Origin of the sequence: Vibrio frigidus, from assembly GCF_042465995.1 — a bacterium.
Lineage (GTDB): Bacteria > Pseudomonadota > Gammaproteobacteria > Enterobacterales > Vibrionaceae > Vibrio.
The window spans coordinates 1-49,024 of the sequence record NZ_JBCDMC010000020.1 but is presented as its reverse complement, the minus strand read 5'-3'; the positions used below and the strand labels follow the sequence as shown (position 1 = coordinate 49,024).

At 40.0% G+C, this 49,024-nt stretch carries 50 protein-coding genes, 1 tRNA gene, 1 rRNA gene and 1 riboswitch; of the genes, 20 read left to right on the top strand and 32 right to left on the bottom strand.

Annotation, left to right across the window (positions count from 1 at the left end):
• Nucleotides 1-490 precede the first annotated feature (490 nt).
• Entirely contained in the window at nt 491-940 is a 450-nt protein-coding gene (locus tag AACW90_RS21905) for an RNA recognition motif domain-containing protein (protein WP_390238942.1), read from the top strand.
• Here AACW90_RS21905 and murI read toward each other — a convergent pair.
• Nucleotides 909-1,715 (bottom strand): glutamate racemase, encoded by an 807-nt coding sequence (gene murI / locus AACW90_RS21900; RefSeq protein WP_390238948.1) that lies wholly within the window; start codon nt 1,713-1,715, stop codon nt 909-911. The two genes, AACW90_RS21905 and murI, sit on opposite strands and share 32 nt — an antisense overlap.
• 160 nt (nt 1,716-1,875) lie before the next feature.
• Entirely contained in the window at nt 1,876-3,741 is a 1,866-nt protein-coding gene (locus AACW90_RS21895; RefSeq protein ID WP_390238939.1) for a TonB-dependent receptor domain-containing protein, read from the bottom strand.
• 36 nt (nt 3,742-3,777) lie between these two features.
• A riboswitch (cobalamin riboswitch) is annotated at nt 3,778-4,006 on the bottom strand.
• Nucleotides 4,007-4,136: 130 nt separating this feature from the next.
• Between AACW90_RS21895 and trmA the strand changes: the two genes are divergently transcribed.
• Nucleotides 4,137-5,246 (top strand): tRNA (uridine(54)-C5)-methyltransferase TrmA, encoded by a 1,110-nt coding sequence (gene trmA, locus AACW90_RS21890; RefSeq protein WP_390238936.1) that lies wholly within the window; start codon nt 4,137-4,139, stop codon nt 5,244-5,246.
• 50 nt (nt 5,247-5,296) lie between these two features.
• Here the strand turns inward: trmA and AACW90_RS21885 are convergent, their stop codons facing one another.
• On the bottom strand, nt 5,297-5,668 hold the full coding sequence (locus tag AACW90_RS21885; RefSeq protein WP_275135108.1) for a YijD family membrane protein: 372 nt from the start codon (nt 5,666-5,668) through the stop codon (nt 5,297-5,299).
• A 2-nt stretch (nt 5,669-5,670) separates the two neighbouring features.
• Entirely contained in the window at nt 5,671-6,294 is a 624-nt protein-coding gene (gene fabR, locus AACW90_RS21880) for an HTH-type transcriptional repressor FabR (RefSeq protein WP_195704638.1), read from the bottom strand.
• A gap of 223 nt (nt 6,295-6,517) precedes the next feature.
• Between fabR and sthA the strand changes: the two genes are divergently transcribed.
• Nucleotides 6,518-7,918 carry a Si-specific NAD(P)(+) transhydrogenase gene (gene sthA / locus AACW90_RS21875; RefSeq protein WP_390238931.1) on the top strand — a complete coding sequence of 467 codons (1,401 nt, stop codon included), beginning with the start codon at nt 6,518-6,520 and terminating at the stop codon, nt 7,916-7,918.
• A gap of 64 nt (nt 7,919-7,982) precedes the next feature.
• Here the strand turns inward: sthA and dinF are convergent, their stop codons facing one another.
• The 4 genes from dinF to AACW90_RS21855 all read right to left on the bottom strand — a co-directional run bounded on the left by dinF (nt 7,983) and on the right by AACW90_RS21855 (nt 11,476).
• Nucleotides 7,983-9,335 (bottom strand): MATE family efflux transporter DinF, encoded by a 1,353-nt coding sequence (gene dinF, locus AACW90_RS21870; protein WP_390238928.1) that lies wholly within the window; start codon nt 9,333-9,335, stop codon nt 7,983-7,985.
• A 60-nt stretch (nt 9,336-9,395) separates the two neighbouring features.
• Nucleotides 9,396-10,226, bottom strand: coding sequence for a class I SAM-dependent methyltransferase (locus AACW90_RS21865; protein ID WP_390238926.1), 831 nt, complete (start codon nt 10,224-10,226; stop codon nt 9,396-9,398).
• A 59-nt stretch (nt 10,227-10,285) separates the two neighbouring features.
• On the bottom strand, nt 10,286-10,909 hold the full coding sequence (gene lexA / locus AACW90_RS21860; protein ID WP_195704642.1) for a transcriptional repressor LexA: 624 nt from the start codon (nt 10,907-10,909) through the stop codon (nt 10,286-10,288).
• 105 nt (nt 10,910-11,014) lie between these two features.
• Nucleotides 11,015-11,476 carry an Lrp/AsnC family transcriptional regulator gene (locus AACW90_RS21855; protein ID WP_347997426.1) on the bottom strand — a complete coding sequence of 154 codons (462 nt, stop codon included), beginning with the start codon at nt 11,474-11,476 and terminating at the stop codon, nt 11,015-11,017.
• Nucleotides 11,477-11,790: 314 nt separating this feature from the next.
• On the opposite strand from AACW90_RS21855, the gene AACW90_RS21850 reads away from it, so the two are divergent.
• Both AACW90_RS21850 and plsB read left to right on the top strand, forming a co-directional pair.
• Nucleotides 11,791-12,717, top strand: coding sequence for a hypothetical protein (locus AACW90_RS21850; protein WP_390238922.1), 927 nt, complete (start codon nt 11,791-11,793; stop codon nt 12,715-12,717).
• A gap of 371 nt (nt 12,718-13,088) precedes the next feature.
• A complete protein-coding gene (gene plsB, locus AACW90_RS21845; RefSeq protein ID WP_390238919.1) occupies nt 13,089-15,515 on the top strand; it encodes a glycerol-3-phosphate 1-O-acyltransferase PlsB in 2,427 nt (808 codons plus the stop codon).
• An 87-nt stretch (nt 15,516-15,602) separates the two neighbouring features.
• Here the strand turns inward: plsB and ubiA are convergent, their stop codons facing one another.
• On the bottom strand, nt 15,603-16,457 hold the full coding sequence (gene ubiA / locus AACW90_RS21840) for a 4-hydroxybenzoate octaprenyltransferase (RefSeq protein ID WP_390238916.1): 855 nt from the start codon (nt 16,455-16,457) through the stop codon (nt 15,603-15,605).
• Nucleotides 16,458-16,997: a chorismate lyase gene (locus AACW90_RS21835; RefSeq protein ID WP_390238914.1), complete on the bottom strand. Its 540-nt coding sequence runs from the start codon at nt 16,995-16,997 to the stop codon at nt 16,458-16,460. It abuts the gene before it with no gap.
• 149 nt (nt 16,998-17,146) lie between these two features.
• Between AACW90_RS21835 and AACW90_RS21830 the strand changes: the two genes are divergently transcribed.
• The gene (locus AACW90_RS21830) at nt 17,147-17,563 is read left to right on the top strand and encodes a flagellar basal body-associated protein FliL (protein ID WP_195704648.1); all 417 of its coding nucleotides are present in this window, start codon (nt 17,147-17,149) and stop codon (nt 17,561-17,563) included.
• A gap of 74 nt (nt 17,564-17,637) precedes the next feature.
• On the opposite strand, the gene glpG is transcribed toward AACW90_RS21830, so the two are convergent.
• From glpG to ftsY, 6 genes are all read right to left on the bottom strand, one after another.
• Entirely contained in the window at nt 17,638-18,477 is an 840-nt protein-coding gene (gene glpG / locus AACW90_RS21825) for a rhomboid family intramembrane serine protease GlpG (RefSeq protein ID WP_390238911.1), read from the bottom strand.
• On the bottom strand, nt 18,478-18,798 hold the full coding sequence (glpE, locus tag AACW90_RS21820; RefSeq protein ID WP_390238908.1) for a thiosulfate sulfurtransferase GlpE: 321 nt from the start codon (nt 18,796-18,798) through the stop codon (nt 18,478-18,480).
• A 501-nt stretch (nt 18,799-19,299) separates the two neighbouring features.
• Complete coding sequence (rpoH, locus tag AACW90_RS21815) at nt 19,300-20,154, bottom strand: RNA polymerase sigma factor RpoH (protein ID WP_390238906.1); 855 nt, start codon at nt 20,152-20,154, stop codon at nt 19,300-19,302.
• Nucleotides 20,155-20,340: 186 nt separating this feature from the next.
• Complete coding sequence (ftsX, locus tag AACW90_RS21810; protein WP_390238903.1) at nt 20,341-21,285, bottom strand: permease-like cell division protein FtsX; 945 nt, start codon at nt 21,283-21,285, stop codon at nt 20,341-20,343.
• Nucleotides 21,275-21,949 (bottom strand): cell division ATP-binding protein FtsE, encoded by a 675-nt coding sequence (gene ftsE / locus AACW90_RS21805; RefSeq protein WP_275135121.1) that lies wholly within the window; start codon nt 21,947-21,949, stop codon nt 21,275-21,277. The genes ftsX and ftsE overlap by 11 nt, the downstream gene beginning before the upstream one ends.
• A gap of 66 nt (nt 21,950-22,015) precedes the next feature.
• Nucleotides 22,016-23,335: a signal recognition particle-docking protein FtsY gene (gene ftsY, locus AACW90_RS21800; RefSeq protein WP_390238899.1), complete on the bottom strand. Its 1,320-nt coding sequence runs from the start codon at nt 23,333-23,335 to the stop codon at nt 22,016-22,018.
• Nucleotides 23,336-23,497: 162 nt separating this feature from the next.
• Between ftsY and rsmD the strand changes: the two genes are divergently transcribed.
• Complete coding sequence (gene rsmD, locus AACW90_RS21795; RefSeq protein WP_390238897.1) at nt 23,498-24,097, top strand: 16S rRNA (guanine(966)-N(2))-methyltransferase RsmD; 600 nt, start codon at nt 23,498-23,500, stop codon at nt 24,095-24,097.
• Nucleotides 24,094-24,360, top strand: coding sequence for a DUF1145 domain-containing protein (locus AACW90_RS21790; RefSeq protein ID WP_275135124.1), 267 nt, complete (start codon nt 24,094-24,096; stop codon nt 24,358-24,360). The genes rsmD and AACW90_RS21790 overlap by 4 nt, the downstream gene beginning before the upstream one ends.
• Nucleotides 24,361-24,398: 38 nt before the next feature.
• Here the strand turns inward: AACW90_RS21790 and AACW90_RS21785 are convergent, their stop codons facing one another.
• The 9 genes from AACW90_RS21785 to AACW90_RS21745 all read right to left on the bottom strand — a co-directional run bounded on the left by AACW90_RS21785 (nt 24,399) and on the right by AACW90_RS21745 (nt 31,151).
• Nucleotides 24,399-24,983, bottom strand: coding sequence for a YhgN family NAAT transporter (locus tag AACW90_RS21785; protein WP_275135125.1), 585 nt, complete (start codon nt 24,981-24,983; stop codon nt 24,399-24,401).
• A gap of 57 nt (nt 24,984-25,040) precedes the next feature.
• Nucleotides 25,041-25,271, bottom strand: a complete 231-nt coding sequence (locus tag AACW90_RS21780; protein WP_390238892.1) for a YecH family metal-binding protein — start codon at nt 25,269-25,271, stop codon at nt 25,041-25,043.
• Nucleotides 25,272-25,402: 131 nt separating this feature from the next.
• Entirely contained in the window at nt 25,403-26,026 is a 624-nt protein-coding gene (locus AACW90_RS21775; RefSeq protein WP_390238889.1) for a lysoplasmalogenase, read from the bottom strand.
• A gap of 161 nt (nt 26,027-26,187) precedes the next feature.
• Nucleotides 26,188-26,553: a DUF4145 domain-containing protein gene (locus tag AACW90_RS21770; RefSeq protein ID WP_390238886.1), complete on the bottom strand. Its 366-nt coding sequence runs from the start codon at nt 26,551-26,553 to the stop codon at nt 26,188-26,190.
• Between the two features lie 201 nt (nt 26,554-26,754).
• Nucleotides 26,755-27,768 (bottom strand): acyltransferase, encoded by a 1,014-nt coding sequence (locus tag AACW90_RS21765; RefSeq protein WP_390238883.1) that lies wholly within the window; start codon nt 27,766-27,768, stop codon nt 26,755-26,757.
• A 146-nt stretch (nt 27,769-27,914) separates the two neighbouring features.
• Nucleotides 27,915-29,138 (bottom strand): organoarsenical effux MFS transporter ArsJ, encoded by a 1,224-nt coding sequence (gene arsJ, locus AACW90_RS21760; protein WP_390238881.1) that lies wholly within the window; start codon nt 29,136-29,138, stop codon nt 27,915-27,917.
• 130 nt (nt 29,139-29,268) lie between these two features.
• A complete protein-coding gene (locus AACW90_RS21755) occupies nt 29,269-29,763 on the bottom strand; it encodes a cyclin-dependent kinase inhibitor 3 family protein (RefSeq protein ID WP_390238878.1) in 495 nt (164 codons plus the stop codon).
• 11 nt (nt 29,764-29,774) lie between these two features.
• Complete coding sequence (locus AACW90_RS21750; protein WP_390238876.1) at nt 29,775-30,776, bottom strand: ArsJ-associated glyceraldehyde-3-phosphate dehydrogenase; 1,002 nt, start codon at nt 30,774-30,776, stop codon at nt 29,775-29,777.
• A 36-nt stretch (nt 30,777-30,812) separates the two neighbouring features.
• On the bottom strand, nt 30,813-31,151 hold the full coding sequence (locus tag AACW90_RS21745; protein WP_390238874.1) for a metalloregulator ArsR/SmtB family transcription factor: 339 nt from the start codon (nt 31,149-31,151) through the stop codon (nt 30,813-30,815).
• 223 nt (nt 31,152-31,374) lie between these two features.
• Here AACW90_RS21745 and AACW90_RS21740 point away from each other — a divergent pair, with 223 nt between their 5' ends.
• The 4 genes from AACW90_RS21740 (at nt 31,375) to AACW90_RS21725 (ending at nt 35,009) form a co-directional block, all read left to right on the top strand.
• Entirely contained in the window at nt 31,375-32,346 is a 972-nt protein-coding gene (locus AACW90_RS21740; protein ID WP_390238870.1) for an alpha/beta fold hydrolase, read from the top strand.
• A 110-nt stretch (nt 32,347-32,456) separates the two neighbouring features.
• Nucleotides 32,457-33,275 carry a Cof-type HAD-IIB family hydrolase gene (locus AACW90_RS21735; RefSeq protein WP_390238867.1) on the top strand — a complete coding sequence of 273 codons (819 nt, stop codon included), beginning with the start codon at nt 32,457-32,459 and terminating at the stop codon, nt 33,273-33,275.
• 95 nt (nt 33,276-33,370) lie between these two features.
• Nucleotides 33,371-34,399 (top strand): COG3650 family protein, encoded by a 1,029-nt coding sequence (locus AACW90_RS21730; RefSeq protein WP_390238864.1) that lies wholly within the window; start codon nt 33,371-33,373, stop codon nt 34,397-34,399.
• Between the two features lies 1 nt (nt 34,400).
• Nucleotides 34,401-35,009, top strand: coding sequence for a tRNA-uridine aminocarboxypropyltransferase (locus tag AACW90_RS21725; RefSeq protein ID WP_390238861.1), 609 nt, complete (start codon nt 34,401-34,403; stop codon nt 35,007-35,009).
• 72 nt (nt 35,010-35,081) lie between these two features.
• Here AACW90_RS21725 and AACW90_RS21720 read toward each other — a convergent pair whose 3' ends face one another.
• The 4 genes from AACW90_RS21720 to hemC are packed head-to-tail and all read right to left on the bottom strand — an operon-like array spanning nt 35,082 to nt 39,226.
• Complete coding sequence (locus AACW90_RS21720) at nt 35,082-36,263, bottom strand: heme biosynthesis protein HemY (protein WP_390238859.1); 1,182 nt, start codon at nt 36,261-36,263, stop codon at nt 35,082-35,084.
• The gene (locus tag AACW90_RS21715) at nt 36,260-37,537 is read right to left on the bottom strand and encodes a uroporphyrinogen-III C-methyltransferase (RefSeq protein ID WP_390238856.1); all 1,278 of its coding nucleotides are present in this window, start codon (nt 37,535-37,537) and stop codon (nt 36,260-36,262) included. Before AACW90_RS21715 ends, AACW90_RS21720 begins: the two co-directional genes overlap by 4 nt.
• Nucleotides 37,527-38,285 (bottom strand): uroporphyrinogen-III synthase, encoded by a 759-nt coding sequence (locus AACW90_RS21710; protein WP_390238853.1) that lies wholly within the window; start codon nt 38,283-38,285, stop codon nt 37,527-37,529. Before AACW90_RS21710 ends, AACW90_RS21715 begins: the two co-directional genes overlap by 11 nt.
• A gap of 2 nt (nt 38,286-38,287) precedes the next feature.
• Complete coding sequence (gene hemC, locus AACW90_RS21705) at nt 38,288-39,226, bottom strand: hydroxymethylbilane synthase (protein WP_390238850.1); 939 nt, start codon at nt 39,224-39,226, stop codon at nt 38,288-38,290.
• Between the two features lie 355 nt (nt 39,227-39,581).
• Here hemC and AACW90_RS21700 point away from each other — a divergent pair, with 355 nt between their 5' ends.
• Nucleotides 39,582-42,116, top strand: coding sequence for a class I adenylate cyclase (locus tag AACW90_RS21700; protein ID WP_390238848.1), 2,535 nt, complete (start codon nt 39,582-39,584; stop codon nt 42,114-42,116).
• 71 nt (nt 42,117-42,187) lie between these two features.
• On the opposite strand, the gene cyaY is transcribed toward AACW90_RS21700, so the two are convergent.
• Entirely contained in the window at nt 42,188-42,505 is a 318-nt protein-coding gene (gene cyaY, locus AACW90_RS21695; protein ID WP_390238846.1) for an iron donor protein CyaY, read from the bottom strand.
• 76 nt (nt 42,506-42,581) lie between these two features.
• Here cyaY and lptM point away from each other — a divergent pair, with 76 nt between their 5' ends.
• The 7 genes from lptM (at nt 42,582) to AACW90_RS21660 (ending at nt 48,315) form a co-directional block, all read left to right on the top strand.
• Nucleotides 42,582-42,704 (top strand): LPS translocon maturation chaperone LptM, encoded by a 123-nt coding sequence (gene lptM, locus AACW90_RS21690; protein WP_390238844.1) that lies wholly within the window; start codon nt 42,582-42,584, stop codon nt 42,702-42,704.
• Nucleotides 42,705-42,724: 20 nt separating this feature from the next.
• Nucleotides 42,725-43,978, top strand: a complete 1,254-nt coding sequence (lysA, locus tag AACW90_RS21685) for a diaminopimelate decarboxylase (protein WP_390238841.1) — start codon at nt 42,725-42,727, stop codon at nt 43,976-43,978.
• Between the two features lie 9 nt (nt 43,979-43,987).
• On the top strand, nt 43,988-44,818 hold the full coding sequence (gene dapF / locus AACW90_RS21680; RefSeq protein WP_390238838.1) for a diaminopimelate epimerase: 831 nt from the start codon (nt 43,988-43,990) through the stop codon (nt 44,816-44,818).
• Between the two features lie 25 nt (nt 44,819-44,843).
• Nucleotides 44,844-45,548 carry a DUF484 family protein gene (locus tag AACW90_RS21675; RefSeq protein ID WP_390238836.1) on the top strand — a complete coding sequence of 235 codons (705 nt, stop codon included), beginning with the start codon at nt 44,844-44,846 and terminating at the stop codon, nt 45,546-45,548.
• A complete protein-coding gene (gene xerC, locus AACW90_RS21670) occupies nt 45,523-46,449 on the top strand; it encodes a tyrosine recombinase XerC (protein WP_390238833.1) in 927 nt (308 codons plus the stop codon). The genes AACW90_RS21675 and xerC overlap by 26 nt, the downstream gene beginning before the upstream one ends.
• Nucleotides 46,449-47,165 (top strand): 5-amino-6-(5-phospho-D-ribitylamino)uracil phosphatase YigB, encoded by a 717-nt coding sequence (gene yigB / locus AACW90_RS21665; protein WP_390238945.1) that lies wholly within the window; start codon nt 46,449-46,451, stop codon nt 47,163-47,165. The genes xerC and yigB overlap by 1 nt, the downstream gene beginning before the upstream one ends.
• Nucleotides 47,166-47,340: 175 nt before the next feature.
• A complete protein-coding gene (locus AACW90_RS21660) occupies nt 47,341-48,315 on the top strand; it encodes a sensor domain-containing diguanylate cyclase (protein ID WP_390238831.1) in 975 nt (324 codons plus the stop codon).
• A gap of 447 nt (nt 48,316-48,762) precedes the next feature.
• Here AACW90_RS21660 and AACW90_RS21655 read toward each other — a convergent pair.
• Nucleotides 48,763-48,853: transfer RNA gene (locus tag AACW90_RS21655), tRNA-Ser, on the bottom strand.
• An 88-nt stretch (nt 48,854-48,941) separates the two neighbouring features.
• Nucleotides 48,942-49,024: ribosomal RNA gene (gene rrf, locus AACW90_RS23115) — 5S ribosomal RNA — on the bottom strand; the annotation flags it as partial.

The following is a 49,024-nucleotide window of genomic DNA, read 5'->3' as shown; positions in this document are numbered from 1 at the left end:
TTAGGTCACTCAGTTCATTGAAACCGTTGTTGATTTCGTGCCCTAAGGCAGAGAATCATCTTCGATTGTCATCAACGAGTGCCCACACAGATTGATATAGGTTTAAATTGTTAAAGAGCGTTCTAACTATCGAATCTTTATCAGTTCCAATCAGTTAGGGATGCGTATTCTACGCTTCCATTCTAATGAGTCAAGATCTTTTTGGATCCTTTTCTCACCACCATTTTTCACTGTACTTCTTGTTGCTGTACTCCGTGTTGGTGAGGGCGCATTATAGGGAGGTTTTATTTTCTGGCAAGATCTTTTTTGATTTATTTTTCTGCTTGCTTAAAAAACGATCAAACAGATATTTATCGGATAAAATTTCAACATTTGAGCAGAGTCACATCAATAGGTTGGAAATTAAGCAGAGTTACCCGTAGTATTCAGGAAGCTATATTTGTTAGCTATATATCCCATTTTTTTTATCTACTAGACGTTGTATTCAAATATGAACTCTAAAAAATTTATCTTTTTAATAATCGCTCTCGCTGTACTTGGCGCTGCTATCTTTTCTCAATTAGCAGTTTCTCCCGCTATATCTTTTGTAATTGGTGTAGTTGCATCAGCATTTATCCTTAACCTTTCTTGTTCTACTACTTCTTCTGCAACACCAAAAGACAAACCATCTACAACAACACTGTATGTTGGTAACCTCCCATACAAAGCGAACGAAACCAATGTTCGTCAAGTATTTTCTGAACATGGCGAAGTATTTGCCGTGCGCCTAATGAAAGACAAACGAACCGGTAAACGACGCGGCTTTGGATTTGTTGTAGTTGGCAGCAACGATGTCGATAATGTTATTTCTGGATTAAACGATCATGATTATATGCAGCGTACTTTGAAAGTACGTATCGCCAATGATCCTAAACATCCTGAGTCGGAATCGTCTCAATAGTTCCAAAACCAAGTTTTTTGAACGTTATGTATAGTGCTTCTTCTTTTTTGGAAGAAGCACTATTGTAAGCAACCATTTCTCGCTTGCTCTTCATATCATGATTATAATTGATTAACGAAACTACCCTTCTCGCAATAGCCGCTCCTGAATCAATAATTAGAACCTTATTCCCTAATACTTGTTTTATTTCATCTCTAAGCAAAGGGAAATGTGTACAACCTAAAACCGCTACGTCTATTTTCCCAATAAGTGGCCTCAATATACACGCTAAAGACTCCATACAAACCGGTTTGCCTTTTAGTTTGTTCTCTGCCATATCAACTAATTCTGTCGATCCTAATAGCTTGATCGGAACAGAAGACAGATAATCTTTAATAAGGGTTTGAGTATACTTTCGCTTTACGGTTGCAGGTGTAGCGATAAGTCCGACTGCAATATTTGAAATAAGAGATGCTGGCTTTATTGCTGGTACAACACCAACAACGGGTATAGAAAATGATCCGCGTAATGAAGGAAGTACAATTGTACTTGCCGTATTGCATGCAATGACAATAACGTCAACCCGATGCCGCTGAGTAGCATAACGCACCATATCATTCACTCTTTCGATGAGCGTATCAGGGTCAAGCTCACCGTAGGGGTAACCTTTATCATCAAATAGATAAATATAATTTGCGTTAGGAAGTTCTTTGCAAACTTCTTGATAAACTGACAATCCACCAACGCCAGAATCGAAGAGAAGGATATTAGCTTGCTGTGGCAAAGTTAAAACCAGTCAGGTAAAGAAGAAAGATATTACTTAATAGTTTTTATTTGGCAACAACAAAGTCAACTATCTAAGGGCAAGGATTTGTTATAGTTAATATCTCAATATAAACCCCCCGAATGCTGGCTAGTCCAACAATTGAGGGATTTTCATTAAGCCCTTTTGCAATTTAGAACTGATAAGTACCAGTAAAAAATGCCGTTCGACCAGGTCCTTTGTAATAATAATCATCGCCAGTCACGAAACTACTGCTCCCATAACCTGTTTCATAATCAGTATCAAAAGCATTATTTACTCGCAATCCTAATTTAAGAGAACTCGTCGCCAAATAACCTATACCTAAATCAACAACAGTATAAGCATCAAGTTCCTTGTCAGAATTGTCTGCTCTTTCTCCTGTATATAACGTCGACACACTCAGATCGAAACTTTCATAAAAATACATCATATTCCAAGCAAATTTATTCTCAGGGATACGAACTAAAGCATCTCCTGTACTTTTATCTTCTGAATCCATCCATTCCGCAACAAGTTCATGATTGATTGGTCCCGTATAGAAATCAATTGCGACTTCAATGCCTTCTATTGTTGCATCATCAACATTTGAAGGTGTCCATTTTCCGCTTCCATTCTCTTGAGCCCAATTTATAAGGTTTTCGATTTCTGTTTTATATGCCGTAATGCTCCAATTTAAAACATCGTAGTTGCCTCGAAGGCCAACTTCCGCTGACTCCGATTCTTCCGGTTTTAAATTTGGGTTACCTTTATCATAAGCAGATTCAGGCCAATACAAGTCGTTAAATGTTGGCGCTTTAAATGCACTACCAATAGAAGATACTATTTGCAGTGATTTCGAGATTTGATATCCTGCTGCCGCATTCCAAGTTGTCTTTCCACCAAATGCACTATCGTCATCATGTCTCAAACTCAATTCTAAGCTTAGTGGATCAAATACAAAACTAGAGGTCAAGAATGCCGCTTTGTTTTCTTTATCTAGTTTTTCGTAATTATCTGTATTTGAGCCTCCTCTATCAGCACTCTCTTTGTAATAATCTAATCCTGCATTAAGAACGATATTATTAAGAGCCAAATAGGTATTTATCCAGGAAACACCATTGCGACGAGAAGTTATTGTTCCTTTCGCATTTTGTCCTTCAGCATCACCCGTTGCTTGATAACTCTTACCCAAAAAAAACTGCAGATTAGAAAGATAATCCTCTTTTTCATATATAACACCACTGGACAATCTATAGAACTCATCGTCTTGTTGATTTTTCGAACCGTCATATTGACCTGCGTATTCGAAATCTGACGATTTATCATATCCACTGAACATCAAAGACCATTCTTCATTTAGTTGGTGATTAATGTGACCGAATGCTGTTTGGGCTGAATAGCCAAACTCTTCACCATCCGCGGCCAATTCATAAATTTTGTAACCGTCGCTTTGTTCTTTGTTTACTACAAAAGAACCTTGAGTATTTTCTGAAATATTACCTGATGACCGCCAACCAACCTGTCCATGATCTTCGCTTCCATAACCTACTCTCAACTCATGAGTTTCTTCTGAAGATATAGTGCTTATCGCGATCACTCCACCAATAGCATCAGATCCATAAACAGAAGCCCTTGGGCCTCTCACTATCTCAATGCTCTGGATAGCAAAAGCAGGGATTAGTCCGATGGACGCCGCCCCCAACGTTGGAGAATTAATTCTAACGCCATCAACCAAAACAAGGGCATGCTTAGATTTCGTTCCACGGATATATATAGAAGAAGCATTTCCTTTGTTCCCTAAAGTATTAACCGTAATTCCAGGAACGCTCTTCAGTAACTCTAATGCAGTGGTAGCTTGCGTAGCTTCTATTCGTTCTCTATCAATAACCGTTATTGAAGCCAGAGCCGAACTCTCCGCCTGTTCAAAACGGTTGGCCGTAACAATGACAGTTTCGATATCAGAAGAAGATTGTGCAAAAGAGAGTGGAGATGCAGAAACTAGCGATGCCACTGCGGCCGCTATTATTGATTTGTTCATTAATAATCCTGTTCGCGTAAGTCCTAGTAAATGAGAAAGTTCATTTACTTGCTGGCAGGTATTCGGACTTAAGAGCATGACCTATGATAATATTAATTGGTCGCCTAGCATCTCACTTCCCACTCATCATTGGATGTAGCAGTGTGTGGTTTTCACCGTAGATGTTCGTTCTCTTTTACCGCTGCGCGTCAGTTCTGGATTTTCACCAGATTCCCATTTCAGGCAATTTATAGTTTCAATTGCCACCAGCTCTAAAACGGATACTAATTATCAATATATCTCTTGTCTAGTGGAAAAATTAACGTTTCTACATGAAACTTATTCATATCAGTACTGGACAACCAAGCCGGATTGAATAAAATCTGCGCTCCTTGTGTAAAGTTAAAGGCATATCTATGGCAAACCTAGAAATAAACTCTAATCGCTACCACGAACAGCTGAAAGAGAAGGCGAATCGTCTCAACGAAATGTTTGTTGAATATGATGTACCTGAGTTGGAAATATTTGAATCTGCTGAGCAAAATTATCGTATGAGAGCCGAATTTCGCGTTTGGCACGAAGGCGAAGCTCTTTATTACATAATGTTTAATCAAGGAACTCGTGAGAAAATTCGCGTTGACCAATTCCCTGCGGCAAGCAACGTAATTAATGAGTTGATGCCACTTCTTATTGATTCGATCAAAAACAACGATGACCTTCGGAAAAAACTGTTTCAAGTTGATTTTCTGTCAACCTTAAATGGCGAAGTGCTTGTTTCTCTTCTTTACCACCGTCAGCTTGATGATAAATGGACTGAAGAAGCAAAAGCATTGAGGATATTGCTTAATAATAAAGGCTTCAATCTCAATATTATCGGACGAGCAAGAAAAATGAAAATAGTGCTCGAACGTGATTATGTGATTGAGAAATTAAATGTTCATGGCCGTACCTATATCTATCAACAAGTAGAAAATAGCTTTACTCAACCGAACGGTATTGTTGCTCAGAAAATGCTGGAGTGGGCGGTAAATTGTACGAAAAAAAGTAGCGGTGATTTATTGGAACTTTATTGTGGTAACGGTAACTTTTCATTAGCCCTTGCTCAAAATTTTGAACGCGTACTCGCAACCGAAGTCGCTATGCCATCAGTAGTTTCTGCTCAATACAATATCGCAGTAAATAAGATAGATAATGTCCAAATTATCCGTATGTCCGCTGAGGAGTTTACCGAAGCGATGGATGGTAAACGGGAGTTTCGACGATTAAAACAAGCGAATATTGACCTAACTAGCTACAACTGCAACACTATTTTTGTCGATCCACCAAGATCCGGCATGGACGAAGACACTTGTAAAATGGTTCAGGGTTATGAACGTATTTTATATATATCTTGCAACCCTGAAACGCTCAAAGAAAATCTCGAATTATTATCTATCACTCACAAAATTATCAGATTCGCTCTATTTGACCAATTTCCTTACACCCACCATATGGAAGCCGGTGTTCTTTTAGAAAAGCGCAAATAAAGAAAATTAAAAAAACGAGCATATCGCTCGTTTTTTTAATTCCTAACTAGTTACTCACCCTTTGCTATGAAACCTAGTTTTTTTCCTACCCATAACAGTAACAACAACGTCACTATAATGGCGAAAAAATTCGATCCCGCCCCCGGATACTGAGCTTTTATAAATGCTGAATAACCAAAAGCACCTACAAAAAAACAAGCCAAACCAACCAATGGAAGTTCTTCTGAAACAGGGTTACGTAGATAATTTTGATAAAGCATTTGTACTGATAGTACCAGAGCTATCAGTGGAAAAATTGAGAAAGCGACCTCAGTTACCGTCAACACGGAGAGCAATGCATTACTGCACATACCTACAATTACCGCTAAAAGTAGCGTTTTTCTAGCAGAGTCACTTTTCGTTGGATTAGATTCATTCGACATAGTTATATCCTATTGTTTTGTCTTTCTCGCTCTTTTCTGTACCAATAAGCACCTTTAGCGGTCATTCTTAATTGCATCACTAACCTTTCAGTTAGTTCTTCTCTTTCATCTTTACTTAAATCCAACGCTTCTGCACCGGAGCTAAATACCAAGATTACCGATGCTTCCGCCTGAATAGAGGCTTCCTCTCTATCCATTCCTGTGCTTATCAAATATTCGGTCATTTCAGCTACGAAATGTTGCATCTCTCTTGCCACTGCGGCTCTAAACTCAGCCGATGTACCTGAGCGTTCGCGCAATAACAATCGAAATACGTTAGGGCTACTATCAATAAATTCCATAAAGGTTTCTACTGAAGTTCGAATAACACTGCCTTCTTTGGCAATTCGCTGCCTAGCCTGCCTCATAAGTTGCCTTAGGAGTAAACCGCCCTCATCAACCAAGGTTAATCCTAACTCATCCATATCTTTGAAATGACGATAGAACGAGGTTGGCGCAATACCTGCCTCCCTCGCGACTTCTCTTAAACTCAAATTTGAGAAACTGCGATCGGCTCTAAGCTGATTAAATGCTGCATCAATTAATGATCGGCGTGTTTTTTCTTTTTGTAGCGCACGAATTCCCATAGGGGGTTATTTTTACCAATAAAGCCAATTAACGTCTAATTACTATAACGCGAATTCGAACCAGTGAGAAATACACATTGTAAAAGCACAACTAACATCCATTAGATTTGCATAAGTCCGTGATCATTACCACTCTATAGTGTGATGACCATTTACCTATGGTGATAACAAGTTAAAATCTCGCTACAGCAATGTTAACAAAAATCATGGAAGGCGAATCAATATGGCTCGAAAAACTCACTTTGATGTGATCGTAATCGGTAGTGGTCCCGGAGGTGAAGGGGCAGCAATGGGATTAACCAAAGCAGGGTTAAATGTCGCCATAATTGAAAAGGAACCAAGTGTTGGTGGCGGATGTACCCACTGGGGAACGATTCCTTCGAAAGCATTAAGACACGCAGTAAGCCGGATCATCGAATTTAATAGCAATCCACTGTTTCATCGTAATGTTAATAACGTACATGCCTCTTTTGCTGATATTCTTAGCCATGCGAAAACCGTTATTGATAAGCAAACACGCCTTCGTCAAGGTTTTTATGATCGCAACCAATGTGACCTTATTTTTGGTAAAGCTCATTTTGTAGATAAAAATCAGGTTGCCGTAAAACAGATTGACGGGAGCCTAGAATATTATACTGCGGACAAATTTGTTATCGCGACAGGTTCCAGACCTTACCAACCCGAAGACGTTGACTTTAATCATCCTCGTATTTACGACAGCGACTCAATTCTTTCTCTAGGACATACTCCAAGAAACATCATTATTTATGGTGCAGGTGTCATCGGCTGCGAATACGCTTCTATTTTTCGCGGGCTAGATGTAAAAACCGACCTCATCAACACACGGGATCGCTTACTCTCATTTTTAGATAATGAAACTTCAGATGCTCTTTCATACCATTTTTGGAATAGTGGCGTTGTCATCCGAAATGATGAAACATATGAAAAAGTCGAAGCTACTGATGACGGTGTAATTATCCACCTACAATCAGGAAAAAAAATGCGTGCAGACTGTTTGCTCTACGCCAATGGTCGAACGGGTAATACCGACAAACTAAACCTCGAATCAGCTGGATTGACTGCTGACGCCAGAGGATCTCTAAGCATCAATAAAAAATATCAGACAAAAGTAGAGCATATATATGCTGTCGGAGATGTTATTGGATACCCTAGCTTAGCTAGTGCTGCATACGATCAAGGTCGCTTTGTGGCACAGAACATTGTGAAAGGAAAAGCCGATACCCACCTAATAGAAGACATCCCTACTGGGATATACACCATACCGGAAATTAGCTCTGTGGGTAAAACCGAACAAGAACTCACTGCTGCGAAGGTTCCATATGAAGTCGGACGCTCTTCGTTTAAACACCTCGCTCGAGCTCAAATCGCCGGAAAAGATATTGGCAGCCTAAAAATACTCTTTCATCGAGAAACAAAAGAGATATTGGGTATTCATTGTTTCGGGGAACGCGCTGCGGAAATTATTCATATCGGGCAGGCGATAATGGAACAAAAAGGAAAAGCGAATAACATCGAATATTTCGTTAATACGACCTTTAACTACCCTACAATGGCAGAAGCTTACCGAGTAGCGGCATTAAACGGGCTTAATCGTCTGTTTTAAAATAAAAGGCTATACCCGGTAATCATTATGTTCAGGCTGAGAATACCTCAGCCTGAACGAATTCTTAGAGAAAAACACCTCTTCTCCACTGCGATACAAAAACAAACCCTAAACTTACACCACGTATCACCATAAAACTTATCATCGCTGCCCATAAGGCGTGATTACCAAAACCGCTCATCAAACCGAAGACGGCAAAAAAGGTACAAGTGGCAATAAACATGCTATTTCTCATCTCCTTACCTTTTGTTGCACCGATAAAAATACCGTCCAAAACAAAACACCACATAGCGCACAATGGCATAGCAATTAACCAAGGGAGGTACATACTGGCTATCTTACTAACACGTTCAATATCAGTGATCATGGATATCAAGTTGTTACCAAAGAGATAAAAAACGCCCCCTAAAAAGAAACAAATGACGAAACTCCAAACAAACGTAACCACTATCGATTCTTTCAACGCCCCTCTATTTTTTGCGCCTATTGCTTTGCCTACCATAGCTTCAATGGCATAAGCAAACCCATCCATACCATAAGATATAATCATCAGAAAGCTCATCAATACTGCATTAGCTGCGACGACATCATCACCATAGGTTGCTCCTTGAAAGGTCATGAAGCTAAAGGCCCCCTGTAGACATAAAGAGCGTAGAAAGATATCTCGATTGAGTTTGACGAATCGTGATAGTCCACTCGTTAACCTTATGGTTCTTTCACGTATTATTGATGAAATAGCAGGCAACTGAAAGTTTTTCCACGTTTTAACAACAAAACCCAATCCTATAACCAAGCTTGTGTATTCTGCAATAACAGAAGCAAGAGCGGCGCCTTCTACTCCCCAGTTGAACCCAACCACAAAAAGAAAATCTAAAGCAATATTGGTAACGTTAGCGAAAATCACCATCCACATAGGTGCTCGTGAGTTTTGGGTGCCTAACAACCAGCCAAGCATGACATAATTTGCAAGAGAGGCAGGTGCACTCCACGCTCTAATAACAAAATAGGTCTCTCCGTAGTGCTTAACCTCATTACTCGCACGACTAAAACCGAAAATAATATCAGCCATCACCCGATGAAAAAGCAGAAATATTACTGCGAATGCAAAGGCCATAAACAAACCTTGAAGCAGAACCAAAACTAGTTGTTCTTTTTTCTCTCCGCCTAGAGCTTGGGCGGTTAATCCAGTTGTCGACATTCTCAAAAAACCTAACAACCAGAAAGTCACACTGATCATGGTCCCACCCAAGGCGACACCACCTAAATACCATGAATGTTCTAAATGACCGATCACAGCAGCATCAACCAACCCCAGCAACGGAACGGTGATATTTGAAAGAACCATCGGAATAGCGAGAAGAAGTACTTGTTTGTGGATCGATGTATTCTGAAGCGTTGATAAAAAAGAGTTAAACACATAAACCTCACTAAGTTACCGGGAAGTGTAACTTAGTGATTCATCTATTGTCCCGTTAAATTACCAAGATAACTCAACGACAATCGGAGTAAGCCTATGTCTTAATGTTGGAAATGCAGCAATGGCGCGTTGCCAAACTTTCCATCGTCCACAACTATCATCAAATGGAGAGAATAATTTAATATATTTGCACCAAGGCAACCATTGCAACAGTTTTTCTGTTGGTTTGTTAAAACCATGAGAATAATTTTGGCTTCCTAACCTTTGCCCATAGCGAGTTGACGCTTTGTCACCGGCTACGACAATACAAGCATGACATTGATTAAAATATCGACTCATATTTTGGACAAACTGAGCCACATCAGATTCTGAACGCGATAACAGCGCTTGTTCACAAACGATAATAACTGGCACATTGCTCGGTATAGATAAGGATTGCATCCAATTAAAGTTATCGACGGAACCATTGATTAATTTATATCTATCACTTGGATGAAATAACTTCTCCCTCCAAAGCAAGTGCTCAGAAATGTCCAGCTCTACCCAGTGACACAAGCCATTATCTAATCGATAAAATCGAGTATCTAATCCGCCACCTATATTTAATACCCAAGCGTTAGGATGATCTTTTAAAAAGGCACCGACTCTTTCGTCGCAAAGCTTAGTAAGCGTCGCGTGCAATAATTGTTTCTGAGCAATATCACCAGAAAGGCATTCTGAAGAAAGCTGACAGTATCGACAGGCATTAGCCGCAATAGGATCATAGACCAAACCATCATTAACCAGACTTTCTCGACTTCTTAGCCACATCGGTTGTAGTAAGTGAACTGGCACATCATAGTGAGGCTTATTATTGATATTGGTTGAGGCTTTTATATATTGGACATTCATTATCATCTCTCCCGAACTAAAGATGATAATGATTATTATTTAGATTATCAAGTTATAAATTACATCCAGTCCGTATTTCGAATAATACCGACAGCGACACCTTCTATAGCTAAGTGCTGGGACTCTAGATCAACTTTAATTGGAGAGAAATCTTCATTTTCTGCATGAAGCAATACTGTTGACCCTTTCCTTTCAAGCCGTTTAACTGTGACGTCATCATCGACACGAGCCACCACAACTTGACCATCTCTGACGTCTTGTGTTTTGTGTACCGCCAGTAAATCACCATCCATGATGCCTATATCTTTCATACTTTCACCTTGAACGCGAAGCAAAAAATCGGCTTGAGGTCGAAACATCGTCGGATCAACTTTATAGTTCGCTTCAACATGCTCTTGCGCCAAAATAGGTTCGCCAGCCGCGACTTGTCCTATTAAAGGCAATCCTAAATCATCATTTACAGCATCACTCTGAAGCAAAACTCGAATCCCCCTAGATGCGCCAGGGATAATCTCAATAGCTTGCTTTTTAGCAAGGGCTTTTAAATGCTCTTCTGCGGCATTAGCAGAACGGAAACCCAACTCTCTAGCGATTTCTGCTCGTGTTGGGGGCATACCAGAATCTTCAATTTTGTCTCTGATAAGATCTAATACTTGTTGTTGACGAGGGGTTAACGGCTTCATAAGTCACCTGTTTTTTTATACAGTTAACTGTGAGTATATCCAGTATTTATTTGTTTGCAACGGAAAGGTGTCATTTTTTAACCAACGACCCATTTTCATATCTGTTTAGTCAATTATCAATTGCGTTTCATACTTAGCACGATTCATTGAGATCATTGTTTTGAACGTTTTAATATTTTCATTACTAAAGAAAATCGTCTCTTTTAACCTCTCGTAAGTTCGCAAGTCCGCCACATCAATAATCAGTACAAAATCCACCTCACCAGTCACCTGATAACATTCTTTCACTTCAGGTACACCTTGGAGCTGTTTTATAAAATTTTGATTAATCTGCTTTTTATCCCTCTCCATACATACCTCAACAACAATGTGTAATGGATTACCTAATTTTTCTGGGTTCAGAATGGCAACCTTTCGACTAATTACACCTTCTGTTGTTAGTCGCTGTACTCGCTTCAGACATGCTGGCGGAGACAATGCTACCCTTTCAGCAAGATCAACATTGGTAATAGAGCAGTCGCTCTGCAATTCTCGTAAAATAGCTTTATCTGTCCGATCAAGAAACACTATTAACCTCACTCACCCATTATCAGAATAAAATACATTTATGGGTCTAAATTACAGCAATAATTTTTCAAATCTACTCTAAACTAATTAACTTGTAGAAGAATAATGCCGGTAAATAGATAATTATTGCCCTAATTCATCTAAAACTCATAAATGAACGTCGGTTTTTTTGTTCTTATCAAGATCAGTTTATAACGTAACTGCGTGTTACTTTATAAACACTCAATGCAATAGAGGTAACAAAAGCAGTATCAGTGGATGTCGTTTGTCCCAAACTTAAGTTACTTATAAACGCATTAAAAGGATAATGTTTCATGTGGAACAATACGTTCATCACCCATATATCAAATCAGTTTAAAGAGATCATCCGAGTCTATCTGGTTTTAGTCAAGGTAATGCTTCCGGCTGTCATTATCGTTAAACTGTTAGACTTAGTTGGCGCCACAGATCTGCTTGCTTACTGTCTTTCTCCTGCAATGAATATTGTAGGGTTATCGCAAGAAATGGGCTTGGTATGGGCCGTCGCTTTATTAACCAATATCTATACCGCTATGGTGGTGTTTTACTCAATAGCCGCTACTAATGCAATTTCTGTCGCGGACATATCGGTACTGGGAGTCATGATATTAATTGCTCATGGGCTACCTGTAGAAGGTGCTATAGCCAAGTCATTAGGTATTCGATGGAGAGTAACATTACTTGTAAGAGTGGGGGGGGCATTATTATTAGGGTCAATATTGAACCTTTTATACTCAACTCTGCAATGGAAACAAGAACCAATTGCTTTATCTTGGGCACCAACTACAAGTAATTCGTTTGGATGGATTCAGTGGAGTATTGAACAAGCGCAACTTTTTGCTTCTATCTTTGTCATTTTAACCGCCCTCATCATAATGCTGCGAATTCTACGCATACTTGGAATTGAGGCTCTACTGCACAAATTACTGTCACCATTATTAAGAGGGCTCACGTTAGGTAAAGAAGCCGCCAACATTACAATTATTGGAATGACACTGGGAATTTCGTTCGGTGCAGGATTACTCATCGATGAAGTAAAAAAAGGGCACATTAGTAAACGGGATACTGCACTTGTCATGGGTTTCCTTGGGTTATGTCACAGCATCATTGAAGACACACTGTTGATACTATTGCTCGGCGCTGACCTATACGCCATTCTTTGGGGAAGACTTGTTTTCGCTATCTGCATCGTTGCTATTTGGGGGCGAATGTATAAGCAATAAATTACAAGGTTAAGTAAACTGGAACAACAGTCGAAAATAGCGGCGACCAAAAAAGCGTCTTCGCTTTTAAACACTGCGCCTATGCCTTGTGTAGAATAGGAACCAACTTTAACAATGCGTTTGAATCCCCTATTTTTTGTAATTCATTTATTGTTACCTGCTGCTATAATTAGCCAACATATCAACGGTAACAAAAATGATAGAACAAATTGATTTAGACGTGAAAGCTTGGACTAGTTTCTGGTATTCTTTCGGCGCAAAACTATCTTCATCGAAATCCCCCTTAAACTTCGATTTTCATCAGAGTTTTGGGATGAATTCGAACCCTTGAACGTAGTGCATTTTTGATAACTCTTGAGGCGATAAACCTAATGTCATCTGGACGTATAATTCCACGCTCACTTTTAAAGCTCCCTCTCTCTTTATTAGTAAAGAGCACCGCTATTCCTACTGAGCCAATTAAAGATTTAGACATCGATTTGGATAAACCTATCGTCTACGCACTCCCATTTCGTTCCAATGTTGACCTTTTCACATTGAGAAGAAAAGCATTAGAAATCGGTTTACCGGATCCTCTTTTGCCACTGAAGATAAACGGGAAAGAGTTAGGTCGATATGTCTATATTAGTTCGAGGCCAACAATACTTAAAAATGACAAGCACATACCAAGTGCTTCCATTGCTCTATTTAGCGATTTATTGACGTTGCACGGAGAAGATTCAGAGTTAGATGTTCAGGTTATTCCTGCGACCGTTTTATGGGGAAGAAAACCGGGTAAAGAAGCCGATCTAAGACCTTATTTACGCGCAATGAATGGCCCACAAAAAGCCGCAGCGGTCATCGTTTCTGGTCGAGATTGCCAAGTGAGGTTTAGCCCCGTTGTTTCACTTCGTTATATGGCGGATGTACATGGTACAGATGAATCGATAGCGCATAAACTCGCTCGAGTAGCACGAACCCACTTCTCAAGACAAAAGCTAGCCGCTATTGGGCCTAAACTCCCTAATCGCGAGCAATTATTTACTCGACTACTCGATTCAGAAGTTATCCAAAAAGCTATCGAGAATGAAGCCAACAGTAAAAATATCAGTCTCGAAAAGGCGCGAAAAGAAGCGCACTCGATTCTCGATGAAATTGCCGCTAATTTCTCATATTCTCTGATTAAGAATGGAGAGCGGATACTAGGTTGGTTATGGAATAAGCTTTATAAAGGGCTTAACATTAGCAACGCCACCACGGTACGTCGATTAGCACAAGATGGGCATGAGATAGTTTACGTGCCGTGTCATCGAAGCCATATGGACTATTTATTGCTCTCTTACGTCCTTTATCATGAGGGAATGGTTCCTCCTCATATTGCGGCAGGCATCAATCTTAACTTCTTCCCCGCAGGCTATATATTCCGTCGTGGCGGTGCCTTTTTTATTCGTCGCAGCTTCAAAGGAAATAAACTCTACTCCACTATATTCCGTGAATACCTCTCTGAGTTATTTACTAAAGGCTACTCGGTTGAGTATTTCAGTGAAGGTGGTCGTTCTCGTACAGGTAGACTACTACCAGCGAAAACCGGCATGCTAGCCATGACTATCCAAACGATGTTACGAGAACAGAGCCGCCCTGTTACCCTAGTCCCAGTCTACATTGGCTATGAACATGTAATGGAAGTATCCACCTACGCGAAAGAGCTGCGAGGAAAACGCAAAGAAAAAGAGAACGCAGGGCAGGTACTTAAAACGATACGTAAGCTTCGTAATTTTGGTCAAGGCTATGTAAACTTTGGCGAACCAATCCCTCTAAATCAATTCCTTAACGAAGAAGTCCCGGAATGGAAACAAGACATCAATCCTCTTGATCCACCTAGACCTAAATGGTTGACACCAACTGTCAATAAACTCGCTGTTAAGATGATGACTCATATCAATGATGCAGCAGCAGCAAATGCATTAACGCTATGTGCAACTGCTCTGCTTGCATCTCGTCAACGTGCTCTATCAAAAGATACATTGGTCGTGCAGATTGACTCGTATTTATCACTACTTAAGAATGTCCCATACTCCAATACATTTACCATGCCGGACAAAACCGCAACAGAGTTAGTTGAGCATGCGATTTCATTAGATAAATTCGTAATCGAAACCGATACTATGGGTGACATTGTTTCCCTAGATCGCAATCAATCCATCTTAATGACTTACTACCGTAATAACATTATTCACCTATTCGCAATACCATCATTAATTTCACACTTGGTTGTTCGTCACGAAAGTATATCCGTAAAATACATTAAGTCTGTCGTACACCAACTTTATCCTTTCTTGAAAAAAGAGTTGTTTTTGAATTACGATCAATCAAATCTTGATCAAACGGTCGAAAGCATCCTAGATGAACTGGTAAGGCAAAAACTGGTTTGCCGTACAGAAGATAATATATCTATCGACCAACCTAGAATTCAATCATTGATGTTGCTTGCCCGTACTATCGCAGAGACACTGCAACGCTATGCCATTTCAATCAATCTTCTAGGGGCCAATCCAGAACTTGAGAAACCTGAACTAGAGAAGAAATGCCAGGAAGTTGCTCAACGTCTCGGTAGATTGCACGGTATCAATGCTCCAGAGTTTTTTGATAAAGGGGTATTTACTTCGTTATTTACAACATTGAAAGAACAACAATATATCGACGTGGATGGCAACTGTAATCTAGATAACACTCAACATTTAGCGGATATGTTATCGGCGTTATTACCAACGGAAGTAAAGTTAACTATTCAGGAAAACCTATATAGTGAAGTAAAATAACCGTCATTTAAATAACGTCATAACGAAAAAAGGTTCTGTCAATACAGAACCTTTTTCATTAAAACCATTTTTGACGCCTTGAGTAGATTATAGATAACTAAGAAAGATCGACAGAGCCATAATTAACCCAACATTATTGTTATTTAAAAATGCCTTAAAACAGAGATTTCGTTCTCTCTTTTTAATCAAATTTTGTTGATATACAAACAATCCAGCCGACACTAGTATTCCCCAATAAAAAACGGTACTAAGGTTCAACCAGTTACCTAAAATTATAAACAAAACCAGCGTTAACAACTGCAATAAGCCAATAATGATTTTATCAAAGCGACCAAACAAAATTGCGGTTGATTTTACCCCTATTCGCAAATCATCATCTCTATCGACCATTGCATACTGAGTATCGTAAGCCATGGTCCATAACACATTAATGACAAATAATAACCATACAGGAGACGTAAGTTCATTCGCTTGCGCAGCCCAGGCCATTGGTATCGCCCAACTGAATGCTAACCCTAGGAATAATTGAGGAAGATGAGTAAAACGCTTCATAAAAGGGTAAATGAACGCCAACACAATACCGAAAAATGACAGCTTAACGGTAAGAGGATTCATAGTAAGTACAAGAAAAAAAGAAGATAACGCTAATATTAGAAACAAAACAATGGCTTCAAACGGTTTCACTTTCCCTGCAGGAAGCGGTCGTTGCTCTGTCCTTTGAACATGTCCGTCAATTTTTCTATCTGCGAAATCATTGATAACGCATCCAGCAGAGCGCATAAACAGCACTCCAAAAACAAATACAACAACAACGTCTAATCTAGGCTTACCTTCCGAAGCAAGTAACAAGGCCCATATGGTTGGCCACAGAAGCAATAATGAACCAATTGGCTTATCCATACGCATTAGTTGCCAGTAGGCTCTCGCTTTTACTAAGCTCATCTAAACCGTCTCCGTAAGATACACCGGTGATTCGGGAAGAAAAAGTTCTGCGACTAACATAGGTTTTTTATTCATCCATAAACGTGATCGTCTAGCAATAAGTCGCTGGTTAGGGAGGTTAACCCAGCCAAGTTGCAAAGCATCTCTACTCACACCCTCAACACTAAATACTGTTAATCCAAGTGGAATAGTACCCTGTTGAATTAAGTTATGTGGCTGGTCGTCCAAAGACGCTTCTGGTATCAAAGTTCGACCAATTACCCATTCTTGCTCATCACCTAAAAGCATGACTTCTCTGAGTAAGCAACCAGTATCACTAAGAAGTTCTTTTTCTTCAATTGTGACCTCTCTAGCTGAAATCATCTCATTAAAAAGCATCTTAACCGTTAAGTTTTCACACTTTTCTTCAAAACGACGTGACAATGAGCCTCTTTCCAACAACCAATGTAGAGAAACGCTCGAAGATAGTTCAAACTTGTCAATGTCTTGCCAATCAACTTTTTTGAGCGCAGCAATGTACAACGAAATCAGCTCAGTCATAGGTATATTTATTTAGTTCTAGTAATATAAGCAATTTATACTTGGTGTTTAGGCTAAAAAAGCCGCAGAATACAAACTTGTCTAGGTGCTACATTGTAGCAGACTAAGACGCCACGATAATCCGATAAAAAAAGAAAGATCCCATAAATATGCTTAAACAATATATTGTTTTAATAATTTTCGCTCTAACCAGTACTTTTTCAGTCACAACATATGCGGATGAAGAAGAGCAAAACAGCGGACCCACATTCGCCTATTATACATTAGCACCAGATCTCACTACCAACGTATACACAAAAGGCAAAAAACTGGCATATCTGCAAGTCCGAGTCGATTTAATGGTTGCGGATAGCTCTTATGTCGTTGAGCTAGAAAGACACGAACCTTTAATTCGAGATACTATCGTTGCATACATTGGTGAACAAACTGAAGATCAAGTGAAAACCCTCGCTGGAAGAGAAGAACTCAGAAAGCAACTCAAAGAAAATCTAAACAATCTGCTCATTGCCGAAACGGGTAAAACCCTCATCACAGATTTATTGTTTACTAAATTCCTCTTTCAATAATTCTGCTCTGATTTTCAAAGCAATGGCATTTAAAGGCCATTGCTACAGTAGACATATTTTGTGCTATATGATCATCAGCCATTTGTTTTTTTTGTCATCTGGCTATCAATCCTAGCAAGTAATAAACCAGACGCTAAGCCTACCAAGTGAGCGGTATTAGCAATAGCCATATATGGCTGCACATACCCTAGCACCAACCAAACAAGCATAAATATGACGATAGGTTTCGGTAAGCTCACCCCTTTTTCAGGCGATATGACACCTAACAACCATGAATATCCCATTAGCGCATACACCACCCCTGACAATCCACCAAAGTTGGCACCTTCAACCCAATATTGACCTGCACCCGATAGGGCCGATGATAATATAAAGATCTGCAATAATTTAATCGTACCAAGCCGCTTTTCTATATCTCCGCCTAATTGCCACCACCACAGGAGGTTAAAAGCAATATGAGTAACAGAGAAATGAATAAGTGCATGTGACACCCAGCGCCAAATTTGCCACTTCTGTCCATCAAAAGCTGGAAAATGTGTTACCGAAAAAATAGAATTACCAAACCCTAATTGAAACAGGATAAATAACGCAATAGAAACCGACATAATCAAAAGCGTAAAAGGCCCTGCTTTTGCTTTGACCATAGCCAATATGCTGGGAGTCTGATATGTAAACTTTCTCGTTCTAGAGCCCGCGAGATCCCACGATGCAGCTTGATACTTACTATCATTCGGATTCGCTAAGAAATGAGACAATTCCGATTCAGCTTCTAGTTTATCAATGTCGTCTTTAAGCCAAAGGGCAAATTGCCCCCCACCCTCTGGCATCATATCGAGTTCTATTTTCCTTGATGCCATATAATCAATGAAAGCTTGAGCCGTTCTAGGGTTTTTGAGTGTGATTAGCTTAATCATTTAACCTCTCTGAATAGGTAAGCCAGCCATATGCCATGCTGTAAATCCGCCGTCAACGCTATACACTTCTTCATAGCCTTGATTCACTAAATATTGTGCGGCACCTTGACTACTGACTCCGTGGTAGCACATAACAAGTATAGGATGATCAAATTCAACCTCTTCCAGAAAGGCAACCATTGTATCGTTCGTTAGATGGCGAGCAGTTTCGGCATGGGAAGTAGTGAAAGAACCAGCATCTCGTATATCGAAAAGTGCTGCGCTTCTGTCGCTAATTAACTTCTTTGCTCCAACGGCATTTATCTTCTTAAAACTACTCATTGAGCTAACCTTCCCTGATGTTATTTTTGTCACTAGATTGTATACCAAGTGTTATTAGCACCCAAGCGACATAGCTTCTAACAAGCAATAAAAAATTCTGTCGTTCTTCTGCCAAAATTACCTGAATAAGAGAATAAAAATTGCACTATTTTTTATCCACCGATGATCAATATTTCACCATCTGTGGATAAATCTGTGAATTACGTTGATAAAGTATCTCTTAATAAAAAGATCCACAACATGTAGTAGTGATCCTTCTTTTTCTGTGTGTATCAAATAAACTATCCCCAATGGATATTCGCTCTTAATCCTAGTCTATCCGCTACTTCCTGACAGTTAATGAAAGTTTTCCTCACAGACTTATACACAGGTAGATTTCAATTTTGATCAAGCATATCGATCAATTTCGATCAGGCATAAAAAAGCCGAGATCTCAACGATCTCGGCTCTAAAAATTTTTGGTGCTTTCAAAGTACTTTAAGTAGTGACAACGCTTTCCTATTAAAACTCACCAACCGCCAGTTTTAATTTCTTCATTGCATTTTTTTCGAGTTGACGAATTCTCTCTGCAGAAACACTGTAGACTTCGGCGAGTTCTTGCAATGTAGATTTCTTATCAGCTAACCAACGAGAACGGACAATATGTTGGCTTCGTTCATCTAGCGTTGCTAAAGCATGAGTTAAGCGCGTATTAGTATGCGTCTCCCAATTATCAGCTTCTACATTATCTGCAACATCAGAATGCTTATCTTCTAGATAAAGTACGGGAGCTGAGTAGCTTCCTGAATCGTCATCTTCATTCTGCAATTCAAAAGCAGCATCCTGTGCAGCTAGACGAGATTCCATCTCTCGCACTTCCGAAGGTGCAACACCTAGTTCGCGAGCAACCGTTTCTACTTCACCGTTATTAAACCAACCTAAACGCTTTTTAGATTTACGTAAATTGAAGAAAAGTTTACGTTGAGCTTTGGTTGTAGCGATTTTAACAATACGCCAGTTTCTCAAAACGTACTCATGAATCTCAGCTTTTATCCAATGGACGGCAAAAGAGACAAGACGAACACCCACTTCAGGATTAAAACGCTTCACTGCTTTCATTAGGCCGATATTGCCTTCCTGAACCAAATCAGCCATCGGTAAACCGTAACCAGAGTAACCTCGGGCAACATGAACGACGAATCGAAGGTGTGAAAGTATAAGACCTTTCGCAGCGTCAATTTCACCTTTGTAATGCAATCGTTCTGCCAGATCACGCTCTTCTTCAGGTTTTAGCATAGGGTAGCTGTTTGCTGAACGAATATAACTATCTAAGCTATCTTGCGTAACTAAAGCCATTGAATACTTTTGGTTTGCCATTCAATTCCTCATTCTTTTTACATTGAGCAATATATTTACTCTAAACCCATCAATATTGAACTTAATCAAAGAAAATTTCAATAAGGGGACGGTAATTATCCATAGATACAATCACTATACAAGAGCGATTTACAAATATTTACCATTTTAACCTGCTGTTTTAATCTTTTTTAAGACAAGAAAAGCCTACACAGGTTCAATATCTTTTAAGTGTTTCCGTGCAGATAGTTTTGCGGCAATAAAACCTAAGAAAACACCAAGCATTAATAGCAACAATGACTCATCCCAATTCAAGCCTATCAAGTGAAACTGACTGTCATATAACATAGAAAGCTTTTCTACAGCTCCATTTAACAGTACTGTAATAATTGCCGTCAAAAACCAAGCGCTTACCGCTCCAATTAAACCAAACCACATACCAGAATATAGGTAGGGTCTTAAGATAAAACTGTCTGTTGCTCCAATCAGCTTCATCACTTGAATTTCTTCTTTATGCGCTAAAATCGTAAACCGTAATGTGTTGCCAACAATTAAAAATACGGCCCCTAACATTAAGGTTGCTAAAGTAACAACAACCGTTGTTGCCAGATTCTTCATTGCATCTAAGCGAGCAAGCCAATCTTCATCCAATCTTACATCGGTAATACCCTGCTCATCTCTTAGCGCTATTGCGATATCTCTGATGCTCGCATCATTTTGCTCAGATGGTTGTATAACGAGCACTGCGGGTAACGAATAATCACTTAGTAATGAAATAGCTTGTTCAAATCCAGAATACTCACTTAAATCACTAAGACCTTGTTGAGAAGAAATATATTGCACACTTTCTACATTTTCCCAACTTTCTACCTGATCCTTAAGTACCATGATTCTCGCTTCTGCGATGTCTTCTTGTATATAGGCACTTACTTGTGACGGACTCGCAACCTCCTCAGCAACTTTAGCAATATTTTTACCCACAAGATAAACACTCGCAGGCAAAGACAACGCCATAGCGATCACGGCTAGAGTCAATATGTTACCTAAGGGTCTTAACCACAAACTCATAAATGAGCTTTTAGCTTGCCTTATATGCATGGTCAAAAAACCGACACGATCGACTTTGTTTTTGCTGCGAGCATTATTGGCCATAACCTTCGACCTCACTTAAAAAACCTTGATTTAACTCAAATCGTCGATACTGAGGCCTGCTGCCGACAAGACCAACATCATGAGTTGCGACAAGAATAGAGACACCTGCTCGATTAAACTCTTCCAGCAACATCATGGTTCGATTAGACAATTCAGGATCTAGATTACCAGTTGGTTCATCAGCCAGTACTAAAGTGGGTCTATTCACAACCGCTCTTGCGATACCCACTCTTTGTTGCTCACCACCTGATAGTTGGCTCGGCAAACACTTCGCTTTATCTAACAACCCTATTTTATCTAACGCTGCGGAGACTCTGCGTTTAATATCATTTTCTGTCGCAGACTCTATACGCATTGGCAATGCCACATTATCAAAAACAGTCCGATCCATTAACAAACGGTGATCTTGAAAAACGATACCAATATTACGTCTTAAAAGAGGAATATCGTTATTCGATATCTTTGTAATATCGTGTCCGTTGAATTGAATAGTGCCATCAGAAGGGCGCTCCATAGCACAAATCAGCTTCAGTAATGTACTTTTGCCAGCGCCAGAATGCCCACCAAGAAATGCCATTTCACCTTGTCTAAGATGAAAGTCCACTTTTTGTAATGCTTGGCGACCACCTCGATAAGCTTTACTAACTTGCTGAAATCTTATCACTTACTCTTCCTCTAACTATTCAATTCATTCCATTTAAGCGCTTGCTACTGCACAATACCTTAATCATTATTCTTCGCGACTAAATAGCGCTTCAATAAAGTTTTCAGATTCAAACGGGCGAAGATCATCAATACCTTCCCCAACACCAATATAGCGAATCGGGATATTAAACTGATCAGCGATGGCGAATATAACCCCGCCTTTCGCGGTTCCATCAAGTTTTGTCAGGGTGATGCCAGTAACAGGGGCGACATCGCTAAATAATTTGGCTTGGCTAATCGCATTTTGGCCAGTACCTGCATCAAGGGTTAACATTATTTCATGCGGTGCTGAATCATCGACTTTTTTCATTACGCGTACAATTTTACGCAGCTCTTCCATCAAGTGACCCTTGTTTTGAAGTCGACCTGCAGTATCCGCGATGACAACATCTACACCACGAGCTTTCGCTGCTTCTATAGCATCATAAATGACAGAGGCACTGTCCGCACCAGTATGTTGAGCAATAACCGGGACATTATTTCTTTCACCCCAAACTTGTAACTGTTCCACCGCAGCGGCTCGGAATGTATCTCCTGCGGCAAGCATGACTTTTTTCCCATCAGCTTGGAATTGTTTTGCCAATTTACCTATTGTCGTGGTTTTACCCACGCCATTCACGCCAACCATTAGTATGACGTAAGGGGTATGCTTAGTATCGATGACGAGTGGCTGCTCTACATGTGACAGTATTTCGGCCATTTCTTCTTTAAGTAAACCGTACAGCGCTTCGCCATCTTTTAACTCTCTGTGAGATGCCTTTTCTGTTAGGTTACCGATAATCTTTAAGGTTGTATCCATCCCTACATCGGCTATTAAAAGTTGTTCTTCAAGCTCTTCAAAAAGATCATCGTCTATCGATTTTCCTTTAAACAGACCAAAAAAACCTGCACCGATGTTCTGTTTTGTTCTAGCTAAGCTACGCTTTAACCTTGAAAAGAAACCTTCTGTTGGTTTCTCTTGTTCAACAATGACTTTCTTTGTATTACTTTCGACAGGTGCATCTACAGGATCGGCTGAAGCTGATTCCTCTGTCGATTCAATCAGTACAGTTGTATCAATTGGCGATTCTACAAGTGCCTCATCTCCAATTTCAACGTCGATAGTCGTATTGATTTCATCATCTAAACCATCTGTATTAACTGACAGAGTATCATTCGCTTGTGAGGCATCGGCAATAATATCTTCGCTTTCATTGCTCGCTAGCTCAGTTTCAATAGTAGCATTTTCTTCTTGCTTCTCTGGCTGAAGCTCTTCAATTTGCTTATTTTCACCTTCTTGGCTTTTTCCGTCATCTTCGCCAAAACCAAGCCATGAAAATAGTCCGCGCTTTTTCTTATCCGTCATCGAGAGGAGTCCTAGATCTAACAACTAATTCTAATTTAATGCCCTGCAAAATTATTTGAGCAGAGAAAAATGACAAAGTACTGAAAAATTTCTGTTTTGATTGGTACACTTTGACATTATATAACAGGATATAGTAACACTTTATTAGCGGTCAAAAAATCTATGGTAAGAAGTCAAACTAAAAACAATTTACAAAAAAAGCAACCAGAAGGCTCAATACGCATTATTGCAGGTCTTTGGCGAGGTAGAAAACTACCTGTATTCAATGCTGAAGGGCTAAGACCCACGACCGATCGCGTAAAAGAGACGCTATTTAATTGGATTTATCAAGATGTACCTCATGCCAAATGTTTGGATCTGTTTGCAGGCTCTGGTGGATTAGGATTTGAAGCCGCCTCGCGTCAAGCAAAGCAGGTTGTGATGCTCGAACTCAACGTACAGGCACATAAACAGTTAATCCAAAATATCACGACATTAAGAGCAGAGTCTATTGAGGCAATCAATTCGGATAGCCTTTCCTACCTTGATAAGCAGGGCACGCCTTTTGATATCGTCTTTATCGATCCTCCCTTTAGAAAAGGATTGCTAGAAAAGAGCTTAAAATTATTAGAAGAAAATAATTGGCTTGCAGAAAATGCTATGATTTATATTGAAACAGAAAAAGAACTCACGCTTACTGGCATACCAGACAATTGGTCTCTCTATCGAGAAAAAAAAGCTGGCCAAGTAAGTTACCGATTATTTGAAAGGAATATAGAATGAAAGTCCTGATATTTTTAGCAAAAGCCTCTATCGCATTTGTTTGGTTTGTCCTTCTCTTCAATATTTTCATGCCATTTCCAGGTAAGGCGGCCATTGCACTCTATATTATGACTGGATTTTTGTTCATGATGCACGCGGTTCAAATGTTGATATTTATCGGAGCTTTTGGTGACAAAATAGAAATCAGCGGTTGGGAGAAATGGTCAATTTTAATATTTGGTATATTTTCTCTGCTCGATATAAGGCGTAAACACATGATGTAAAAAAAGAGCGCTTAAGCGCTCTTTTTTTACATCATGCTTTAACCTATAAAGTCTTTAATACCATCTAGGAACATCTGGGTAGAGATCATAACTAATAGCAACCCCATCAATCTTTCTACCGCTTTTAAACCCTTTTCACCCAATAACTTATGGAAAAAATTGATGAACATAAGTACAAAGAAGCTTGCCCCCCACGCGATAAGTAACGCTGCGGCCCAATCCCAAATACGATCAGGTTCTTGACTCGACAATAATAGCAACAAAGCCATCACAGACGGGCCAGCAATCATTGGGATAGCCATTGGTACAATATATGGCTCTTCACCTGCTGCAAGACCTGTCACACCGCCTGGTTGTGGAAAAATCATCCTGATAGCGATGATAAAGAGAATAACACCACCAGAAATACTTAAGGTCTCAGGATTTATATGCAGGAAATTAAGTATGTTTTGGCCACCGAATAAAAAAGCAAGCAGAATAACCAACGCAACGCAAAGCTCACGAATTAATATAATTCGTCGTCTTTTCGGTTCAATATGCTTAAGAATGGACAAGAAGACCGGTAAGTTACCTAAAGGATCCATAATTAAAAACAACATTGTTGCTGCTGAAAGTATATCCATTGTTATTTTTATCTCCGTGCTATATTGGTGACACAGTTATAACGGTATTGGGGGGTGTTATTCGCACTTTTTCGTCGCATTAATGCTGTATTTCCCATCAACTGTGACTATTTTTTCTCTCTCGATAAAGAAATCAAAAAGTTCATCAAAGTTCAGACCTTCACTCTGGCAAGTATGAAACTGGACATCGTACCCGTACTCATTTGTGAGCAGGTTCTTTACTTCATCTCGAGTGAGAAATTTTTCTGACAACATATCTAATATTTTATGCCCATGAATATTATTCATTTTTTGCCCTTAACTTGAGATCGCTAGAATACACCAAAAGAATGATATTCTTAATCACTCTATAATGGATGAATCCAAAGTAGATAACTTTAAAACTAAAGTTAAATAGAAAATGTCATTCAACCAACTGATTACGCAATAACAGAAGCGACAGTCAGTGAATGGGCGATAAAAAAACCACTCGTGGCCCATAAATCAGAATTTGGGAAAGGATGGCGATAGATATTAACTGCACTAACTAGAGTCGCAGCAACAAAAACAAAACAAGCAAGGCAAGCATACAAATTTGCCATTTTGGTATTGTTCATCCAAACAGCACAGGACACCCATGACATCTGGACCAAGACCAAACCCATAATAGACACAGGAAAAATAATCGTATCCAGCTTTGGTAGCAAAAGTAAGATGAGAATAATGCTACCGGCAAATAACAGAGACGGAAGCCACCACGTAATATCACCGTGCAGCAGGGACCAAAATCCCTTACTGTAAAATAGAAATGACAAAATTAACGCGATAAAGCTTGCTCTTGTACTTATTTTGGGTAGAACACTAAACGTATTAGCAATGACAGCAAGAGAAAGGCCAATCGCCACCCATATGAATTGAGTCTCTTCACGACCAGTTGTTACCAAAATAGCCATTAATAATAGTAAAGTTGTCGGTTTCAATATCTTAGACAGATTTTTATTTTTGCTATTCGCCGTCGAAATATGAATTAACCCAGATAGCCCAACCATCAGCCAACCCCACATACATTTTCCTCATTTCATTTAAGTCGGCTAGTTTAGGAAAAATGAAATTTTAATCCAGTATTAATGACCAATAGTTGGATCTTTACGAAAATAACCATCACGATGTAATGAGGTTGTTGTTAAAGTGTTTGGCACATGTAATTTTTACACATTAGGGTAGGTTATAAGTGTTCAACAAGCTTATCCCAGTGAATAAGATAGAATCCTAAAGCCGCGAGCGTAAACAACGTCATGACTAAAATGGCTGCTCGCCAAATGAAACGATTCGCTCTTGGGGTAAGTTCTTTTTCACATGCATCACAGGTAGCGAAGTAAGATTTTCTGTTATCCAACTTAAAGTCTTCTTCATGAACTATTTTGTTCCGAATAGTGGCGACATACCTCAATTTACTGATCACATCGTGAGGTAATCTATCCTCACAACTAGTGATTAGTTGATGTAATCCTTTTCCATCAGCATGATATTGCACCCGCAACAATTTCTCAATACGGCGAGTACGCTTAACAACTTCCTCAATATTCGACATATTGTTCTCCTAATAACCTTCTAATTGAAGACTCATTACCAGTATAAATAGTTCCCGAAAAAACAGTGCATTACCATGATCTATCTTAGATAAATAATGTGAGCTCGACACGATAATTTACAATCACTTACATCAGAAAGAAAATATTCAAGCCCAACAGCAGGCATTTCAATCGCCGTATATAGCGAGATACCTATGCGATTACGGTAGTAACCACGATGTTCTATTACTTTTTGACAGTATCCAACTAACAAAGAGAGCACCGCTACCGCTAAGTAATATCCACAATGGAATAACCCACATTGGATGACCCTGAAACCACCCAAATTCTTTCATTGGCCATAAAAAAATGGGATGAAGAATATATATCCCAAGAGAATTTTGACTAATAAACCCAACAACTTTTCTCGTACTTTGCTTTAACCCTTCACCAAAATAACGACAAAGCATAAACACAAGTGAGGCAGCAAAAGCCGTATTTATAGTTTTGTAAGATAACCACCTTCCAAAGGTATATTTGTCTTGCGCAATACTCTCTGTAGCAACCATCCAAACACTACTAAACAGCCCTATAGCACCGAGAATAACAAAAAACGTCACCATTCCCTTTGTTAATGGCACCTTTTTGTAAAGAACATAACCAAGCAATAAGTAACCGGAATACAGCCATAATTGGTGGCTCCACGGACCATCGATTCGAAACAAAAATAAGGCTGTTGAAAGTATCCACACTGATAAGAAAGCACAAATCGCTAGGTCATCCGTTTTTTGAACCAGAATCTGAAAAAAGGGAATGACAAAATAAAGGGGAATAAAGTAGTAAAAAAAACCTAGATGATAATACGTTTCTTTATGGAAAACGTTTCTTAACGTGTCGAATGTCACACCAGAATCATAACCACCCACAGACCACCCTGATAAATAAGCGTAGAAAAGAGACCAGATAATAAATGGAATCAAAACTTTACCAAGGCGACGACTGACATAATATTTCGCATTAAACGGTCGTGTGTCGTTCAGCAACAACGCACCAGTAATCATAATAAATACTGGGACAGCCCAACGACTAAAACCGTTCACCGTAATCGCAACAAACCATTCATTCATCGGAATGGCACCTAATTCATGTCGATAAGGTGCGAGGACGTGAATAGCAATAACCGCAATCGCGGCCATACAACGAAGTAGATCGAAGAAAAAAACTCGTTTTTCCATTGGTTTTCCAGATTGCGGTCAAAAATAAAAGAATGAGTACTATGATAACCTGAGTATCATTTGACCATATTACATAAGAAAAGCTTAAGGGATAGTCAGAAAGGTGTAAAAAAACGCTCGAATATTTATAAGAGCGCCTTATTTACTTAGTTGGTCGCTATCGATTTTACCGATTTAGGTAGGTAAATAGAGATAAAGGTTGTTATTGCTAAGAAAACAAATGAGACCCATAAACATGCAGCCAAGCCCGCTAATTGGAAAACCCAACCAGATAGTATCGTTCCAATCAACCGTCCCATAGCGTTAGCCATATAATAGAACCCAACATCCAGTGAGACACCATCACCTTTCGCATAGCTAACAATCAAATAAGAATGCAGTGATGAATTCACGGCAAAAACGGCACCAAAGACCATCAAGCCAACAACAATGACGAGTTCTGGTTGCCAGTCCATTTGTACAGCATAAGCCACTAACCCCGTTATGATGGCAAGTAATGCAGCCCACATTATTGCAGCAGAACCATCTGGCACCTTACCTTGCCCTTTTCCTGTAATTTTAGGAGCGATGCTCTGTACAAACCCATAAGCAATGACCCAAAGTGCTAAGAATCCACCAACCCACAAATGATCCCAACCAAACGTGGATCCTAAATACACAGGTAACGCCACGACAAACCAAACATCACGAGCACCAAATAAGAACATACGCGCCGCAGAGAGGATATTGACACTTCGCGATTTAGAAAAAATTTCTTTGAATTTAGGCTTACTCTTTGCTTTCCCTATATCACTTTCTAAAGCAATAAGGCTTCCCATAAGCACGAAAGAAAGCACCCCAGCCATCAGCAATACCGAAGACTGAAATCCAATAAAAGACAACAACAGTCCACCGATAAAGAAACCCGCACCTTTCAACGCATTTTTAGAGCCCGTTAAAATTGCTACCCATTTGTAAAGCGCCCCTTGTTGATCATCTGGAACTAGCGTCTTAATCACGCTTTTGGCACTCATCTTATTTAAATCTTTAGCGATGCCTGAAATCGCCTGCGCCGCCATGACCCATGGAATAGTAAGCCATGTACTTGGTACCGCTAACATTACCAAAGCACCGACCTGCATTGCTAATCCCACATTCATTGTTCGGTTTAAACCCAAACGCGCCCCTAACCAGCCGCCAACTAAATTGGTTATTACACCAAAAAACTCATAAAATAAAAAGAGAGATGCTATCGCAAGTGTGCTGTACCCAAGATCATGAAAATAGAGCACTACCAACATACGAAGTGCGCCATCTGTAATGGTAAAGTTCCAATAATTGAACGTAACCAACATATATTGACGAACACTTTTGTTCAAATTTGAAAACATAAGTTAATTCACTGTTTATAAAGACATAAACCATTTTCTAAGGAACCATGTTACGTCTAAATTGAAGCAAGGAAAGCTTTAGGATCATGGCAAACCAAAAGCTCTGTACACAGGCTAATTAAAGTTTGAACTATCTACTAACTTGGTTAATGTACTTAATCTGAAGAGGTTTAGTAAAAGCGCCAGGACGAAGCGCTTGAACCTCCGATTTAATCCTATTCAGATCCCAGTCGAGCTCTAACAATATATGTGCGGCGAGTAGCCCTGTACGACCAGAACCTCCCATACAATGCAATGCTACGTTTCCACCCTGCTTTAGTACTTCATGTACCTGAGGACCAATTATCTTCCAACGAACATCGAATTGCTCATCAGGCGCTTCATCGTCTCTAATTGGTTGATGGAACCAAGACATGCCTAATTGCTTCGCTAACTTTGGTAATTCAGCTACTCCCGCTTTTTCCATCTCCTCGAACTCCAAAGCTGTCACTATCGCCTGTACACCTGAGGATTTTAGTTCTTTAAGCGATGTCTCTAAATCAACGCCTTTCGTTCCCGGGCAAGGCGTTAGAATAAGCGCGGCATCATTGTCCGCTACGTTAAGCTGCCAAATTGGATGTGTCATTTTAAAATACCTTATGCTAAGCCGACTTTACGAACTAACTCTGACGTTCGGGTTGCGTAACCCATTTCGTTGTCGTACCAAGCGTAAATCTTGACCATACGAGTTCCGACAACCATGGTAGACAAAGCATCAACAATCGTTGAGCGTGGATCACCTTTATAATCAATAGAAACCAACGGACGTTCTTCAAATCCAAGAATACCTTGTAAGTCTCCCTCAGAGGCCTCTTTTAGTAGAGCGTTAACTTCTTCAGCTGTCGTATCGCGCTTCACATCAAAAATAATGTCGGTCAAAGACGCATTAGCCAGAGGAACACGAACGGCATGGCCATTAATTTTTCCTTTAAGTTCTGGGAAGATTTCAACTATAGCGGTTGCAGAACCCGTGGTGGTTGGGATCAAACTCATACCACACGCACGAGCACGGCGAAGGTCTTTGTGGGGTGCATCCAAAATGGTTTGTGTATTGGTTAAATTATGGATTGTAGTAAAGGAAGATTGCTCAATACCAAGCTTCTCGTGAATGACTTTTACCACAGGTGCAATACAGTTTGTGGTGCACGACGCTGCAGTGACAATTTTATGCACTGCTGGATCAAATATATGTTCATTTACTCCTACAACAATATTGGCAACCCCTTCTTCTTTTACTGGTGCTGACACGACAACGCGTTTAACACCCTGGGCCAGATACTTGTTTAAGTGAGAAACGTTACGATGAACCCCCGTCGCTTCAATGACCACATCACAACCCGACCAATCTACTTCATTAATATCTTGCTGCTGACTCGTAGCCACTCTTTTGCCATCAATCACCATTTCAGAACCATCCACTCTCACTTCGTGATGCCAACGTCCCTGAATAGAGTCAAATTCTAACAAGTGCGCTAAAGTAGCCGTATCGCCCGCAATATCATTAATATGTACAAACTCCATGTCTGGCCAGTCATAAGCAGCGCGTAAGGCTAAGCGACCGATTCGACCAAAACCGTTAATTCCTACTTTAATCGTCATAAGTAATCTCCTTGTAAATAATCTTATATAGCCGCATCAGCATCTATTTGGACGGCTCTTCATCGCATTCAAACGTTCAATGTCAGTTTTGTATTGCTCCATTAAACAATTAGATTGTTTCAATCCTTCAATCACTTTCTCTAACCATCGAGGTAATTCAGCGGCAACACGGTAATACACCCAGTGTCCTTTGCGTTCATCCTGTAATATCCCAGACTGGCGCAATTGAGCTAAATGGCGGGATATCTTAGGCTGACTCTCCCCCAGTGCCTGAGTCAGTTCGCAGACACACAGCTCTCCTTCTCTTGCAATCAATAGCAAGCATCGAACTCTCGTCTCATCTGACAACATTTTAAAAAACTGATTAGGCAACATAATTCAAACCAAACATATGGATATACGTATATATTATACAGCCATAATTTCAGATCAATGACCAATGTGAATTGTCATCAAATCTTCATATGAAAAAACGAGCTTATTCACACAGCAGAAAAAACGGCATTCGCTATCTCAATTTAATATGGGCAACATGAGTGATATGCTTACATCATTCATTCTTTATACCCGCACCTTAAGTGAAAAAAATTAGGTAATTATGATCACGGAAAAACCAATCCAAGAATCAGACTATCCAGAAATCATGCACGGTAAAACCAATAATTTCTGGCAAAAAAGAGAGGAAGGCTTTGTACTAGGAAAAGGCCAAAAGAACCTGTATTGGGTGTCCGTTACTTCGGCTAATCACACCAAAGCCGTTGTGGTTGCAAATGGTCGTGTGGAATCAGCATGGAAATATCAAGAACTTCTTTATCACTTTTTCCAATTAGGTTACGACGTATACTCGTTTGATCATCGCGGGCAGGGTTTATCCGACCGACTAACCGAAGACAGACAAATTGGGCATGTAGACTCCTTCTCACATTATGTCGATGACATGGCCAAATTAGTTGATGGCTTTAAACTTGGGAAATATGACCAGAAATTTCTCATCGCACATTCCATGGGAGGCGCAATTTCTACCCGATATTTACAGTGCTATCCCAACCATGGTTTTAATCGCGTAGCACTCAGTGCCCCCATGTTTGGTGTTAATATGTCACCGCTCTTGAAACCCATTGCACCATATTGGGCATGCCTTGTTAGCCTTATTAGTACTAAACCTGATTATCTAACCAAAAATAGGGAATATCGAGCGAAACCATTTGAGCTCAACCCACTTACATCCAGCAAAGTAAGATACCAGTGGTTTAGAGACCTTTACGAAGATATGCCTCAGCTCAAAATTGGAGGGCCTAGCGCTCACTGGGTTTGGCAAGCACTATCTGGAGCTGCCGCATGCATTAAAAATGCTAGAAAGCTAGTTATTCCAACACTGCTTATTCAGGCTGAGCGGGATGATATCGTCAGTAACCAAGCCCAACTAGACTTTATCGCATCGCTGAGCATAACTAACAAAGCTTCAAAATTAGAGATAAGTAAGGGCAGCAAACACGAAATTTTGTTTGAGAATGATAAAATAAGAGATGAAGCACTATCGATGATTCATCGTTTTTTTGAACAAGATTGATAAAATGAAAATAGGGAAAAGAAGATTAACAATTTTACCCTCTTTTTCATCTCTATTTTGCCTTAAACTACCTACCGCTAGAGTCAAATAATTAATTAATAGAGAGTTGTATGAACCGACTAAACGATACACAGTTTCAAATTGTTGCCTCTGATCTAGATGGCACTCTTCTCGCTCCCGATCACCAATTAAGTGACTTCAGTAAAAAAACACTCCAAGAGCTGCATTCAAAAGGTTTTACCTTCGTTTTTGCGACAGGCCGTCACCATGTGGATGTCGCTCAGATTCGCGAGCAAGCAGGCATACCAGCCTTCATGATCACGTCAAATGGCGCTCGTGTACACAATCAAAATGACGAGTTAATGTACAGCAAAAACGTAGATGAAGAACTTGTTCAGCCCATTGCAGATATCATCAAAAAAGATCCAAGAATTCGCATACATGTCTATCAAAATGATCATTGGCTAACCAACAGAGAAGATGACGACATCAAGAAATTTCATAAAGATTCGGGGTTCCAGTACACGCTTCTAGATGCAGACAATATGCCCACGACAGGTATTGCCAAACTTTTCTTTGTTTACCCAGACCACGAATACTTAACCCAATTTGAAGATGAACTGAATGCAAAATTTAAAGGCCAAGTAAATGTTGCCTTTTCGACACCTACCTGTTTAGAAGTGATGGCAGACGGTGTATCTAAGGGGGCCGCGTTAGAAGCGATTGCTCATTCTATAGGATCCACGCTTGAAAATTGTATCGCTTTTGGCGACGGAATGAATGATGTTGAAATGCTATCTATGGCCGGCAAAGGTCTTGTGATGGAAACTTCTCACGAAAAGGTAAAACAAGCACTGCCCAATAATGAGATTATCGGTTCCCATAAAGACCACGCCGTTGCCCTGTATCTGAATGAGCACTTGTTTTAATTCAATGTCTTATATTTGATTAAAGGTAGCAATTTTGCTACCTTTTTTAATAGTTATGACATAATGATTGAAACATAGTTAGATGGATTTACTTTATGAAATTATTACCTATTTCAATATTACTGCTATTAGCTAGCCTCATTCAGGCTTGTTCTTCCTCATCGGAAACATTCGTTCCTTCTCAAAAGAATAAAACGCAGATTTCTCTTAGCAAAGAGGCCGATACACCTAAAGCGCCTACGTTTATTATGAGAGGAATCCTCACGGTCGGTCATGAAACTCGAAGTTTTATTCCTTGCGGCAGCAACCAGCAATATTGGATAGATATGGGCACTGAATCATTTAATCAAGCCATGGAGCTCAGCCGAGAAGCCTACCAGCCCATGTATGCAGAAATGATCGGTCACCTAGAAGGAACATCTGGCAAAGGATTCGATCATGACTTTTCGGCTCGATTCGTCGTTTCAGGGATGAATTTTATCACAACAGAAAATACCAAACGTTGTGAGCAACCATTTCGCTCAACAAAAGCTTTTGGCAACGAGCCATACTGGTCAATGGAATTTAGCGATGATAAAACACGTTACCAGCAATTTGGCGCTGATGAGAGAGGATTTTCACTCTCTTCAACTCGTTTAACCCCGACAGAGCGTAAATATCATTTTGGACAGGGGCAACTTACTATTACGAAAGCAATGTGTAATGACTCTATGAGCGACAGTATCTATGGCTGGAGCGCGACGTTTAAAGACAAAAATGAAGAAAAGCAAGGCTGCGCAACCTTGGCGAACAAAGATGCCACATTAAAATGGGTTAACCGCTATGTTGCAACAAGTACTAAATCAACTGCCTTCAGTATTGAACTAAAATTATCTTCTGATCATACGGCCACAACCACTTATTCCTACGCGGCTGGCTTACCAATCCAAGAATCTGGTTATTGGCAGCAATTAAATAATGAACAGGTTCAAGTGGTGATGACACACCATCAAGGACAGCAGATAGTCGCCGAACGCCTATTTACACTCCAAGGTAACCAGATAGTAGCTAAGCACGAAAAAGTGAATGGCAACGTGTACCCTATCGCAAATGGTGGCTTAACACTTTATAGAGACAAGCCATAGAATGTCCCAAATAGAATCACAAATAAAACCATGCTTAAAATGCGGTTTTAAGTTTAATTGCCTATGCGAAGAGACTCCGTACCTTGAAAGCAAGGTTAAGATTGCATTATTAATGCATCCCAACGAGATCAGGCGTGAAACGAATACAGGTAAATTGGTTTCAAAGACCTTGCCTGATACGCTCAGGTTTACGTGGGATAGAGTCACACCACCACAAGAACTAATCCAGCTTATCAGCAGCAATAACTATAGACCGATACTGCTATTCCCCAGCGATGAAAGCACTCTTCTTGACGATCGAATCATCAATATAAACGAGAAACCACCTCTGTTTATCATCTTAGATTCAACATGGCAGGAAGCGAATAAGATGATACGAAAGAGCCCATGGTTGCAGACACTAACAATGATGAAGTTATCGGGTATATTAAGTTCAGATTACTCATTACGACGCAATCAAGATAGAGGTCACTTGTGCACATGTGAAACGGCATCTGAATTATTGAGGTTATCTAATGAACCAATAAATGCCGATAGATTAGATGTCTTTTTTCATCACTATTTGGCGATATTTAAAGCAGACAAAAGCGGTCATAAGCAGATTACTTAATCGGCAATAACAATATAAAAAAACCAGCTTACACTGGTTTTTTTTATATTGTTATTTCGCACTAAATTGTCTTTATTTGGCACTGATCAACGTCAACGCCTGTCTCGAAACATCATTTGCCGCATGAGTAAGATCTTGTTTTTCAAGAACCGTCGCTAAAGCTGAGTAATCCGATACATCCGCTCTAATCGAAAGCGCTCTTTCTAGATGTTGCTGCGCGTCAACCCACTTTTCATTCGTCATATACACTTTAGCTATTGCGCTATGGGCAACGGCATCTTCTGCGTTTTTCTTGATAAGTCCTTGCAACATCACAATTGCGGGATAATTATCGGCTAAATTCATAGTTGGTATTAGCTTGATTAGAGCATCGTTATGCTGCTTCTTGAGTGACTCCACGACCAAGCTATAGGCTTCAGAATCAGCCTGTCGTTCTATTAATTGCATAGCTAAACATACAATGATTTCTTCATCATGACGAGTCTTACGAGGAAAGCTATTCCAAAGTGCAATCGCACCTTCAGAGCCTTTCGATTGAGCAACTTCTATGATCAAACCACATTGAGCTTGTTTAGAAAGCTTAGACTGCTCCTCTGAATCAATAAGCTTAGCCTTAACTAATCTAGGTAAGATTTCTAATAAAAGCGCCCAATGTTCCAAATTAATATAAGTAATCTTAAGTAGATTTAGTACCATCGAATTTGTAGCATGAGCACTTTCTAAGTTAGATAAGGTAATAAATGATTGCTCAAAATTTCGTTCACGAACTTGTTGACGAGCCTTGGTTAACTCAACTGCTAATGTAGAATTATCTTGCTGCTGCGCTAACTGTAAATATTTATCTCGTTTGTCATCATCACCCATCTCTTGAGCCGCTTCTGACGCGATTAAATAACACAGTAATGGCATATCATGATGGTTCGCCCAACGAATTACTTTTTTCTCCGCCGCTTGCCAATCACCCTCTAGCAGCTTCACAATCCCTTCGTTCGTATTTCGACGAGCTCGCTTAAGTTTACGAACACTGAACCAGTTCCATGTAGTGTTGCTCATATTCAACATTTTTTTGATCAGGTATTCCAAGCCAAAAAGTGCCGCTAAAATACCAATAACAAAAATGACTAACGTCGTCACACTCATTTCTATCGTTGTGTCAGCAATGGAAATCAGAACATAGCCTTGTTGCCCAGCAAACTGAGTACCCACAAAAAGCCCTACTCCAAGTGTCGCAAAGAGGAAAATCATTCGAATCATTGTTTATCCTCCATGGTCATACTGGTCACTTGACGACGAAGACGATCATTAATAACATCTTGAAGTGCTTTTTGTGACACGAGTTTAACGGGGTACTTAACCTCGATATTTTGACCAGAAAGCTGTTGAATAGACTTGTTAAACTGCACTACTGCAGGGTCATCTAGTTTAAAAAACTGCATCGTCCATTCATCTGCGGTCTTCAATGAACTTTGGTAGATCGCTTGATTCTCATTGTAGACAGCACGAATTGCTGTCTCAATTTTACCTTTCACATTTTCTTTCAAGTAATAATGTTGTTTCGGTGCGAGAAGCGGGATTACATTGCCTTCACGGGTACGGAAGGTAATAAACTGTTCAGAAAAATCCGTCAATGAGGTCAAAAGATTATCTTGCCAGTCATAAATATCCGCCGATACCTTCTTGCTCTCTACAACAGGTGCTTCCGGTAAAATCGCATTCGCTAACGGTAAAGTATCAATTTGTTGTTGCAGGCTAATTAGCCTTAATACCAATCCATCTTTATCAATTAATGGGACCGATTTAAGCGTGGTAATATCTTTTGCCATTTCTTTACGTAATGACATTAAACTCGGGTCATTGAGCAGAGAAATTCGTTGATCAGCACTCTCCATCAATTGAGTCGCACTCTCCACATCTTTTTCTAAAAATAGTTTTCTTCCTGCTAGTTTCACTAAGTAGTCAGATTCAGCTAAAAGCCAATCGTTTGGTCTTCTACCCGCAACATCGGCTAAAGCAACTTGTAAACTTTTGATACTCTCGTGCTGCTGAGTAATCGCCGTATCTGCTTTGTTGTATGCTTCATCTGCTTTTGCCGCGGCTAACGCTTCTGTTGAAGAGAGTCGCTGCTCTAGCTGATTACTCATACTTTTTATTTGCACTTCTAATTGAGCAAGTTGGGATTGATGTTGAACATTCTGCTGATTGAATACAAAAGCAGCACCACCAGCAAATAAAATAGAAATAACGATGGCCAAAGTGCCAAGCTTAACGCCTCGTTTACCTTGTTTTTCTTCAAATTGAACCGGAACGATTGGAGGATTATCTTCGTCACTTTTTACAGGCTGATCGTCAAAAGTACCTTTTGTAGAGGTAGAGTCGACAACACTCTCTGCTTTTTTACTCTCGTCCAAGGCCTCAGAAGAGGCTTCCGACTTCTTTTTTACTTTTGCAGACGTGTCTTTCAACACCGTATCATTTGACTGAAGTTCGTTGTTTTCAGGTTCTGTTTGCCCGTTTTTTTTATTTGTCATGTACTTGTCCTGTTGTGCATTGCTGTTGAATAACAGCGACTAAATCGGGGTTAGATGCACTACCCGAAACCGCTACTTCATGAAACCCAAGCCTTCGAGCTAACGTTGCAATTCTATTGCTTGGCACGATGAGCCTTTGCTCAAAAAGCCAATTATGCTCATTATTGGGGATCATGTTGAAGAAATAGTCCAACTGTTCTCCACTCGTCAATACTATATGGTCAACGTTATTTTTTTTCCAATTCTTAACACTAGAGTGTCCGTCAAATGGAAGCGTTTGACGTTGGTATACTTCACAATACTCAACTCTAGCGCCTCTTTTAAGTAATTCATCGCGAATTAGTTCCCTTCCACCATTGCCTCGCAATATTGTCACTTGGGTATTGATAAACGTTGATAGCTGAGGAAGTTTCAATAAATGCTCACTATCGCTCACTTGCGGATAGTGTACTTTCTGAGCGGTAACTTCGCTGAGTTTATCAGCTGTTTTTTGACCAATGGCAAAATAACGAGTGGAATCAGGCCATGTTTGCATTTCAGATTGCAATACTCTGCTAGCCCATACAACCGCGGGTTTACTTACCGCAATAACTAAATCAGAATTTTTTAATGCCTTGTGGAGGCGATAACTGTCCTTGCCCTTAGAAAATTGAATCAAAGGCTGATAAATAACTTGGATACCACAAGAAGAAAGCGCATCACAAAGCGCTTCTCCGTCTGGGCTCGGTCTAGTTATTAATACGGCCATACTTACTCGTGGTCGCTATACAGCTTTTCTAAAATTTCTTTTGCTCCGTCAGCAAGAAGCTGATTGGCAAGCTCGACACCTAAGATTTCTCCATCTTTACGATTTCCGCGAATCTCTCCTCGAACCATTTTGCTACCGTCTGGCTCCCCAACTAAGGCACGTAACCAAATCTGGTCACCGTCTAAAAGAGAGTAACTACCAATAGGTACCTGACAACCACCTTCCAAAGTTAGATTCATCGCGCGTTCACAACGTACTCTATCTGCTGTGTCGGCGTGATTTAATGGTTCCAAAAGCTTCAATATGCGCTCATCATCAACTCGGCATTCAATCCCTACGGCACCTTGACCAACGGCTGGTAAGGATTGCTCTGGTTCGATATAGCTTCTAATTCGTTCCTTTAACTCAAGACGTTTTAATCCGGCAGCAGCAAGAATAATTGCATCGTAATCGCCGGCATCGAGTTTACCTAACCGAGTGCCGACGTTGCCGCGTAATTCTTTGATAACAAGATCTGGGCGAGCTTCCATAAGCTGGCATTGACGGCGCAAGCTACAGGTGCCAACAATCGAACCCAACGGCAACTCATCAATAGACCCATAAGTATTTGAGACGAACGCATCTCTCGGGTCTTCTCTCTTACAAATAGTGACAAGACCTAAACCTTCAGGGAAGCCTACTGGTACATCTTTCATTGAGTGGACAGCAAGATCGGCGCGTCCTTCTAACATAGCAACTTCTAACTCTTTAACAAAAAGGCCTTTTCCGCCAATTTTTGCCAATGGAGAATCAAGAATGATGTCACCTTTAGTCACCATGGTAACCAACTCAACTTCTAGGCCAGGGTGAGCGGCTTGCAAGGCATCTCTAACAAAATATGCTTGCCATAAAGCAAGAGGGCTCTTACGAGTAGCGATTCTTACCGGAGTGTTATCTGTCATGGAAATTCCGAATATTTACTTTTTGATTAATTACAATTTTATTATCCTACCATCCAATCTAAGTCACATATATCGATTGTTATAAGGTCTGATAAATTGTGCTTGTTTCTTGCTTAAATGACAAAAAATATGTGATGTTTATCTCAATAAAAGTTACACTTATATTAGGGCTCTCTATATTACGACACTCTCGATTGAAGGTTGAAATGAAAGGTGAGTAAGTAGCTTGGAAATAACCATATCAATTGTAATATCTTTACCTCGCTCGCTAAAAGTGTTAAATTGATCACGTTTTGTAGCGTACATAGAATAAAAACTAAACAGAACTAGAATTTATCAGACCAAGGAATACACCTTGCAGGCTTATATCCAAACAATAATCAGTAGAATTGACTCACTGAATCAACAGCGCATCGAGCGCGCGTTGGCGATTATGGATCAAAAAGGCAAGCAAGTTTTCAATCTTATTCCTACCCTTCTTCATTACAACCATCCCGCTGTTCCTGGCTATTATGACAAACCCGTCCCATATGGTGTCCATTCTTTAGAAGAAAATGATATTCAGACACAGTTTATCGCTCAAATTTCAGCTACCCAATCAGAGCCTTTAGAGTCTGATAACGAAGCTCATATTTTAGGGCTATACACCATGGGCAGCACGTCTTCTATCGGTCAAAGCACATCAAGTGATCTCGATATATGGGTTTGTGTGTCACCAGAGATGGGCGATGATGAACGCTCTCATCTTGGTAATAAATGCTTACTCATTACTGAGTGGGCTAAAGGTTACGGTATCGAAGCCAACTTTTTCTTGATGGATGAGGAACGCTTCAGAAGCAACCACTCCGAAGAGATGACCGGTGATAACTGTGGTTCCTCTCAACACTTACTATTACTTGATGAATTCTATCGTTCTGCTGTTCGGTTAGCTGGTCAGCGCCTTTTATGGCAAATCGTACCTCCAGAGATGGAGGAATGTTATCAAGAGTACGTTGACCAACTGTGTAAGACAGGGCATATCAATTGCTACGATTGGATCGACTTTGGTGAGCTAAATCGAATTCCTGCTGAAGAATATTTTGGTTCGAACTTATGGCAGTTATATAAAAGTATCGACTCCCCTTACAAATCAGTGTTAAAGGCCATCCTTTTAGAAGCCTATTCTTGGGAATACCCGAATACTCAACTTTTGAGTGTCGATAGTAAACGTCGATTTTTTGCATATGAACCTGACCTATATAGCATGGATTCCTATTATCTCATGCTCGATAAAGTCACTACTTATCTAGAACGTATTCAAGATTACACCCGTCTAGACTTGGTTCGTCGTTGTTTCTACCTAAAAACCCATGAAAAACTTTCTCGTACCCCAGGTGCTGGCTCTGTGGAGTGGCGTCGTCAAATACTGGGTAAAATGACTAAGAGTTGGAATTGGGATCATAACGTCATTGCTGAATTAGATGACCGTCGTAACTGGAAAGTAGAACAGGTAAAAGTTGTCCATGATGGATTACTTGAAGCTCTAATGCTGAGTTATCGTAACCTAATACAGTTTGCTAGGCGCAACGATATAACGTCAGCTATCAGCCCTCAAGACATTAGCATATTAGCAAGAAAACTCTACGCCGCTTTTGAAGTCCTTCCCGGGAAAGTAACGTTACTTAATCCGCAAATTTCGCCGGACCTTCATGAACCCGATCTAAGTTTTATTCAGGTACAAAAAGGACGTACAAACCCGTCTGGGTGGTATCTCTATAAACAACCTCTTATCGCAAATAAGCTGATTGGGTCCAAAAGTCTCGAGCACAACGAATACTTAAGTAAATTGGTAGCATGGTCATTTTTTAACGGATTAATTACCGAATCTACTCGATTAAATTCGGTAGTAAAAGATGCACAACTTGATATAGACAAGTTCTATCAAATGGTCAGTGATTTACGCAATACTTTTTCTTTACGTAAACGCCGGCCTTCTATGCAGGCTTTAGGCAGTCCGTGTGAAATCAGTCAGATGGCAATGTTCATCAACTTCGAGAATGATCCGAGCGCTCAGCATATCCCGCGTTCACTTAAAGTTGACGTGAAGAACGTAGACATATTTAGTTTTGGTGAAGAAGCCATAAGCTTAGTTGGCAGCGTTGACTTGGTATATCGTAACTCTTGGCATGAAGTTAGAACCATGCACTTTACCGGTGATGCCGCAATATTAGATGCATTAAAAACAATTCTGGGCAAAATGCACCAAGATGCCGTACCACCAGAGTCAGTTGATGTTTTCTGCTATAGCAAAAACTTAAGAGGCGTCATTCGTAATACTGTTTACCAATTACTTGCCGAATGCATTGATATGCGTTTGAAGCCAGTAGAAGAACAAAAAAATCGAAAATTCAAAGCGATTAAAGTCGCAAATCAAATGTTTGGTCTATTCTTCGAAAGAAGAGGGGTATCAGTTCAAAAATTAGAAAACTCGGTAGATTTTTATCGCAGCATATCAACCAATAAGTTAAACGGATCTCCGTTGTCAATGCTTGATAAAGAGCGAGACTATCATTTACCACCAGTCGTCGATAGTTTTGCGAGTGAAGGTTTGGTTCAGTTCTTTTTCGAAGATACTACTGATGGTTTCAACATCTATGTTTTAGATGAAGAAAATTCTTTAGAGGTTTACCACCAGTTCAACGGCAGTAAAGATGACATGATAAATAACGTTAATCGTTTCTATACCTCTAGTCATGGTACTGAGAGCGAAGATCTCTGTTTAATTAACTTTAACCTCCCACAGTACTACCAAATTATTCATCCTAAAGATGACACTAGCAATAGCTACGTTGCCCCATACCGCAATGATAATTGCGTTCAATCAAAGCCTTCTAAAGCAGTTAATGCGTAATCATTATGCAACACTTCTCATTCACTCCCATTTAATAGGGAATGAATGATTCGCATTGATAGAAAATGTCTTTATTCTTCCCAGTTAATATCTTCACCTGCGTGCTTACCACATTCATTTTTCACAAATGAGAAAAACTCAGAACCTGTTTTTGAACAGATCCATTTTTCATCGATGTACGAAAAATGAAAACCACCTGATTTTGATGCCAACCAGATCTCTTTCATTGGCTCTTGTTTATTAATAACTATTTGACTTCTATCACTAAATTCTAAATTCATTACATTCCCAATGATTTCAAAATCGATATCCGCACCAGAATCATCAATAGTCTCTTCCAATTGATTAAACACTTCATCGACGATTTGATGATATTCAGTATCATTCATCCTGCTCTATCCTATTGCTTTTCTTATTAGTAGTGCGATTATAGAGGGCATTGAATCAATAATCACGAATTGCACCATGAAAAAAATTATCGCGGGACTCTGCTTGTTATCAATATTAAGTTTAGTTGGTTGTGGAAATACAGGATCGCTCTATACGCCAGAAGATGCGCCACAAGAAAGTGAACAAACGCAATCGTAATTTGTTAAGGAAAGAATACATTGGATTATTTTAATTATCAGGATGATGGCCAACTATGGGCTGAAGAAGTTTCACTGCAGACTTTAGAACAACAATTTGGCACCCCATTATACATTTATTCCCGAGCGACGTTAGAAAGGCACTGGAATGCGTTTGATAAATCTGTAGGCGAACATCCTCACCTTGTCTGCTATGCCGTTAAGGCAAATGGTAATTTGGGTGTGCTAAACGCATTGGCGCGCTTAGGGTCTGGCTTTGATATTGTTTCTGGTGGTGAACTAGAGCGCGTATTAACTGCAGGTGGCGATCCTGCCAAAATCGTCTTTTCTGGCGTTGGAAAAACGGTTGAAGAGATGAAAAGAGCGCTTGAATTAAATATCAAGTGCTTCAATGTAGAATCTGAACCTGAATTAGAGAGACTCAACGCTGTTGCCTCTGAAATGGGTGTGATTGCACCGATCTCTCTTAGAATTAATCCAGATGTAGACGCGAAAACACACCCTTACATTTCTACCGGTCTACGAGATAATAAATTTGGTATTGCATTTGATCGCGCATCAGAAGTGTATCGATTTGCAGATAGCCTACCAAATCTCAATGTACAAGGTATAGATTGCCACATTGGTTCTCAACTCACTGATATAGAACCATTCATTGATGCGGCGGACCGACTATTAGCACTGATCGATCAACTGATTGCCGATAATATTCATATCGAGCATTTAGACGTTGGCGGAGGTCTTGGGGTTGTATACAAAGATGAGTTACCGCCACAACCATCTGATTATGCAAAAGCGTTGTTAGCTCGCCTAACTAACCACCCAGACATTGAATTAATCTTTGAGCCGGGACGCGCAATTGCCGCAAACGCAGGTATTCTCCTGACAAAAGTCGAATACTTAAAGCACACCGAATTTAAAAACTTTGCGGTAGTTGATGCAGCCATGAACGACTTAATGCGTCCTGCACTATACTCTGCATGGCAAGATATAGTGCCTGTATCACCTAGAAAAGGAGAAGCAATAGCATACGATATAGTCGGCCCTATTTGCGAAACCGGTGATTTTTTAGGTAAAGACCGAGACCTATTAATACAGCAGGGCGATCTGTTGGCAATAAGATCTGCAGGTGCATACGGCTTCTCAATGTCTTCAAACTATAACGCTCGTCGACGAGCAGCAGAAGTAATGGTCGACGGGGATAAAGTACATCTAGTTCGTAAACGTGAAGAGTATATTGACCTTTGGCGTGATGAACACATTTTACCGGAGTAACTAGAAAATATGCATTTCCATTTCTCTAAAATGCACGGTCTGGGCAACGACTTTATGGTCGTAGATTGCATTACGCAGAATATTTTCTTTTCCCCAGATCTCATCCGTCGTTTGGCGAATCGAAACACCGGTGTTGGCTTCGACCAATTACTCGTCGTTGAAGCCCCTTATGATCCTGAATCCGATTTTCACTACCGCATTTTTAATGCTGACGGTAGTGAAGTAGAACAGTGTGGTAATGGTGCCCGATGCTTTGCACGGTTTGTTCGAATGAAAGGTCTAACCAACAAATTCAATATTAACGTGAGCACCAAAAAAGGGAAAATGGTTCTAAATATTGAAGAGGATGACTTTGTTACTGTGAATATGGGCGAACCAATATTTGAACCGAACAAAATTCCATTCAAAGCTAAGCAAGCCGAGAAAACCTACATTATTCGAGTCAATGAACAGACTCTATTTTGTGGTGCAGTGAGCATGGGTAATCCTCATGTTGTGACACCGGTTGATGATATTCAGATAGCTGATATTGAAACACTTGGTCCACTACTTGAATCATACGAGCGCTTTCCTGAGAAAGTGAATGCTGGCTTTATGCAAATTATAGATAGAGGTGAGATAAACCTTAGAGTCTATGAAAGAGGAGCCGGAGAAACCTTAGCTTGTGGCAGCGGTGCTTGTGCTGCGGTGGCCGTCGGTATTTATCAAGAATCCTTAGACGAAGAAGTGAAGGTCCATCTTCCTGGTGGTGATCTTGTCATTAAATGGAAAGGACCGGGACACCCTCTTTATATGACCGGACCGGCTACCCATGTATTTGATGGTCAATTAACGTGCTAATTAGCAATATGACAGAGGAAAAAATTTGTCTTTAAGCGAAGCAGATGTGATGACCGCTGAGGTTGTTGCCCAATATTTACGTGACCATCCTGATTTTTTCAGGGAAAGACAAGAGCTCACAGAGCTTATGTCACTTCCTGTCCGTCAAGAAGGCATTGTCTCGTTGGTTGAAATAAAACTAAGAAGGCAGAGAGAGAAAATCGCTGACCTCGAGGAAGAGATCACTGAATTAATGTCAATGGCAGCTAACAACGGCCAACATTTTCATCAATTTATGAACCTTCAAGAAACCATTCTAAAGTGTCATACTTTGTCTCAGGTTGTTGATGCCATTAATCAGTTTTCAAAAGCGCTCTCTCTTACAGCTTATTTAAAATTGTTACATTGCGACAACCTCAAACACCATATTAGTATGGAGAACTGGCAACGATTTGCGACCAATCATTTCAATGGTAAAACCGCTTACCTTGGTAGATTAAAAAAAGCAGATCGTGATCTATTGTTTAACCATGATCGCTGCCCTGAACTAGGTTCATTTGCCATATTACCTTTAGAAAAATCGAAGCCACTTGGTGTCATCGCTTTTTCTAGTAGTGATGGTGGTCACTTCCAACCTAGTATGGACACTCTATTTTTGCGTCATCTTGCAACGGTCATTTCTCATCTAGTTTCTACTCTTGAATGGGAAAATGGGCTAGCCAACAATGTCCTTAACCACACGTCTGCCTGAACAACTTATTGAGCCTCTTGAACGCTTCTATCAATATTTAAGAAGCGAAAAAGGGCTCAGTTTGCACACTCAAAACAATTACAAAAAACAACTGCAAATTGTCACCGAACAACTAATTGAACTCGGTTTGCGAGATTGGCAACAGGTTGATGCTGCATGGGTTCGTCAAGTTGCTAGTAAAGGCATGCGCCAAGGAATGAAGTCGAGCAGTCTTGCTACACGCCTCTCTTCTCTGCGGAGTTTTTTCGATTTCTTAGTCTTACGTGGTGAGCTTAACGCCAATCCAGCCAGAGGTGTTGCCGCTCCAAAACGACAAAAAACGTTACCAAAAAATCTCGATGTGGATCAAATGGGTCTATTATTAGCAGTAGATGAAACCGACCCCTTGTCTGTTCGTGACAGAGCGATGATGGAACTGATGTATGGAACAGGCATCCGTCTTGCTGAATTGATTAACTTAGATATAAAAGACATCAGCAACGGTAACGGAGAGATTCGAGTCATAGGAAAGGGCGATAAAGAACGTAAAGTTCCGTTTTCTGGGTACGCTAAACAATGGGTAAATAGGTGGCTCTTGCTTCGCCCAATGCTACTAAAGAAAGATGAATCAGCGTTATTTATTTCGAAATTAGGTGGGCGAATCTCATCTAGAAACGTCCAAAAACGAATGGCGCAATGGGGGTTAAAGCAAGGTGTGTCTAGCCATATTAGCCCGCATAAACTGCGCCATTCATTTGCCACTCATGTACTAGAGTCAAGTGGCAACCTACGTGCCGTTCAAGAGCTACTTGGACATGAGAACATTTCTACGACTCAGGTTTACACTCACTTAAATTTTCAGCACCTAGCTCAAGAGTATGACAAAGCGCACCCTAGAGCTTTCAAGAAAAAAGAGAAATGATGAAGGTATATCGACGTCTAAATTCAATAAAAGCACTTAGTTTTGATCTCGATGATACGTTATATGACAATCATCCAGTAATACGCAAAGTAGAAAGTGAAATGGCTATTTGGCTTCGTCAACACCATCCAATCTCAGCTCAACTATCGTTCCAGCAATGGAAGGAATTAAAACTTCAGTTAGCCGAGACTCGTCCAGAGCTTAAGCATGACATGACTCTCTGGAGAAAAACACAGATCGAACAGGGTTTAAAGCAATTAGGTTACAATAATCTAAAAGCTAAAAAAGCATCAGAAGAAGGAATAGAGCACGCTTTATGGTTGCGTAATCAGGTCGATGTTCCCTTTGAATCACATCAAACACTGCAAGCATTGAAAGAAAAGTTCCCATTAATAGCTATCACCAATGGCAATGTAGATGTGCATGAAATAGGGCTGAGCCAGTATTTCGATTTGGTGTTAAAAGCGGGGCCAGATGGACGTTCAAAGCCTTACCCAGACATGTTTTTAGCTGCGAGTGACTACCTAGACCTCCCTCAAGAACAAATTTTACACATTGGTGACCATTTGATTTCGGATGTCAGTGGATCTAAAAGATGTGGCTTCTCAACATGCTGGATTAACACGTCAATGAAACCTATTGCCGAACACCACCAAGCAAGAGTTCTTCCGGATATAGAAATTGAAAATGTGAGTGAACTTTTGTATTTAGTATAGCGATCCTATCGATCCCAAGACCTTAGTCCAATTTCTACAACCTTGCATCGTAAATACACTTACTTTGTTGTTCTATTGCCTCAATCAAAGAATTTGAACAAAAAAAACGGTTTCTTATTACTTTGATAGTTTTTATAGCTAGTATAATTAGAGAATTACATAAAGAGCCTGAATAATGGAAAAAAAAGAACCGCACTATCTAGAAAAAGAGCTGCAAAACACACTAGCGCAAGATCCTGCTATATTTCAGTTCTTGCAAACCAGCTGTCTTGATGGTGTATTTTTCTGGGATTTAGAGAATCAAGAACATAAATGGATGAGCGACAACTTCTGGAAGGTACTGGGCTATGACCCAACCAGTAAACAACATTCACTCTCGGACTGGCGCGAAGTCATCAATCAAGAAGATATGGAGCGAGCATTAAACAATTTTAAACTTCATTGTGAGAACCCAGCTCATCCGTATAATCAAATTGTAAGATATAAACATAAAGATGGTTCAACTGTATGGGTAAAATGTCGAGGGTTCGCTCTAAGGGATAAGAATGGTAAAGCGATACGTATTCTTGGCGCTCACACCGATGTCACACAGCTAAAGGAAACGGAAGAAAATTTAAAACGCAGAAATGAAGAGCTTAAAAACCTCTCAAGGCATGACCCTCATACTTCTCTATACAATCGATTTGCCTTCGCGGAGATCTTTGAACAACAACTTTTAATCGCGGCTAGAGAACATATGCCAATATCTTTAGCGATGGTCGACGTAGATAATTTTAAAGTAATTAACGACAGTCTCGGCCATCTTGAAGGAGATAAAATCCTTTTAGATATTTCCAATACGCTACGAAATGTAGCCAGAGACAGTGACATCATAGGTCGATTTGGTGGTGATGAATTTATCGTGCTCATGTTCAATTCCAACCATAAAGAGGCACAACTCGCGGCTGAACGATTACGGATGGGGATTGAAGAATGTGTCACAACCAATTCTGGTCCAGTAACCATAAGTGTTGGTGTTTCTACATTTGGTGAGAAGAGCATCGCTGGAATCGATCTTACTCCCTCAGAGATCTACGAAAAAATGCTGGGTACTGCCGACAAAGCCTTACTCCGAGCGAAAGATAACGGTAGAAACCAAATCTGTTATTAATGTAATAAGCCTCAATGTGTATGACCTAACACTTACCCAAAGATATAGTAGTGACTTTAGCGCCTGTTATTGTCACTACGCCTCTTCATTTTTATAGGAATAGATTTCCTTCAACCACTATGATATCTATCCATCAAAAACCTCTTCAGACGCTTTAGCTACCTTTTCAGATTTATATTAAGGAAACTTACCCTATAAGCTATCCAAAAGCACAACAGGGGCAATACGGAAGCGCGTAGCGTTCTATATCCGCGTAGAGAGGGTTATGCCCATGGCAAGCATTCATAACATAGTCATACAAGTTTATTGGATCGAAAATGTTAAAATGCCGCAGCTAAATAAACACAACTGCACTAATGCTAGGTAAGTTTGTAATTGATAAAAATGTATTCGCGAGGAATTTAGGACATAAAAAAAGCCCCAGTCTTTCGACTAGGGCTTAGATAGTGGCGGAGGGATAGAGATTTGAACTCTAGAAGGGCTACAAACCCTTGCCGGTTTTCAAGACCGGTGCTTTCGACCACTCAGCCATCCCTCCGAATTTTGCTAACAATCAAAGTCTTATAAAACTTAGCTTTGATTGTTTTTGCCTTCATCTTTTTCTAAAAGATAAAAACGATGTTAAAGCCTGGCGATGTCCTACTCTCACATGGGGAGACCCCACACTACCATCGGCGCTATTGCGTTTCACTTCTGAGTTCGGCATGGG

Coding starts and splice junctions, on each gene's coding strand:
- AACW90_RS21835 (WP_390238914.1), bottom strand. CDS start 16,997: ATGACTGAGCTGATTTCGTTGTACATTGCTGCGCTCAAAAAAGTTGAT.
- glpG (WP_390238911.1), bottom strand. CDS start 18,477: ATGATTAAGCTAATCACACTCAAAAACCCTAGAACGGCTCAAGCTTTC.
- AACW90_RS21715 (WP_390238856.1), bottom strand. CDS start 37,537: ATGACAAATAAAAAAAACGGGCAAACAGAACCTGAAAACAACGAACTT.
- AACW90_RS21750 (WP_390238876.1), bottom strand. CDS start 30,776: ATGACGATTAAAGTAGGAATTAACGGTTTTGGTCGAATCGGTCGCTTA.
- AACW90_RS21730 (WP_390238864.1), top strand. CDS start 33,371: ATGAAATTATTACCTATTTCAATATTACTGCTATTAGCTAGCCTCATT.
- AACW90_RS21905 (WP_390238942.1), top strand. CDS start 491: ATGAACTCTAAAAAATTTATCTTTTTAATAATCGCTCTCGCTGTACTT.
- sthA (WP_390238931.1), top strand. CDS start 6,518: ATGGCTCGAAAAACTCACTTTGATGTGATCGTAATCGGTAGTGGTCCC.
- AACW90_RS21740 (WP_390238870.1), top strand. CDS start 31,375: ATGATCACGGAAAAACCAATCCAAGAATCAGACTATCCAGAAATCATG.
- AACW90_RS21885 (WP_275135108.1), bottom strand. CDS start 5,668: ATGTCGAATGAATCTAATCCAACGAAAAGTGACTCTGCTAGAAAAACG.
- AACW90_RS21865 (WP_390238926.1), bottom strand. CDS start 10,226: ATGAATGTCCAATATATAAAAGCCTCAACCAATATCAATAATAAGCCT.
- AACW90_RS21710 (WP_390238853.1), bottom strand. CDS start 38,285: ATGGCCGTATTAATAACTAGACCGAGCCCAGACGGAGAAGCGCTTTGT.
- ftsY (WP_390238899.1), bottom strand. CDS start 23,335: ATGACGGATAAGAAAAAGCGCGGACTATTTTCATGGCTTGGTTTTGGC.
- AACW90_RS21830 (WP_195704648.1), top strand. CDS start 17,147: ATGCTTAAACAATATATTGTTTTAATAATTTTCGCTCTAACCAGTACT.
- AACW90_RS21745 (WP_390238874.1), bottom strand. CDS start 31,151: ATGTTGCCTAATCAGTTTTTTAAAATGTTGTCAGATGAGACGAGAGTT.
- AACW90_RS21785 (WP_275135125.1), bottom strand. CDS start 24,983: ATGGATATACTTTCAGCAGCAACAATGTTGTTTTTAATTATGGATCCT.
- AACW90_RS21850 (WP_390238922.1), top strand. CDS start 11,791: ATGTGGAACAATACGTTCATCACCCATATATCAAATCAGTTTAAAGAG.
- plsB (WP_390238919.1), top strand. CDS start 13,089: ATGTCATCTGGACGTATAATTCCACGCTCACTTTTAAAGCTCCCTCTC.
- rpoH (WP_390238906.1), bottom strand. CDS start 20,154: ATGGCAAACCAAAAGTATTCAATGGCTTTAGTTACGCAAGATAGCTTA.
- rsmD (WP_390238897.1), top strand. CDS start 23,498: ATGGTAAGAAGTCAAACTAAAAACAATTTACAAAAAAAGCAACCAGAA.
- dapF (WP_390238838.1), top strand. CDS start 43,988: ATGCATTTCCATTTCTCTAAAATGCACGGTCTGGGCAACGACTTTATG.
- lptM (WP_390238844.1), top strand. CDS start 42,582: ATGAAAAAAATTATCGCGGGACTCTGCTTGTTATCAATATTAAGTTTA.
- hemC (WP_390238850.1), bottom strand. CDS start 39,226: ATGACAGATAACACTCCGGTAAGAATCGCTACTCGTAAGAGCCCTCTT.
- AACW90_RS21735 (WP_390238867.1), top strand. CDS start 32,457: ATGAACCGACTAAACGATACACAGTTTCAAATTGTTGCCTCTGATCTA.
- fabR (WP_195704638.1), bottom strand. CDS start 6,294: ATGGGAATTCGTGCGCTACAAAAAGAAAAAACACGCCGATCATTAATT.
- xerC (WP_390238833.1), top strand. CDS start 45,523: ATGTCCTTAACCACACGTCTGCCTGAACAACTTATTGAGCCTCTTGAA.
- AACW90_RS21790 (WP_275135124.1), top strand. CDS start 24,094: ATGAAAGTCCTGATATTTTTAGCAAAAGCCTCTATCGCATTTGTTTGG.
- lexA (WP_195704642.1), bottom strand. CDS start 10,909: ATGAAGCCGTTAACCCCTCGTCAACAACAAGTATTAGATCTTATCAGA.
- AACW90_RS21660 (WP_390238831.1), top strand. CDS start 47,341: ATGGAAAAAAAAGAACCGCACTATCTAGAAAAAGAGCTGCAAAACACA.
- arsJ (WP_390238881.1), bottom strand. CDS start 29,138: ATGTTTTCAAATTTGAACAAAAGTGTTCGTCAATATATGTTGGTTACG.
- AACW90_RS21765 (WP_390238883.1), bottom strand. CDS start 27,768: ATGGAAAAACGAGTTTTTTTCTTCGATCTACTTCGTTGTATGGCCGCG.
- AACW90_RS21725 (WP_390238861.1), top strand. CDS start 34,401: ATGTCCCAAATAGAATCACAAATAAAACCATGCTTAAAATGCGGTTTT.
- trmA (WP_390238936.1), top strand. CDS start 4,137: ATGGCAAACCTAGAAATAAACTCTAATCGCTACCACGAACAGCTGAAA.
- AACW90_RS21720 (WP_390238859.1), bottom strand. CDS start 36,263: ATGATTCGAATGATTTTCCTCTTTGCGACACTTGGAGTAGGGCTTTTT.
- ftsX (WP_390238903.1), bottom strand. CDS start 21,285: ATGGCCAATAATGCTCGCAGCAAAAACAAAGTCGATCGTGTCGGTTTT.
- AACW90_RS21895 (WP_390238939.1), bottom strand. CDS start 3,741: ATGAACAAATCAATAATAGCGGCCGCAGTGGCATCGCTAGTTTCTGCA.
- AACW90_RS21770 (WP_390238886.1), bottom strand. CDS start 26,553: ATGTCGAATATTGAGGAAGTTGTTAAGCGTACTCGCCGTATTGAGAAA.
- glpE (WP_390238908.1), bottom strand. CDS start 18,798: ATGAGTAGTTTTAAGAAGATAAATGCCGTTGGAGCAAAGAAGTTAATT.
- AACW90_RS21755 (WP_390238878.1), bottom strand. CDS start 29,763: ATGACACATCCAATTTGGCAGCTTAACGTAGCGGACAATGATGCCGCG.
- AACW90_RS21780 (WP_390238892.1), bottom strand. CDS start 25,271: ATGAATAATATTCATGGGCATAAAATATTAGATATGTTGTCAGAAAAA.
- ubiA (WP_390238916.1), bottom strand. CDS start 16,457: ATGAGCTTAGTAAAAGCGAGAGCCTACTGGCAACTAATGCGTATGGAT.
- cyaY (WP_390238846.1), bottom strand. CDS start 42,505: ATGAATGATACTGAATATCATCAAATCGTCGATGAAGTGTTTAATCAA.
- yigB (WP_390238945.1), top strand. CDS start 46,449: ATGAAGGTATATCGACGTCTAAATTCAATAAAAGCACTTAGTTTTGAT.
- AACW90_RS21775 (WP_390238889.1), bottom strand. CDS start 26,026: ATGTGGGGTTGGCTGATGGTTGGGCTATCTGGGTTAATTCATATTTCG.